At 71.5% G+C, this 55,706-nt stretch carries 53 protein-coding genes and 1 pseudogene (2 of these 54 cut by a window edge); 24 read left to right on the top strand and 30 right to left on the bottom strand.

What is annotated here, in order from left to right; all coding sequences use genetic code 11:
* The 3 genes from E1294_RS01760 to E1294_RS01755 form a co-directional block, all read left to right on the top strand.
* Positions 1 to 1,499, top strand: partial view of an ATP-binding protein gene (locus E1294_RS01760; RefSeq protein WP_132503841.1) — the end only. 1,732 nt of this gene lie to the left of the window's left edge; 1,499 of the gene's 3,231 nt are visible here — the last part of the coding sequence; the start codon falls outside the window, past its left edge; its stop codon occupies positions 1,497 to 1,499.
* 163 nt (positions 1,500 to 1,662) lie between these two features.
* Entirely contained in the window at positions 1,663 to 1,797 is a 135-nt protein-coding gene (locus tag E1294_RS57010) for a hypothetical protein (RefSeq protein WP_281284350.1), read from the top strand.
* Entirely contained in the window at positions 1,797 to 2,936 is a 1,140-nt protein-coding gene (locus E1294_RS01755) for a methyltransferase domain-containing protein (protein ID WP_165977030.1), read from the top strand. Before E1294_RS57010 ends, E1294_RS01755 begins: the two co-directional genes overlap by 1 nt.
* Positions 2,937 to 3,126: 190 nt before the next feature.
* Here the strand turns inward: E1294_RS01755 and E1294_RS01750 are convergent, their stop codons facing one another.
* From E1294_RS01750 to E1294_RS01735, 4 genes are all read right to left on the bottom strand, one after another.
* Positions 3,127 to 3,969 (bottom strand): ABC transporter permease, encoded by an 843-nt coding sequence (locus E1294_RS01750; RefSeq protein WP_132503839.1) that lies wholly within the window; start codon positions 3,967 to 3,969, stop codon positions 3,127 to 3,129.
* The gene (locus E1294_RS01745) at positions 3,966 to 4,952 is read right to left on the bottom strand and encodes an ATP-binding cassette domain-containing protein (protein ID WP_132503838.1); all 987 of its coding nucleotides are present in this window, start codon (positions 4,950 to 4,952) and stop codon (positions 3,966 to 3,968) included. Before E1294_RS01745 ends, E1294_RS01750 begins: the two co-directional genes overlap by 4 nt.
* A gap of 21 nt (positions 4,953 to 4,973) precedes the next feature.
* Positions 4,974 to 5,543: an NADPH-dependent FMN reductase gene (locus tag E1294_RS01740; RefSeq protein WP_132503837.1), complete on the bottom strand. Its 570-nt coding sequence runs from the start codon at positions 5,541 to 5,543 to the stop codon at positions 4,974 to 4,976.
* Positions 5,544 to 5,652: 109 nt separating this feature from the next.
* Entirely contained in the window at positions 5,653 to 5,982 is a 330-nt protein-coding gene (locus E1294_RS01735; RefSeq protein ID WP_132503836.1) for a winged helix-turn-helix domain-containing protein, read from the bottom strand.
* A 176-nt stretch (positions 5,983 to 6,158) separates the two neighbouring features.
* Between E1294_RS01735 and cpt the strand changes: the two genes are divergently transcribed.
* Together cpt and E1294_RS01725 are read left to right on the top strand one after the other, a co-directional pair.
* Entirely contained in the window at positions 6,159 to 6,692 is a 534-nt protein-coding gene (cpt, locus tag E1294_RS01730; protein ID WP_132503835.1) for a chloramphenicol phosphotransferase CPT, read from the top strand.
* Positions 6,693 to 6,882: 190 nt separating this feature from the next.
* On the top strand, positions 6,883 to 8,283 hold the full coding sequence (locus tag E1294_RS01725; RefSeq protein WP_132503834.1) for a PLL family lectin: 1,401 nt from the start codon (positions 6,883 to 6,885) through the stop codon (positions 8,281 to 8,283).
* A 40-nt stretch (positions 8,284 to 8,323) separates the two neighbouring features.
* Here the strand turns inward: E1294_RS01725 and E1294_RS01720 are convergent, their stop codons facing one another.
* Complete coding sequence (locus E1294_RS01720) at positions 8,324 to 9,658, bottom strand: lipase family protein (protein WP_132503833.1); 1,335 nt, start codon at positions 9,656 to 9,658, stop codon at positions 8,324 to 8,326.
* Between the two features lie 214 nt (positions 9,659 to 9,872).
* On the opposite strand from E1294_RS01720, the gene E1294_RS01715 reads away from it, so the two are divergent.
* Positions 9,873 to 10,121 (top strand): hypothetical protein, encoded by a 249-nt coding sequence (locus E1294_RS01715; protein WP_132503832.1) that lies wholly within the window; start codon positions 9,873 to 9,875, stop codon positions 10,119 to 10,121.
* Positions 10,122 to 10,205: 84 nt separating this feature from the next.
* Here E1294_RS01715 and E1294_RS01710 read toward each other — a convergent pair whose 3' ends face one another.
* From E1294_RS01710 to E1294_RS01700, 3 genes are read right to left on the bottom strand one after another with little or no spacing between them, the layout of a single operon-like run.
* Entirely contained in the window at positions 10,206 to 11,387 is a 1,182-nt protein-coding gene (locus tag E1294_RS01710) for a serine hydrolase domain-containing protein (RefSeq protein ID WP_220447497.1), read from the bottom strand.
* Between the two features lie 59 nt (positions 11,388 to 11,446).
* Positions 11,447 to 12,109, bottom strand: a complete 663-nt coding sequence (locus E1294_RS01705; protein ID WP_132503831.1) for a response regulator — start codon at positions 12,107 to 12,109, stop codon at positions 11,447 to 11,449.
* The gene (locus tag E1294_RS01700; protein ID WP_132503830.1) at positions 12,097 to 13,368 is read right to left on the bottom strand and encodes a sensor histidine kinase; all 1,272 of its coding nucleotides are present in this window, start codon (positions 13,366 to 13,368) and stop codon (positions 12,097 to 12,099) included. The genes E1294_RS01705 and E1294_RS01700 overlap by 13 nt, the downstream gene beginning before the upstream one ends.
* 138 nt (positions 13,369 to 13,506) lie before the next feature.
* On the opposite strand from E1294_RS01700, the gene E1294_RS01695 reads away from it, so the two are divergent.
* From E1294_RS01695 to E1294_RS01680, 4 genes are all read left to right on the top strand, one after another.
* Positions 13,507 to 13,731: a hypothetical protein gene (locus E1294_RS01695; RefSeq protein ID WP_132503829.1), complete on the top strand. Its 225-nt coding sequence runs from the start codon at positions 13,507 to 13,509 to the stop codon at positions 13,729 to 13,731.
* Between the two features lie 115 nt (positions 13,732 to 13,846).
* The gene (locus E1294_RS01690; RefSeq protein WP_132503828.1) at positions 13,847 to 14,374 is read left to right on the top strand and encodes a hypothetical protein; all 528 of its coding nucleotides are present in this window, start codon (positions 13,847 to 13,849) and stop codon (positions 14,372 to 14,374) included.
* A 67-nt stretch (positions 14,375 to 14,441) separates the two neighbouring features.
* Positions 14,442 to 14,852, top strand: a complete 411-nt coding sequence (locus tag E1294_RS01685) for a cupin domain-containing protein (RefSeq protein WP_132503827.1) — start codon at positions 14,442 to 14,444, stop codon at positions 14,850 to 14,852.
* Entirely contained in the window at positions 14,849 to 15,709 is an 861-nt protein-coding gene (locus E1294_RS01680) for an NAD-dependent epimerase/dehydratase family protein (protein WP_246082754.1), read from the top strand. Before E1294_RS01685 ends, E1294_RS01680 begins: the two co-directional genes overlap by 4 nt.
* 143 nt (positions 15,710 to 15,852) lie before the next feature.
* Here E1294_RS01680 and pdxR read toward each other — a convergent pair whose 3' ends face one another.
* From pdxR to E1294_RS01665, 3 genes are read right to left on the bottom strand one after another with little or no spacing between them, the layout of a single operon-like run.
* Complete coding sequence (pdxR, locus tag E1294_RS01675) at positions 15,853 to 17,298, bottom strand: MocR-like pyridoxine biosynthesis transcription factor PdxR (RefSeq protein WP_132503826.1); 1,446 nt, start codon at positions 17,296 to 17,298, stop codon at positions 15,853 to 15,855.
* A 59-nt stretch (positions 17,299 to 17,357) separates the two neighbouring features.
* Positions 17,358 to 18,524, bottom strand: a complete 1,167-nt coding sequence (locus tag E1294_RS01670) for a zinc-dependent alcohol dehydrogenase (RefSeq protein WP_132503825.1) — start codon at positions 18,522 to 18,524, stop codon at positions 17,358 to 17,360.
* A complete protein-coding gene (locus E1294_RS01665; RefSeq protein WP_132503824.1) occupies positions 18,521 to 18,991 on the bottom strand; it encodes a hypothetical protein in 471 nt (156 codons plus the stop codon). Before E1294_RS01665 ends, E1294_RS01670 begins: the two co-directional genes overlap by 4 nt.
* Positions 18,992 to 19,262: 271 nt before the next feature.
* Here E1294_RS01665 and E1294_RS01660 point away from each other — a divergent pair, with 271 nt between their 5' ends.
* Positions 19,263 to 19,967: a TetR/AcrR family transcriptional regulator gene (locus tag E1294_RS01660; RefSeq protein WP_132503823.1), complete on the top strand. Its 705-nt coding sequence runs from the start codon at positions 19,263 to 19,265 to the stop codon at positions 19,965 to 19,967.
* Positions 19,968 to 19,986: 19 nt separating this feature from the next.
* Here E1294_RS01660 and E1294_RS01655 read toward each other — a convergent pair whose 3' ends face one another.
* Positions 19,987 to 21,096 (bottom strand): DUF3558 domain-containing protein, encoded by a 1,110-nt coding sequence (locus E1294_RS01655; protein ID WP_132503822.1) that lies wholly within the window; start codon positions 21,094 to 21,096, stop codon positions 19,987 to 19,989.
* Between the two features lie 352 nt (positions 21,097 to 21,448).
* On the opposite strand from E1294_RS01655, the gene E1294_RS01650 reads away from it, so the two are divergent.
* A complete protein-coding gene (locus E1294_RS01650) occupies positions 21,449 to 22,354 on the top strand; it encodes a helix-turn-helix domain-containing protein (protein WP_246082753.1) in 906 nt (301 codons plus the stop codon).
* Positions 22,355 to 22,390: 36 nt separating this feature from the next.
* Here the strand turns inward: E1294_RS01650 and E1294_RS01645 are convergent, their stop codons facing one another.
* The 3 genes from E1294_RS01645 to E1294_RS01635 all read right to left on the bottom strand — a co-directional run bounded on the left by E1294_RS01645 (position 22,391) and on the right by E1294_RS01635 (position 25,375).
* Positions 22,391 to 23,212 (bottom strand): SAM-dependent methyltransferase, encoded by an 822-nt coding sequence (locus tag E1294_RS01645; RefSeq protein WP_132503821.1) that lies wholly within the window; start codon positions 23,210 to 23,212, stop codon positions 22,391 to 22,393.
* Between the two features lie 130 nt (positions 23,213 to 23,342).
* Positions 23,343 to 24,506 (bottom strand): glycosyltransferase family 4 protein, encoded by a 1,164-nt coding sequence (locus E1294_RS01640; protein WP_132503820.1) that lies wholly within the window; start codon positions 24,504 to 24,506, stop codon positions 23,343 to 23,345.
* Positions 24,503 to 25,375, bottom strand: coding sequence for a sulfotransferase family protein (locus E1294_RS01635; protein ID WP_132503819.1), 873 nt, complete (start codon positions 25,373 to 25,375; stop codon positions 24,503 to 24,505). The genes E1294_RS01640 and E1294_RS01635 overlap by 4 nt, the downstream gene beginning before the upstream one ends.
* Positions 25,376 to 25,625: 250 nt before the next feature.
* Here E1294_RS01635 and E1294_RS01630 point away from each other — a divergent pair, with 250 nt between their 5' ends.
* Complete coding sequence (locus tag E1294_RS01630) at positions 25,626 to 26,990, top strand: acyltransferase family protein (protein ID WP_132503818.1); 1,365 nt, start codon at positions 25,626 to 25,628, stop codon at positions 26,988 to 26,990.
* Positions 26,991 to 27,119: 129 nt separating this feature from the next.
* On the opposite strand, the gene E1294_RS01625 is transcribed toward E1294_RS01630, so the two are convergent.
* Positions 27,120 to 28,226, bottom strand: a complete 1,107-nt coding sequence (locus E1294_RS01625; protein ID WP_132503817.1) for a WD40/YVTN/BNR-like repeat-containing protein — start codon at positions 28,224 to 28,226, stop codon at positions 27,120 to 27,122.
* A gap of 132 nt (positions 28,227 to 28,358) precedes the next feature.
* On the opposite strand from E1294_RS01625, the gene E1294_RS01620 reads away from it, so the two are divergent.
* The gene (locus tag E1294_RS01620; protein WP_246082752.1) at positions 28,359 to 29,369 is read left to right on the top strand and encodes a helix-turn-helix transcriptional regulator; all 1,011 of its coding nucleotides are present in this window, start codon (positions 28,359 to 28,361) and stop codon (positions 29,367 to 29,369) included.
* A 102-nt stretch (positions 29,370 to 29,471) separates the two neighbouring features.
* Here E1294_RS01620 and E1294_RS01615 read toward each other — a convergent pair whose 3' ends face one another.
* Positions 29,472 to 32,756: an AfsR/SARP family transcriptional regulator gene (locus E1294_RS01615; RefSeq protein ID WP_165977029.1), complete on the bottom strand. Its 3,285-nt coding sequence runs from the start codon at positions 32,754 to 32,756 to the stop codon at positions 29,472 to 29,474.
* A gap of 685 nt (positions 32,757 to 33,441) precedes the next feature.
* Here E1294_RS01615 and E1294_RS01610 point away from each other — a divergent pair.
* Both E1294_RS01610 and E1294_RS01605 read left to right on the top strand, forming a co-directional pair.
* Positions 33,442 to 33,756: a hypothetical protein gene (locus tag E1294_RS01610; RefSeq protein WP_132503814.1), complete on the top strand. Its 315-nt coding sequence runs from the start codon at positions 33,442 to 33,444 to the stop codon at positions 33,754 to 33,756.
* A 66-nt stretch (positions 33,757 to 33,822) separates the two neighbouring features.
* A complete protein-coding gene (locus tag E1294_RS01605; protein WP_132503813.1) occupies positions 33,823 to 34,194 on the top strand; it encodes a cupin domain-containing protein in 372 nt (123 codons plus the stop codon).
* A 119-nt stretch (positions 34,195 to 34,313) separates the two neighbouring features.
* Here E1294_RS01605 and E1294_RS01600 read toward each other — a convergent pair whose 3' ends face one another.
* From E1294_RS01600 to E1294_RS01575, 7 genes and pseudogenes are all read right to left on the bottom strand, one after another.
* On the bottom strand, positions 34,314 to 36,716 hold the full coding sequence (locus tag E1294_RS01600; protein WP_132503812.1) for a tetratricopeptide repeat protein: 2,403 nt from the start codon (positions 36,714 to 36,716) through the stop codon (positions 34,314 to 34,316).
* Between the two features lie 223 nt (positions 36,717 to 36,939).
* Positions 36,940 to 40,143, bottom strand: coding sequence for an AfsR/SARP family transcriptional regulator (locus E1294_RS01595; RefSeq protein WP_132503811.1), 3,204 nt, complete (start codon positions 40,141 to 40,143; stop codon positions 36,940 to 36,942).
* Between the two features lie 84 nt (positions 40,144 to 40,227).
* Positions 40,228 to 40,383, bottom strand: a pseudogene (locus tag E1294_RS57910) (helix-turn-helix transcriptional regulator); the annotation flags it as partial.
* Between the two features lie 164 nt (positions 40,384 to 40,547).
* A complete protein-coding gene (locus E1294_RS01585; RefSeq protein ID WP_132503810.1) occupies positions 40,548 to 41,747 on the bottom strand; it encodes a DUF1266 domain-containing protein in 1,200 nt (399 codons plus the stop codon).
* Between the two features lie 195 nt (positions 41,748 to 41,942).
* The gene (locus tag E1294_RS01580; protein ID WP_132503809.1) at positions 41,943 to 42,293 is read right to left on the bottom strand and encodes an ArsR/SmtB family transcription factor; all 351 of its coding nucleotides are present in this window, start codon (positions 42,291 to 42,293) and stop codon (positions 41,943 to 41,945) included.
* Positions 42,294 to 42,296: 3 nt separating this feature from the next.
* Positions 42,297 to 42,473 (bottom strand): hypothetical protein, encoded by a 177-nt coding sequence (locus E1294_RS52315; protein WP_165977028.1) that lies wholly within the window; start codon positions 42,471 to 42,473, stop codon positions 42,297 to 42,299.
* A gap of 133 nt (positions 42,474 to 42,606) precedes the next feature.
* Positions 42,607 to 43,425, bottom strand: a complete 819-nt coding sequence (locus tag E1294_RS01575) for an SAM-dependent methyltransferase (protein WP_246082751.1) — start codon at positions 43,423 to 43,425, stop codon at positions 42,607 to 42,609.
* A gap of 212 nt (positions 43,426 to 43,637) precedes the next feature.
* Here E1294_RS01575 and E1294_RS01570 point away from each other — a divergent pair, with 212 nt between their 5' ends.
* Entirely contained in the window at positions 43,638 to 44,006 is a 369-nt protein-coding gene (locus tag E1294_RS01570; RefSeq protein WP_132503808.1) for a hypothetical protein, read from the top strand.
* On the opposite strand, the gene E1294_RS01565 is transcribed toward E1294_RS01570, so the two are convergent.
* From E1294_RS01565 to E1294_RS01555, 3 genes are all read right to left on the bottom strand, one after another.
* The gene (locus E1294_RS01565; RefSeq protein ID WP_165977027.1) at positions 43,993 to 44,745 is read right to left on the bottom strand and encodes a S1 family peptidase; all 753 of its coding nucleotides are present in this window, start codon (positions 44,743 to 44,745) and stop codon (positions 43,993 to 43,995) included. The genes E1294_RS01570 and E1294_RS01565 overlap by 14 nt on opposite strands.
* A 127-nt stretch (positions 44,746 to 44,872) precedes the next feature.
* Positions 44,873 to 45,958 carry a trypsin-like serine peptidase gene (locus E1294_RS01560; RefSeq protein WP_132503806.1) on the bottom strand — a complete coding sequence of 362 codons (1,086 nt, stop codon included), beginning with the start codon at positions 45,956 to 45,958 and terminating at the stop codon, positions 44,873 to 44,875.
* Positions 45,959 to 46,101: 143 nt separating this feature from the next.
* Complete coding sequence (locus E1294_RS01555; protein WP_132503805.1) at positions 46,102 to 46,392, bottom strand: hypothetical protein; 291 nt, start codon at positions 46,390 to 46,392, stop codon at positions 46,102 to 46,104.
* Positions 46,393 to 46,663: 271 nt separating this feature from the next.
* Here E1294_RS01555 and E1294_RS01550 point away from each other — a divergent pair, with 271 nt between their 5' ends.
* On the top strand, positions 46,664 to 47,002 hold the full coding sequence (locus E1294_RS01550; protein WP_132503804.1) for a DUF3040 domain-containing protein: 339 nt from the start codon (positions 46,664 to 46,666) through the stop codon (positions 47,000 to 47,002).
* A 103-nt stretch (positions 47,003 to 47,105) separates the two neighbouring features.
* Here the strand turns inward: E1294_RS01550 and E1294_RS01545 are convergent, their stop codons facing one another.
* A complete protein-coding gene (locus tag E1294_RS01545; protein ID WP_165977026.1) occupies positions 47,106 to 48,611 on the bottom strand; it encodes a serine/threonine-protein kinase in 1,506 nt (501 codons plus the stop codon).
* Between the two features lie 122 nt (positions 48,612 to 48,733).
* Here E1294_RS01545 and E1294_RS01540 point away from each other — a divergent pair, with 122 nt between their 5' ends.
* The 4 genes from E1294_RS01540 (at position 48,734) to E1294_RS01520 (ending at position 52,423) form a co-directional block, all read left to right on the top strand.
* The gene (locus E1294_RS01540) at positions 48,734 to 49,159 is read left to right on the top strand and encodes a hypothetical protein (RefSeq protein ID WP_132503802.1); all 426 of its coding nucleotides are present in this window, start codon (positions 48,734 to 48,736) and stop codon (positions 49,157 to 49,159) included.
* Between the two features lie 44 nt (positions 49,160 to 49,203).
* The gene (locus E1294_RS01535; protein WP_220447496.1) at positions 49,204 to 49,932 is read left to right on the top strand and encodes an FHA domain-containing protein; all 729 of its coding nucleotides are present in this window, start codon (positions 49,204 to 49,206) and stop codon (positions 49,930 to 49,932) included.
* Positions 49,933 to 49,965: 33 nt separating this feature from the next.
* Positions 49,966 to 50,580, top strand: coding sequence for a thioredoxin domain-containing protein (locus tag E1294_RS54270; protein ID WP_220447495.1), 615 nt, complete (start codon positions 49,966 to 49,968; stop codon positions 50,578 to 50,580).
* 166 nt (positions 50,581 to 50,746) lie between these two features.
* Complete coding sequence (locus E1294_RS01520; protein WP_165977025.1) at positions 50,747 to 52,423, top strand: glycosyltransferase family 2 protein; 1,677 nt, start codon at positions 50,747 to 50,749, stop codon at positions 52,421 to 52,423.
* A 12-nt stretch (positions 52,424 to 52,435) separates the two neighbouring features.
* Here the strand turns inward: E1294_RS01520 and E1294_RS01515 are convergent, their stop codons facing one another.
* Positions 52,436 to 53,704, bottom strand: coding sequence for a sensor histidine kinase (locus tag E1294_RS01515; RefSeq protein ID WP_132503801.1), 1,269 nt, complete (start codon positions 53,702 to 53,704; stop codon positions 52,436 to 52,438).
* A 130-nt stretch (positions 53,705 to 53,834) separates the two neighbouring features.
* On the bottom strand, positions 53,835 to 54,674 hold the full coding sequence (locus E1294_RS01510) for an alpha/beta fold hydrolase (protein ID WP_132503800.1): 840 nt from the start codon (positions 54,672 to 54,674) through the stop codon (positions 53,835 to 53,837).
* 116 nt (positions 54,675 to 54,790) lie between these two features.
* Between E1294_RS01510 and E1294_RS01505 the strand changes: the two genes are divergently transcribed.
* On the top strand, positions 54,791 to 55,399 hold the full coding sequence (locus tag E1294_RS01505; protein WP_132503799.1) for a TetR/AcrR family transcriptional regulator: 609 nt from the start codon (positions 54,791 to 54,793) through the stop codon (positions 55,397 to 55,399).
* 297 nt (positions 55,400 to 55,696) lie between these two features.
* On the top strand, positions 55,697 to 55,706 hold the beginning of the coding sequence (locus E1294_RS01500) for a hypothetical protein (RefSeq protein ID WP_132503798.1). It continues 395 nt past the right edge of the window; 10 of the gene's 405 nt are visible here — the first part of the coding sequence; its start codon is at positions 55,697 to 55,699; the stop codon falls past the right edge of the window.

Genomic DNA, 55,706 nt, shown 5'->3' with positions numbered 1-55,706 from the left:
CCATGATCGAGCAGGGCGACCCCCGCTACCTCGACCATTTCCACGACTACGCCGCGCGCAGCCGGCGCAGCGGGCAGTCAAACCTCGCCATGACCGCCGACATCGACGCCGGCATCCTCGCGGCCCTCGCCGGCCGCTTCGCCGAAGCCGAGTCGCTGCTGCCCGAGATCCGGGCGGTGTCCCACCACGAGCACTTCACGTCCATGGTCAACCACCACCTCTGGGCGCTCCGGTCGCTGCAGGGCCGCGTCGCGGAGCAGCAGCAGGTGCTCCACGACCTCAGAGGCGGCGAGCACCCGTGCGTCGCGGTGCTGGAGGCACTGACCGCCCTGCAGGCCGGCGATCTCGACCTGGCGCTTCGCCACTACGCCGACGGTGAGCCGCGCGAGCGCATGGCCAGGCCGCTGTGGCTGCGCTTCCAGGCGCAGATCGCCGCGGCCACCCGCGACCCCGAGCTGTGCGCGCAGGCCAGGGCCTCGCTGGAGCCGCACCGGGGGCGATGGGCCGTGTCGCTGTTCGGCTGGGACATCAGCGGGCCCTACGATCTCTGGCTGGCCATGGTCGACGCCGCGGAAGGGCGGTGGGTCGCCGCCGTCGAGGGGTTCACGGGAGCCTGGCGCTCCGCCGACCTGATGCAGGCGCGGCCATGGTCGGTTCTCGCCCGCGCCCGCCTGGCCGAGACCCTCCTGGCACGGGGCGCGCCCGGCGACGCGAACGCCGCCGGCGACCTGCTCGGTGCGGTGCGCGAGGAGGCCGCCGAGCTGGGCATGCACCACGTCCTCGACCCCGCCGACCCCGCGGGCCACCCGGCCGCCGCAACCGGCACCCCGAGATCGCCGCACCACGCCTGGCCGACCGGCGACCACGGTCGACGTGCCGCCCACCCACCCGGAAACGCCATGAAGCCGGCCATCGCCGTGGAGCCCGAAGGCGTCACGGCGGCCGGTGCGGACGGCGGGGAGTTCAGGAAGGAAGGGGCGGTCTGGTCGCTGCGTTTCGCGGGGCGGGCCGCCCACGTGCCCGACGCCAAGGGCCTGCGCGACCTGCACACGCTGCTGAGCCGCCCCGGCGACGACGTGCCCGCCGTGCACCTGCTCGACCCGGAGGGCGGCGAGGTCGTGGTGGCGGCCCGCCGGATGGGCGGCGACGACGTGCTCGACGAAGCGGCCAAGATCAGTTACCGCCGCCGCCTGGCCCAGCTCGACGAGGAGATCGACCGCGCTGTCGAGCTGGGCGACGACCGGCGGGCGGCCGAGTCCGACCGGGAGCGAGCCGCGTTGCTGGAGGAGTTGCGGGCCGCGGCCGGTCTGGGCGGGCGCACGCGGCGGCTGGGCGACGAGGCGGAGCGGGCTCGCAAGACCGTCACCGCACGGATCCGCGACACGCTGCGCAAGCTCGACCACGCCCACCCTGAGCTGGCCGCCCACCTGCGCGCCACCGTCTCGACGGGCTCCACCTGCCGCTACCAACCGCACGACGCCATCCCGTGGCGCCTCTGAACACCACCCCCGGCCGCGACGATCGGCGGGAAGGTTCCGGGCGCGGATAGGCCGTGGCAAGGAGCGCCTTGACGTGCAGACCGAGCCGCATACCGCCCTTGTTCACGCCGGTTCGTGATCGTACGATCACAGCATGTGCTCGCGGTGAAGGGAGAACACCGAGATGGGCAAGCACAAGGACCCCAGCAGCCCCAAAGATCAGCCGTTCAAGGCCGACCCCAGCAAGGCCACGCCCGACGGCCACCGCAAACCGAAGGGGAAGCACACGGACGACAAGGGCAAGGGCGGCAAGAACTAGTGGAGGCCGTCGCCCGGCACGTCGAGCGTCTGGTCGAGCACGTCGGCGGCTTCGACGACATCCAGGGTTTCGTCCTCGATGCGATCCGCGCCGTGCCTCGCCATCTGTTCATTCCTGATGTGGCGCTGGCCGCGCCCGGCGATTCCGAGCAGCCGTTCGTCATCGACCGCGAGGCCGACCCCGGCACCTGGTGGGACACGGTCTACTCCCACTGTCCCATCGTCACTCAGCTCGACGACGGTGCCACCGGCATCAGGGCGGGGGCGGGTGAATACACCTCCTCATCGTCCGCGCCGAGCACGGTCGCGCATCTGCTGCAGCTTCTCGATCCGGAGCCGGACGACAGGGTGCTGGAGGTGGGTGCCGGCACGGGCTGGACCGCGGCGCTGCTCGCTCACCTGACCGGTCCGTACGGCAGCGTGACGACGATCGAAATCGACGAGGTCGTGGCGGAACGTGCGGCCAAGAATCTCGCCGCGGCCGACGCGCACGCGCGTGTGGTCACCGGAGAGGGGGCGAACGGCTTCCCGGAGGGGGCGCCCTTCAATCGGGTCCACGTCACCTGTGGCGTGCGCACGATTCCCTACCCGTGGATCGAGCAGTGCCGCCCGGGAGGGGTCATTGTCGCCCCCTACTGCCCGGGATTCGGCGACGACCATGCGCTGCGGCTGGTGAGGAGGCCGGACGGCACCGCGACGGGCCGTTTTCCCGGTCACGCCTCCTACATGATGATGCGCTCCCAGCGGCCGGCGCCGTGCGCCGCCGATGACGGCAGTGGTCTGAGCCGCCCCACGGAGGTGCACCCGCGGACCATCGGGCTCGCACCGCCCGGCGCGGATCTGGCCATGGCGGCCATCACCGGCCTGTATGCGCACGTCTCCCGTGAGGAGCACAGATTCCTGACGTACGTGGTCGACCCGGCCGATCCCGGCCGGTGGGCGGTCGCCGTCCATCGGCGCGGCGAAGCCGAGCACACCGTCTACCAGCTGGGCGACCGCCCGCTGTGGGATGAGGTGACCGAGGCCTACTTCCGGTGGGTCGGCTGGGGCGAGCCAGGACGCGATCGGTTCGGGATGACGGTGACCCGGGACGGGCAGCACATCTGGCTGGACTCCCCCGATCACGTGATCGGGGGATAGAATGCCCGGACCCTCCTGGATCGGGCCTGCTCCGTGGTCACCCATTCTGATCGTCAGGTGCGATACTGCCGTGGTGGTACGCCGCACCGGCCCTGTTCCGGTTTCCGCCGTGATCGCCGTACTCGACGTGACCACCGCACGTACGCCCAACGCGTCGTAGGAAGAGCCCTTCGCACCCGGCCGTACCCGCTTACTTGCGGTTGTAGAGCCGCATCGTCAGCGTGCCGAACACGGCGATGAGCAGCACGGACGCCACCAGGACCCATGTGAGCTCTCCCAGGTCGGGCGTGCCCGCCATCAGCGACCGTACGGACGCCACCAGGTGGGTGATCGGGTTGGCGTTCACGAACACCTGCAGCCATTCCGGCATCGTGGCCGGCTGGACGTACACGTTGCTCAGGAAGGTCAGCGGCATCAACACCAGCATGCTGATCCCCATCACCGACTTCTCGCTGCGCAGCATCAGCCCGAACATCGTCCAGATCCACGAGAACGCGAACGAGAAGGCGAGCAGCAGCAGGATCCCGCCCACCACTCCGGCGAGACCGCCCTGCGGGCGGAAGCCGAGCACCAGCCCCACCAGAAGGATGACCGTCGAGGCCATCGTGTAGCGCAGGATGTCGCCCAGCAGATAACCGATCATGGTGGACGGGCGCCAGATGGGCAGGGTGCGGAAGCGGTCGAAGACGCCCTTCTCGATGTCCTTGTTGACCTCCACGCCGGTGTACATGGTGATCATCACGACGCTGGTCACCATGATGCCCGGCAGCAGGTACTGCAGATATTCAGTAGGGGAGCCGGCCAGCGCGCCGCCGAACAGGTAGGTGAACATCAGCGTCATCATGAGCGGGAACGCGGTCACGTCGAACAGCTGCTCGGGCACGTGTTTGATCTTCAGCATGGCCCGCCAGCCGAACGTCATGGACGCCGACCACGCGCTCGGCCGCGGCGGTTTCGCCCCCGGAGCCAGTACGGTGCCGAGGACCTCGGACGCGGGCGCGTAGGTGGTGGTGGTCTCGGTGGCGGTGCTCATGCTGCCTCCTCGGTGGCGGGGTGGTCGGTGAGGGCGAGGAAGACCTCGTCCAGGCTGGGCTGGCCGAGGGAGAAGTCGTCGACGACGATGCCGGTCTCGGCGAGGCGGGCGAGGGCGCGCGAGGCCTGCTCGGCGGCGGCCGCCTCGCGTCCGTTTCCAGCGCTGCGTCCAGTGATGCGTGCTGTGAGCGCCACCGGGTCCGCGTCGAGGTAGACGGTCGCGTCCAGCGCCTCGGCCAGCACACGCTCGGCGTCGGGCCGGGTGGCCGGGTCGCGCAGCCTTACGTGGACCGCGCCCGCGCCGACGGAGGACTTCAGCTCTCCTGGCGTGCCCTCGGCGATGAGCTTGCCCTGGTCGATGACCGCGATGCGGTTCGCCAGCCGGTCGGCCTCCTCCAGGTATTGCGTGGTGAGCAGCACGGTGGTGCCGTGGGCGACGACGATGCGGACGATGTCCCAGACCTGGTTGCGGCTGCGCGGGTCGAGGCCGGTCGTGGGCTCGTCGAGGAAGAGCAGCTCGGGTGTGTTGAGGATGCTGGCGGCGATGTCGATGCGCCGCCGCATGCCACCGGAGTACGTCTTGACCTGCCGTCCTGCGGCCTCCGTCAACCCGAAGGCCTCCAGCAGTTGCGCCGCCCGCTCCTTGGCGGCCGGTTTGCGGTGGCCGAGGAGGCGGCCGAGCAGGATCAGGTTTTCTGCGCCGGTCATCTCCTCGTCAACGGAGGCGTACTGGCCGGTCAGGCTCACCCGGCTGCGTACGGCGTCGGCCTCGCGCACCACGTCGTGCCCGAACACGGTCGCCTCACCGCCGTCGGGTCGCAGCAGCGTGGCCAGCATGCGTACCGCCGTGGTCTTGCCCGCGCCGTTGGGGCCCAGCACGCCGTACACGGCGCCGGCCGGCACCGCGAGGTCGAGGCCGTCCACGGCGCGCGTGTCGCCGAAGACCTTGACCAGGCCGGAGGTCTGTATCGCCAGATCAGCCATGGTGTTCCTTTCTTGCTGTGTTCACGAGACGTACGGCTGGTCGCGCCTGCCCTGGCGCAGGGTCCTGCCCCACCAGGTGAGCTGGTCGAGCATGGCTCCGACGGCCCGGAGGCGGTCGTCGGTGTCACGCGGCACCCGGTCGTCGAAGTCGCCGCCGAGCAGATCGAGACCTACCCAGTCGCGCATGGTCACCGCGTGGAGGGCGCAGAAGACCGTGCGGAGCTGCTCGACGGCGTAGAGGCCGGCGGAGCCCGAGCCGTAGGACACGAACCCGACCGGCTTGGCCTGCCACTCGTCGTAGGCGAAGTCGATCGCCTGTTTGAGCGGGGCGGGGAAGCTGCGGTTGTACTCGGGGGTGACGACGACGAACGCGTCCGCGGCGCCGATGGCGTCGGCGAAGCGGCACATGGCGGGCGTCGCCTGCGCCGGATAGCGCGCGGGGAACGCGTAGCCGGCCAGGTCGAGCACTTCGACGGCGAGCTCCTCGCGGCGGCGGGCCCGCTGGGCGAACCAGTGGGCGACCGCGTCGCAGACGCGGCCCGCCCGGGTGCTGCCGATGATGACCGCGACCCGCAGCGGGGTGCTCGCCATGGTGCCGTCTCCTTGCCGCGCCCTGTCCTTCACCCTTCAGGCGCTAGGCGGGCCGCTAGATCGGATCTAGCGGGGCGGGCACGGCCCGGCGGAGCCGGCAACGGCGACGTCAGCCGGCGGGCCTGATGGTGTAGCCGACCCCGCGCACGGTGTGGATCATCGGCTGGCGCCGGGCGTCGACCTTGCGGCGCAAGTACGAGATGTACAGCTCGACGACGTTCCCCTGGCCGCCGAAGTCGTAAGCCCACACCCGGTTGAGGATCCGCGCCTTGCTGAGCACCCGCCCGGGATGGTGCATGAGGAGCCTGAGCAGCTCGAACTCGGTGGGCGACAGTTTGATCTCCACGCCTGCCCGTCGTACCTCGCGGGTTCTCTGGTCGAGCGTGAGGTCGCCGACCACGAGCGCGGGCCGGCTTACGGCCTCCGACTGCACGTGCATGCTCGTGACGATGGCGGCCGTGGATGAGAGTTCGATGATGACGCTTTGGGAATCCGCTGTGAAACCGGTCGTGTCGCGGGTGGTCCGCTTGCCGGCGCGGTTGACCGGGGCACGGTCCGCCGTACTGCCCCGAAATGAGGTTTCAGAGTCGCTGCGTGACGTTCTAGTGTGGCGTCGTGACCACTCAAGTGATCTTGCTGAATGGTGGGTCCAGTTCGGGGAAGTCCGGCATCGTCCGATGCCTGCAGGCGATCCTTCCGGGCCCGTGGCTGGCTCTCGGCGTCGACACCATGGTCGACGCGATGCCCGCTTCCCTGCGGGCGTCGGAGTCCGGGATCGCGTTTGCTCCGGACGGTGCTGTGAACGTCGGACCGGACTTCATGGCTCTGGACGCGGCGTGGACGGAGGGGGTCGCCGCCATGGCCCGTGCGGGTGCCCGGATCGTCATCGACGACGTCTTCCTCGGTGGAGCGGCATCTCAGGAGCGATGGCGGAAGGCTCTCGCCGGGCTGGACGTGTTGTGGGTGGGCGTCAGGTGCGAGAGCGCGGTCGCGGTCGGCCGCGAGATCGCCAGGGGAGACCGGCCCCAGGGAATGGCCGCTCTGCAGGCGGAGGTGGTCCACCAGGGCGTGACCTATGACCTGGAGGTCGACACCACCCGCACCGAGTCCCTGGACTGCGCGCGGATCATCGCTGCCCGCGTCGGCTGAACAGGGCGCCTGAAAAGGGCACCGCCGACGACCTCGCCGCGGCGGCCGGTCGGGAGGTTCCAGGCCGCGGCGGGCGGCCCTAGGGAGACACGGATAGCCCCAGAGTGATCGAGTTGTTACTCATAGTTACTATGGGTCGGGTTGGTGCACGTATGCAGCGTGCAGCCGCGGATCACTCCAGGGGGCTGAAATGACCGATGACACCCGGGCCGAGAAGATAGAGATCGACGCTGAGGAGACGGCGGTGGGCGGCGAGGCCACGCTGCTGCACTCCCAGGACGACCCGGCGGCCTCGGCGGCGGTCGACGAGGCGGTGGCGTCAGAGCTGCTGGAAGACGCCTCCGCCCGCACCGCGGCCGAGGCCAGGCGGGAGAGCGAGAGCCAGATCGCCGCACTCGCCGCTCACGATCAGGAGCGCGTACGCGGGCTCCAGCGCGACCTGAGCGCCATGGGCGCGGCGGTCTGGCCGGTGGCCAGGTGGTGGGGTTTCGAGATCCACCTCAACGAGAGCGCGGCGCTGCTGGCCTCCGAGATCGCGCAACCGGCCGGGGAGATCTCGGGCGCGGTGCTGGGCTCCTGGCTCGCCCGGATCGTCGAGCGCTCGGTGCGGGACAAAGCCGTCTGGATCGCCTCGGCCGCCCGGCCGTACGGGGTGCGGCTGGTCTCGCCGTGGACCGCGCCCGCCATGCTCGTCCCCGCCCGCGAGGATGACAGGCCCGGCGGCGACGCCCAGCTCTACTGGGCGATGCACGAGCCGGAGGAGGGGTGGAGCGACGACCAGCCGTTCGTCGACCACTTCAGCGTGTCGGGGCCGGCCCTCGCGGAGTTCCAGGACCGCCTCTACCTGGCGCACCGCGGCGGCGACGGCGACTCCAGCCTGTGGTGGACGGTCTACGACGCCGAGGAGGGCTGGAGCGAGGACCAGCGGTTCCCCGACCACTTCAGCGACGCGGGGCCGGCGCTGGCCGCGTACGACGGGGAGCTCCACTGCGTGCACCGGGGCAGCGGTGACGACGCGTCGTTGTGGTGGACCCGCTGGGACGGCACCCGCTGGACCCCCGACCAGAAGCTGCCCGACCACGCCGGCTCCGCCGCTCCCGCGCTGGCCGCGTACGACGGGGAGCTCCACTGCGTGCACCGGGGCAGCGGTGACGACGCGTCGTTGTGGTGGACGCGGTGGGACGGGTCCGCATGGAGTCCCGGCAGGCGGCTGCCCGGCCACTCCAGCCGGTCGAACCCGGCGCTGGCCGTCTACCAGGGCCACCTCTACTGCGTGCACCGCGGGGCCGGCGAGGACTCGTCGTTGTGGTGGACGCGCTGGGACGGCGCCGAGTGGAGCCCTGACCAGAAGCTGCCCCGCCACCACGCCGCGGAGGGCCCGTCGCTGACCGTCTACAAGGACCGGCTCTACTGCGTGCACCGCGGGGACGCCGACCAGAGCCTCTGGTGGACCAGTTTCAACGGCTCCGGCTGGAGCATCGACCAGCGGCTGCCCGGCCACGACAGCGGCGATGCCCCGGCCGTCATCGCCTACCGCGACAAGAACGCCACCCGCGACCAGCTCATGTGCGTGCACAGGGGTCGTCGCTGAAACGCCGGGTGCCGGCCCGAGCCGGCACCCGGTGCGCGGGTCACCACCCCGCGAGCTGCTCCAGGAACCACTCGACCAGGGTCGGGGACACGCTGCTGTGCGCCGAGTTGCCGAGGTCGCAGCAGAACGCGTCCAGGAACGTCTCGTCCTTGGGCAGGTCGCTGAGGTCGCGGTAGAGCTCGGCCGGCCACTGGAAGGGGTCACTGGCCAGGGCGACCGCGCTGACCACGGGGACGAAGCAGCCGGCGCGCAGGGCGTTGTCGATCGGCAGGCCCATCGCGTCGGCGACCCGGCCCCACGAGTCGAGCGTGCCGCCCGGAGCGCCGTCGAACGCGGCCACGTGGCTGGTGGCGCTCGTCCACACCGGCCCGCCGAACCGTACCGTGCCGACGTTCTGCAGCTCGCCCATGTCCGGCTGGATCCTGGCGGTGAGCTGCAGGGAGTCGTGGCGCAGGTCGTAGACCGGCGTGCCCGGTGGCAGGACGGGGCCAGTGCCGTTGCCGATGCCGTTGGCCAGGCCCAGCTTGTACGGGCGCATCGGGAACCAGCCGACCCGGCGCAGGTCGTCGAGGAAGTCGGTGCGCAGCGTGCTGGCGGTGGTGACCGGGCCCGAGTAGGTCTCGTTCTCGACCCAGGCCCACAGCAGCTGCTGCGCGGCCGGGCTGCGGATCAGGTCGGCCTGGCCCGGCCCGTCGGAGGCCGGCTGGATCGACTCGTGCAGGTAGGCCAGCTGCTGGAGGACCAGCGGGATCCAGGCGCCGAGGTGCGGTGTGTCGTAGGAGAAGTACTTGTCCGTCTGGTGGTCGAGGCGCTCGCTCTCCATGCGCGCCAGCGCGTACCTGGTGATCATGCCGCCCATGCTGACGCCGCCGACGACCAGCGGATCGTCGCCTCGCCGCTCCTCGATGGCGCGCAGGACGCAGGTGACGGCCACGGCGGCGTTGGCCTGGATGTAGGTGTGCCGCTCGTCGAAGCCGAGCAGCACCACGTCGATGCCCATCATCCTGAGCTGGTCGAGGAACCCGGGGACGTTCTCCTGGTAGGGGGCGTTGAGGTGCAGCCAGAGTGCGTCGAGGTCGCTCGGCCCGTGGTTGAAGCCGTCGGCGATGATCAGCGGCCGCGACAGCGCCGTGTGCCCCTCCGCCAGGTGCACGGCGGCCCGGCCGGTGGCTGTGTGACCTTGGTACGGCTTGTCGCCCACCAGGTCCCAGACGAGGTCGGCCCTGGGCGCCTGGCCGTCGCGCGCAGGCGGCGTGGCGAACCAGACTCCCTGACGCCCGAGCGCGTCCGCGATGCGCTGGACCTGGTCAGCGGAGAGAGTGCCCTCGATCCCCTGTGCCTTGGTCTCGACGTCGATTCTCGGTTCCTGGGACATGTGCTCGATCCTCTCGCTCAAAGCGAAGCCCGCTGGGGCCACTGGCCTCACCCTACGGTCACTCTTGGTGATATATCGAGCACATAAGGTAGTGGCGCGACTTATCCGTAGCTCCCCGGGTTTCACCTCCTCCAGCGGGGTAAGCGCACTGCTGAGGCCGGAGCCGGGCACATGTGCGGCGACGGCCGCCAAGCACTGTCGGCGAGGAGCCGCGATGTCACTCATCGATCCGGAATGCGTCCGTCAACTGCTGGACTCGCGCCATCAGGACGCCACGCTCGTCTACGTCCGCGGCGACTGCGTCGTGCTCCCGGCCGCCGAGGTGGACGACGCCCACCGGGGCCTGGTCATCGCCAGCCGCGACGAGGTGGCGGCCCAGTTCCCTGAGGGCGGCCCGACCGACCAGACGTTGGAGGCCGTCGCGACCCGGCTGGACAACATCGTCAGAGACCTGGGCGCCTGACGCCGACATGCCCGCCCGCCTCCCAGGAAGCGGACGGGCTCCGGGAGGCGGACGGGCACCGGGCAGCGGGCACGGCGCGCCGGATCATTCGCACAGGGCTCGGTCCAGTGCGGTCTCGATGTTCTTGACGGTCTTCATGTCGGAGGGGAGCGCGGTGGTGGCGATGGTGGCCGCCCGCCCGTCCTCGGTCGCGGCGTTGCTCGTGGCGTAGCCGGGGGCGGAGCCGCCGTGCGACCAGGCGACGCCGCCGCAGCTCAGCTTGAAGGTGGCGATGCCGAGCCCGTAGCGGGCCTTGCCCGTGGTGTCGAACTGCGGGGCGGCGACGGTCTTCTTCATCTGCTTGAGTTGCTCAGGCTTGAGCAGCCTGCCGTCCAGCAGCGCGAGCATGAACCGGTTGAGGTCGCTCGGCGTGGAGATCAGCTGGCCGGCGGCCCAGGCCATGGACGGGTCCATCGTGGACACGTCGGTGTACGGCTCCCCGGGCTTCGTCCGCCAGTAGCCCTTGGGGTGCGGCCCGCGGATCTTCTGGTCGCCCAGGCCCGGCCAGTACGTCTTCTTCAGGCCCAGCGGCCTGATGACGCGCTGGGTGATCTCCTCGCCGATGGGACGGCCGGTGACCTTCTGGACGACGAGTCCGGCGAGCACGTAGCCGGTGTTGCTGTAGCTCCAGCGGCCGACGGGCGTGCCCTTCTGCGTCTTGGCCGCCTCGACCAGCTCGTACGGCTCGTAGTGGCGGTGCTGGATGGCGAAGTAGTCCTTGAGCAGCACGCCGTCGTAGTCAGGCAGGCCGGCGGTGTGCTGGAGCAACTGGCGTACCGTGATCTTCCTGCCGTCGCCGGCCTTGCCGCGGAGCAGCTTGGGCAGGTACTTCTCGACCTTCGCGTCCAGCTCGACCTTGCCCTCGCCGGCCAGCTGGAGGACGACCACGGCAGTGAACATCTTGGTGTTGCTGGCGATGCGCACCCGGCCGTCCACGGGCACCTTGGCCTCGGTCTTCAGGTCGGCCACGCCCGCGGTGTAGTGCCGGGTGCGCCCGTCCTGCCCGCGGACCGCCGCCAGGGCGGCGGGGAACCCGCCGTCGGTGACCAGCGCGTCGAGCCTGCGCTGCAGGGCCGGTGACGGCTCGGCCGCGCTCGCCGGGGCGGCCGCCAGCGTGCCGGCCAGCGCCAGCCCGGCCAGTCCCGCCAGCGTACGCTGGGTGGTGACGCGCAGATCGATCATGGGGAACGCCTCCTGCTCACGGCTCTCTGTGATGCCCTCAAGCATGTCGGCCAGCCGGTCCCTTGCTCGATCCCACGTGCTGGAGTCCGGTGGTACAGCTGGCACTACGCGGAGTGCCGCGCACCGCTCTCGAGGTAGTGCAGGACGGCGGCCACCCGGCGGTCCGTGCGGTCGGTGGGCGCCAGGTCGAGCTTGGCGAAGATGCTGCGGATGTGCTTGTGCACGGCGCCGCCGGTGACGAAGAGCCGCTCGGCGATGGCGGCGTTGCCCAGACCTTCGGCCATCAGCGCCAGCACGTCGCGCTCGCGAGGGCTGAGCCGTTCCAGCCGGTTGTCGGGGCGGGTGCGGGTGAGGAGCTGCGCGACGACCTCCGGATCGATCGCCGTGCCGCCGTCCGCCACCCGGTGCAGCGCGCTCAGGAACTCCTGCACCCGCCCCACCCGCTCCTTCAGCATGTAGCCCAGCCGGGAGCTGCCGTGGGCGAGCAGGTCGGTGGCGAATGCCTGCTCGACGTACGCGGACAACACGAGCACCGCCAGGCCAGGCTGCCGGCGCCTGGCCTCGACGGCGGCCCTGATGCCCTCGTCCGTGTGGGTGGGCGGCATCCGCACGTCGACGATGGCCGTGTCGGGTCTGTGGGTGTCCACCGCCTCCAGGAAACCGTCGGGGTCGGCCGTGGTGGCCACGACGTCGAGCGCCTCGGCGCGCAACAGCAGCGCGAGGCCCTCGCGCAGCAACGGGTCATCCTCGGCGATCACAATCCGCATGGCAAACTCACCTTCAGGGTGGTCGGTCCACCTGGGGGGCTGGTCAGCGCAAACGTTCCGTCGTGCGCTTCTGTACGGTGACGGATCCCGGCGAGGCCGGACCCGGATCGTTCCCCGGCTCCGCCGCGGCCGTCGTCGACGATTCTCAACCAGAGCCGGTCGTCCCGCTGGCGGACGGTGACGGTGGCGCGCCCCGCCCCGCTGTGCCTGGCGACGTTGTTCAGCGCCTCGGCCACCACGAAATAGGCCGTGGCCTCGACGGACACGGCGCACCGGCGGGGGAGGTCGGCGTCGATCCCACAGGGCACCGGGCTGGCCGCGGCCAGCCCCGTCAGTGCGTCGGACAGGCTGCGGTCTTCGAGCACCGGCGGCAGGATGCTGCGCACGACTCCGCGCAACTCGGCGAGCGCCTGCTCGGCGGCGCCCTGCGCGTTCTCCAGCATGGCCTCGGCGGTCGCCGGGTCGCGGGCCACCGCGCGGCGGGCCGCGCCGAGCATGACGGTGACGGCGACGATCCTGTTCTGGGTGCCGTCGTGCAGCAGTCGTTCGATCCGCCGCAGTTCGGCGGCGTGCGCGTCCACCGCCGCCGCGCGGGTCGCGGTGAGCTGGGCGACCCGCAGCGCCAGGTCGACCCCCGGGCCGGTGGCCAGCAGCAGGCGGCCCGGCCACGCCTGTAACCGCGGGATGACCGGGACGAGCAGCAGGGTGAGGACGATCCACCCCAGGCCCATCAGGACGATCACGAAGGTGTCGGGAAGGTCGTTCACCTCCATCAAGCCCATGCCGGGGCCGCCGGTTTCGCCCGGCGGCAGGAGCTGCCACCACAGGGGATAGGTGATGTCACGCGCGGCGTAGAGCGGAAGGGAGATGCCGATCAGGCCGAGCACCAGACCGAAGCTCCCGTGCGTGAGCGCCCAGGCCAGCTCGCGCCGGGTGACCGGCTGCTTGAGAGCGGCCCGCATCCCGGACGGCAGCGGATCGGGGGTGATGATCTCCGGGCCCCAGCGGGACAGCCGCGCCCGCTCGCGGTTGGCGATGGCCCGCAGCACCCGCAGCGCGGTGGGCAACGCGAGGAGGCCGACGCCGACCGGGCAGGCCAGCGCGCTGACGATCACCCCCAGCAGGGCGACCAGCGCCAGCACCGCCGTGCCGAACCCGCCGGCCAGATGTTCGAGCCCGTCGAGGGTGGCGCGGCCGCGAACGATGGGGTCCCATGGACGGAGCGGCTTCTCACCCCCTGTGGGGTCGTTGCCCGGCATCCCCGCACCTCCCGTTCAGACGATAGGCCATCGTCACAGGGCCGGTGGAGATCGCCGGGGAAGAGTACAGCCTGCTGTACCCCCGGTATCTCGGTGGCGGGATCGCCGATGACGGCGACGCTCCGTAGCTTCGACGGCATGACGACCACGACGAGTGAGGAGCACACCATGACCGACTCCGGCATCGCCGCCCGCGGCAGGATGACCCGGCCCGTTCTCTGGTTGCTGCTGGGCGTCAGCGCCGTGTGCAACATGGTGACGTCCACGATCGGCATCAACCCGCTCATCGGGATCGGCTTCGGCCTGCTCACGCTGGCGCTGGGAGGCGGGTTGATCGCCCAGCACCGCAAGGGCCGCCGGTGACGGATCACGGGGCGCCGGCACCCCGGGTGGTGCGTACGGGCTGGCTCCGCCGGGGGAGGAGGTTCCCTCTGCGGAGGGAACCCCCCGGCGGCCCGTCGCCGACAGGCTGATGGGCATGAAACGAACCATTGCACTCGCCACCCCGATCGCCGCTCTCGCCCTGCTGGCCACCCCCGCAGGGGCCGCCTCGGAGGTCACGGCCCCCGAGGCGCCCGCGTACTCGTTGCGCGGCAGCGCCTCGGGGACGCTGCCCGAGTCGTTCGGCCAGTGGGCGGGGGAGAAGGTGCGCTTCACCATCGACGCCAGGAGTGACGGGGCCAAGACGCGGGGCACCTTCGACGTGTTCCACGCGGGCATGCCCGGCAAGCCGACCGTGGGCGACTTCCAGGGCAAGATCAGTTGCCTGGTCGCGGGCGACGGCATCGCGGTCGCCACCGGCGTCATCACCAAGGGTTACGTCAACGTCGGCGACAAGCCGACCACGGAGGTGCGCGGCAAGAAGGTCTCCTTCACCGTGCACGACAAGGGGCGCCACGACACCATGTTCTGGATGTGGGAGTTCCTGGGCGCGCCGGTCAACGACTGCCAGGGCACGGCGCCGATGTTCGAACCGTCGAAGAGCAGTTTCAAGGTCAAGGGCTGAGTGGTCCACTGAATCACCCCCGAACCGGTCTATGTGCGTGGTCCGATGGCCGCCTAGCCTCGGCCGTATGACGATGACGAGAAGGTCGGGAACGGTCCTGACGACCCTGGACCACCAGCTTCCGCCGTTCATCCCGCAGGGCGCGGAGATGATGACGGCGAAGGTCGAGTTGCCGCCGGGTGACCCGGGCACGCCGCCGCACCGGCACTCCGGGCCGGTCTTCGGCTACATGCTCGAAGGCGAAATGATCTTCGAGCTGGAGGGGGAGCCGGAACGGGTGATCAGAGCGGGTGAGGCGTTCTGGGAGCCCGGCGGCGACGTGATCCACTACCAGGCGGCCAACAACCTGAAGGACGCCTGGAGCCGGTTCGTGGTGGTGATGGCCGGCGTGCCGGGTGAGCCGATGCTCACCCTCGTGGACGAACGCGAGCTCGCGGCCCGCCGCGACCGCCGCGCGCCCAGGCCCGCGCAGGCATGATCATGCACGTCTTCCTGGCGGGCGCCACCGGCGTGCTCGGCTGCCACATCGTGCCGCGGCTGCTCGCCGCGGGCCACCGGGTCACGGCGCTGACCAGGGGCCGGCGACCGGTGCCTGACGGCGCCACCGCCGTGCGCGGCGACGTCCGCGACGCGCGCGGCCTCGCCCTGGCGGTCCGCGAGGCCGCCCCCGACGTGGTCATGCACCAGCTGACCGACCTGAGCGGCGGCGACCCCGCCGCGAACGCCGACCTCCGCAAGCTCGGCACCCGCAACATGGTCGACGCCGCGCTGGCCGCCGGCGTGCGCCGCATCGTGGCGCAGAGCATCGCCTGGATGTACGAACCCGGTGACGCCCCCGCGGCGGAGCAGACCCCGCTCGACGTCAACGCCGAGGGCCTGCGGCGGGTCAGCGTCGACGGTGTGGTGGCGCTGGAGGACACGGTCCGCGAGTTGCCCGAATGGGTAGTGCTGAGATACGGCCTGCTGTACGGCCCCGGCACCTTCTACGAGCCCGGCGGGTCGATGGCCGGGCAGGCCCGGCAGGGCGCTCTCGTGGCGGGCCGCGACGTCAGCAGCTTCGTCGAGACCGGCGACGCCGCGACGGCCGCCGTACAGGCACTCGACTGGCCGACCGGGGCGGTGAACGTCTGCGACGACCAGCCCGCGCCCGCCGCCGACTGGCTGCCCGCCTTCTGCCAGGCCGTCGGCGCCCCGCCGCCGCCCCGCTCGGACGCTCCGAGGAATCCGGCGGCGCGCGGCGCGGACAACCACTACGCCCGCAAGCACCTGGGCTGGGCGCCCGCCTATCCCTCATGGCGCGACGGCTTTGCCCAGGTGATCTCCCGAACGCACTGATCGGACCACGGGGTCACGGTCGAACCGGCCGCGTGACCCCGGTCCGGCCACGTGGCTCCCCCGGACACCTCGGAGCGCACGCGAGTTGCCGGGCCACACCCGAACGGCCGCCCCGATGGCGTCGGGCGGGCGCGGTGGGCTGGTTACGCCGACCGGGCGGTGAGCGCGCAGAGGGCCTCCAGGGCGCGGCGCCAGTCATGCCGGGGCGGGGCAGCGTAGCCGATGAGCAGCGCGGCGGGCCGGTCGCCGGACGGCTCGTACCAGTAGCCGGCCGCGTGCAGGCCCTGGAGACGGACACCTGCGCGCCGCCCGGCCTCGATCAGCCGCCGTTCCTGCTCGGCCGAGGGGAGGGGCAGCAGCGCGTGCAGCCCCGCGGCCACTCCCGGCAGCGGTGACGGGAGCCGTTGCGCCAGCTCCGTGCGGCGTCGCCGGTAGACCAGGCGCGAGCGGCGGATGTGCCGGTCGTACTCGCCCCGCTCGATCAGGTCGGCGAAGGCCAGTTGCGTCACGGACGGAACCGACGCCCCGGTGTCCTCGACGGCCCTGATCACCGGCTCGCGCAGCGACCGGGGCACGACCAGCCAGCCGAGCCGCATCCCCGGAGCCAGCGCCTTGCTGGCACTGCCCGCGTAGACCACCCGGTCGGGCGCCAGCGCCTGCAGGGCCCCGACCGGGTGGTGGTCGTAGCGGAACTCCCCGTCGTAGTCGTCCTCGATCAGGTAGCCGCCGGCGTGCCGCGCCCAGCCGACGAACGCCACCCGCCGCTCGGGCGCCAGCACCACGCCCAGCGGATGCTGGTGTGCGGGGGTGAGCAGCGCGGCCGCGCATCGTACGGGCAGTCCAGCCGGGTCGGCGCCGCCCGCGTCGACGGCGAGCGGCACCGTCTCCAGCCCCGCGGCCCGCACCAGCTCGCGGTGGCGCGGGAGCCCGGGGTCCTCGGTGGCGATCCGCGTGCCCCCGAGGCCGCGCAGGGCCCGGGCGAGCAGGGCCAGTCCGGAGGAGAACCCGCCGACCACGATCACGGAGTCGGCGTCGGCCCGCACGCCACGGGCCCGCCCCGCGTAACCGGCGATCGCCTGCCGCAGCACCGTCAGCCCGGCCGGGTCGCCGTAGTCCAGGTCGTGGGAGGGCGCGGTGGCCAGCGCCCGGCGCACGGCCGACGCCCACGCCGTACGCGGGAACGAGCCGACGTCGGGCCGGCCGGGACGCAGATCCACCGACCAGAACCCGCCGCCGGGCTCGGCTGCATGGCCCCTCCCAGCGCCGGCGACCGCCTTCTCGCCCGGTTCCGCGGTCGGCGTGGGGGGCGTCGCGACCGAGGTGCCCGACCCCGGCGCACCGGTCAGCCAGCCCTCGGCGATCAGCTGGGTGTAGGCCTGGACGACGGTGCCCCGCGAGATGCCCAGATCGGCCGCGAGGCTCCGGCTGCCCGGCAACCGGGTGCCGGGCGGCAGCCGGCCGGACCGCACCCCGTCGCGCAGCGCCGACTCCAGCGACCGCCCGAGCGCGCCCGGCCCGCGAGGCCCCTCACGAGGCCCGTCGGGATGCACGTCGAGATGCAGGTCGAGCCCGCCGGGCTGCTTCGACACGCCGCCTCCATGTCCCTACCACGCCACGTGAACGACGTGATGGATGGTACGCGCCGCCGTCACGGGCGGAACACGGCCCTGACGCAGCCTTCCTGCTTGGTCTTGAACAGCTCGTAGCCCCTGGGCCCGTCCTCCAGCCGCATGGGGTGGGTGAGCAGGGGCGAGGCGTCGATCTCGCCCTTGCTCATCCGGTCGAGGATCATCGGGATGTAGCGGTGGCCGTGCTGCTGGCCGCCGCGGAGCGTCAGGCCCTTGTTCATGACCGCGCCCATCGGGAACTTGTCGACCACGCCGAGGTAGACGCCCAGCACGGAGACGATGCCGCCCTTGCGGCAGGCGTGGATGGCCTGGCGCAACGAGATCCCGCGGTCGGTCTGCAGGCGCAGGGCGTGCTTGACCCGGTCGTAGGCGTACTGGGCGCCGGTGCCGTGGCTCTCCATGCCGACGGCCTCGATGCACACGTCGGGCCCGCGTCCGCCGGTCAGCTCCTTGAGCGCCTCCGGCACGTCGGCCTCGCCGTAGTTCAGGATCTCCGCGCCCATCTCGGCGGCCATGGCCAGCCGCTCGGGGAACCGGTCGATGACGATCACCCGGTCGGCCCCCATGCGCAGGGACGCCAGGGCCGCCATCTGGCCGACGCCGCCGCAGCCCCACACCGCGACCACGTCACCGGGCCCCACCTCGCCGAGGTCGGCGCCCATCCACCCGGTGGGTACGGCGTCCGAGGCGAACACGGCGCTCGCGTCCGGCACGTTCTCCGGCACGGGGAAGGCGTTGACGTCCGCGTACGGTACGCGTACGTATTCGGCGTGGCTGCCCGCGAAGCCGCCCAGCGCGTGGGAGTAGCCGAAGATGCCCGCCGAGGCGTGCCCGTTCGCCGTCTCCAGGAAGCCGGGGTTGGGGTTGGAGTTGTCGCACAACGACCACAACCCCTCCTTGCAGTAGTGGCAGCGCCCGCAGCCGATGATCGAGCACACCGTCACCCGTTCGCCGACGCGCCGCTCGCGCACGTCGGGGCCGGTCTCGACCACCTCGCCGACGAACTCGTGCCCGAGCACGTCACCGGCCATCATCGTGGGCACGTAGCCGTCCAGCAGGTGCAGGTCGGACCCGCACGTGGAGCTCGCGGTGACCTTGACGACGGCGTCCTGCCGGTTGAGCAGCCCGGGATCAGGGACGTCCTCGACCGAGACCTCGTTCACGCCCGTCCAGCACAGCGCCCTCATCGTGCGCCCTTTCTCGTGAGATGCCGGAACGCCGGCGCGCCCACGCGGCCGAGCGCGGTGCGGTGGCCCTCGGGTTGCCGGTCGACCAGGAGCACCTCCCCGGTTTCGAGCAGCTGCTTCAGCTTTCGTACGCGGTCGCGCGTCTCCCCGTCGGCCTCGCGTACCGCGATCTCGCTGCCCCGGCCGCCGGGGGCGGGCCCGATGCGGATCTCGTGCCGTTCGGCGAGGCGCGCCAGTTCGTCGGGCCGGTCGGGCCCGGTCAGCAGGGCCGGGTCCGTCTCGACCGTGACGGCGAACCATCCGTCCGGGTTGGGCGGCGCGGAACGTGCCGCGCGCACGATCACGATCCCGGCCACCGCCGCCGCTCCGGCCAGGAGCACGGCCGTGCGGCTCCTGCGCCGCGAAGGGCTACGGGCGGGCAGTTTCGCGTGGGCCAGGGCGGCCCGTTGTCTGCTGGACGCTTTCATGCTCCGCGGCTGCCCGGGGCCGCCCCCGGCAAACCGGCCTGGCTGACGGACCTGATCGGCAGCACTGGCTGGTCACGGGTCCACGTGTCAGCGTATATCGTACTCATAAATGGGTATGCTATACGCAACGAAGCCGTGGTCGCCGGTGAGATCCGTCGAATGCGGCGGTGAGCGGCCCCCGCTACGGTGAGCACATGCGCGTTGAGCAGGGGAGCGGCGCACCGGAGGTCCGGTCGGCGCCGGAGTGGCGCCCCGGTGGGAGGAGAAGGCGATGACCGGCGGCAGCCGCAAGGGGTCAGGGCCGCCCACGGGCGCCGAATGGCTCTGGGGAGATCGACAGCGTGCCCCACGGGGCCCCAGGCCGGTGCTGCGCCTCGACCGGATCGTGGCCGAGGCGATCGCCATCGCCGACGAGGAAGGGCTGGCCGCCCTGTCCATGCAGCGGCTCGCCGCCCGGCTCGGCTCGGGCACCATGTCGCTCTACCGCCACGTCTCCACGAAGGACGACCTCGTCAGCCTGATGCTGGACACCGCGATCGGCCCTCCCGCGGAGGAGCCGGCCGAGCCCGGGCACTGGCGGGCCGCGATCGAGCGGTGGGCGCGCGACACCCGCGACATCTTCCTGCGCCACCCGTGGGCGCTCGCGCTGGTGACGACCCCGCGCGTGCTGGGGCCGAACGAGACCGCCCACCTCGAGAGCGCCATAGCCGCCATGTCGGGCGCCGGCCTGTCACCCCGCGACGTGCTGAACTCCGTGCTCCTCGTCAACGGCTATGTCCGCGGCGCCGTCCAGCCGTCCGTCGACCACCAGGCCTCCTCCTTCGGCCACGAGCTGATCAGGCGGGCGCAGGACCGTTTCCCCCACCTGAACGCCGTGCTGAGCCACCTCGCCGACCAGGGCAAACCGGTCGACGGGTTCGAGTTCGGCCTGCACCGCGTGCTCGACGGCATCGAGGTCTATCTCGAACGAGGGTGACGGCCCCGCGCGTGGCGTCTCATGAGGACGACCGGACCCCGTCGAGCACGATCCGGGTGAGCTTGATGACCAGCGTGCACGACACGGGCGGCGCCTCGAAACCGGCGTCCGCGTCCTTCAGCTCCAGCTTTCCGCTGGAGAGGCCGACGGTCACGTAGTGCGCGTCGTTCTTCCTGCTGTTCGTGGCCCGCCGCAGCTCCACGGAGTTCTGGCAGGACTTGGAGACCTTGTAGTCGGACCTGGAGTTGAGCACGTACAGGCCGTTCATGGTGAGCCGCCGGTTCCTGACCTCCGCGGTCGACTCACCGCCGGTCTGGCGCTCGTGGAAGGCCAAGCCGGAGGAGAGCGTGAGCTTCTGGTTCTTCGCCTTGTTCGCCAGCTCCAGGTCGCAGCTGTACGGGCCGGAGTAGCGCACGTCGACGAGCTTGTACGAACCGCCGATCGCGGCCAGCAGGTCGTCCTTGCGCGCGCACGGGTCCTTGCCCATGATGCCCGCCGCCCGGCCCTTCCTCGGCGGCAGCTTGAGGATCTTGTCCATGACCGCGCCGAGATACTGCTTGGCGGCGGCGCAGCGCTGCGGCCACTCCTGGCTCTCCTTGCCGCGCGGTGGGGTCTTCAACAGGTCGAGGGCGAGCGCGCTGCCCTCCACGCCCTCATAAGGCACCTTGTAGTGGCAGCTGCGATGGCTCGCGCTGTCGGTGGAATATTCCTCGCGGTAAATCGTGCGCCCGTCGAGCTCCTCCTGCTCGGCGTCTTCCGCGTCCTTCTGCTCGAAGTGCGCGTGCAGATCGATTTTGAAGCTGTAAACGCTCTTGGCAGCATCGGAGTATCCGGTCAGGTACTGGCATTCGGTGATGCCGGTCCCGCGCACGGTGAGCTGCTCAGGGCCGTACTTCTTCACCATGGAGTGCGGCACGAGCTCGCACGGGTCGGCCGCCCGCACCCGCTTGAAGTGCGCGAACAGGGGGCCGTCTCCGGCGAGGGGGTCGTTCTCCGGCTGGAGGGGCTCCTCGCTCGGGCTCTGCTCCCGGGTCTGGGCCGGGGGGTCGTCACCCGGCCGCTCCGCCTTCCGCTGGGAGCCGAGATCGAGCGCACCGCAGCCGCTCAATACAACGGTGGAGCCGAGCACGGCGGCAAGTGTTCGGACACCTTTACTGTAAAATTTCGAATTATTTGGAAATGTTGCCGAATTCATAGCGGGACGTCACGGTACAGCAAAGGAGTTCCGCACCCCAAACCGGCCGCGGGTCCGGGCCGGGCGCGGCCCGGAGAGCGGAGAAGGGGCGCGCCGAGGCGGTGATCATTTCGGTCCTGGACGATCGTGTATGGTCCCGGATCGGCGAAGAGAGCGAAACGCATGCCCCGTATCCGGGCAATGGCGGTGTGTCGCCCGCTCGCTCCGAAATATGGTGTTTGAGGCCGCCTACGTGGCAGGATTGCCTGGGGGCGGCCCGGGGTGATGTGCCGAATTAGGAGCATATATGTCGACTGCTCGCCAGATGAGCGATCCGACCGATATTCCTGACAGGGATTCTCTGCAGCCTGGGCCCACGGCGCTGCGCATATTGGTGGGGACACAGTTGCGCCGGCTGCGGGAGTCGCGAAAGATCAGCCGCGAAAAGGCGGGATATACCATCCGCGGCTCCCATTCGAAGATCAGCCGGATGGAGGGCGGGCGCAGCAGTTTCAAGCTGCGCGACGTGGCCGACCTGCTCACCCTGTACGGCGTGGCCGACGACACCGAACGCCAGGCTCTGCTCGTCCTGGCCGAGCAGGCCAACGCGCCGGGCTGGTGGCAGGACTACCGCGACATGATCCCCGACTGGTTCGAGGCCTACCTCGGGCTGGAGCAGGACGCGGCGCTGATCCGTACGCACGAGATCCAGTTCGTCCCCGGCCTGCTGCAGACCGAGGACTACGCCCGCGCCGTCTTCGTCCAGGGCCACAAGGACGAGCCCGCCGAGCTGATCGAGCACCGCGTCGAGATGCGGATGCGCCGCCAGCGCATCCTGTCCGAGCCCGCGTCGCACAAGCTGTGGGTGGTCCTTGACGAGGCGGCGCTGCACCGCCGCGTCGGCGGCGGGACGGTCATGCGCGACCAGCTCCGCCACCTCCTGGAGCAGGCCGAGCTGCCGCACGTTACCGTGCAGGTGGTCCCGTTCACCTTCGAGGGCGTGGCCGGCGGCGTCGGCCCCGTCACCATCCTGCGGTTCGCCCAGGCGGAGCTGGACGACGTGGTCTACCTCGAACACCTTGCCGGCGCGCAGTATCTCACCAAGGAGTCCGAGGTCCGCCCCTACCAGCACCTGATGAACGAGCTCAGCGTGCAGGCGCCGCCGCCGTCGGCGACCCCGGAGATCCTGCGTCAGATCATGGCCACGATGTAGCTTCTGTGCGGCTCGCTGTGGGGCTTATCGGGCGGCTCACCTCTTGCGGGCCACGCCGCACAGCGCGTCGACCTCTTCCAGCGGGGCGAGCGGGTCGGGGTCGGGACGCCACAGCGGCAGGGACACGACGCCGGGTTCGACGAGGTCCATGCCGTCGAAGAACGCGGCGAACTGCTCGGGGGTGCGCAGGTTGTAGGGGACGCCGCCGCCCGAGTTGTAGTCGTCCTGGGCCTGGTCGAGCGCCTCGCCGGTGACCAGGTTGACGCCGTCCCACAGGGCGAGGTAGCTGCCGGACGGCAGGGCGTCGACCAACTCCCGCACGATGTCGTGGGCGCCCTCCTCGTCGGTGACGTAGCCGACGATGCCCATCAGCATGAGCGCGACGGGCCGGTCGAGGTCGAGTGTCCTGGCGGCGGCGGGGATGATCGCGCCGGGGTCGCGCAGGTCGGCGTGGACGTAGTCGGTGGCGCCTTCCGGCGTGCCGACCAGGAGGGCGCGGGCGTGTGCGAGCACCAGGGGGTCGTTGTCGACGTAGACGACGCGGCAGGACGGATCGGCCCGCTGGGCGACCTCGTGGGTGTTGTCCACCGTGGGCAGCCCGGTGCCGATGTCGAGGAACTGACGCACGCCCGCCTCGTTGACCAGATGGCGCACGATGCGGGCGAGCAGGTGCCGGGACAGGCGGGCGATGTGCACGATATCGGGGAACGTCTGGCTGAACTGGTCGCCGGCCACGCGGTCGATGTCGTAATAGTCCTTGCCGCCGAGCCAGTAGTTCCACATCCGGGCGGCGTGCGGCACGGACGCGTCGATGCCGGACGCGGGCACGTGACCGGTGGGAGGGGGTTCACCTGTCATGAGGGCTGTCTCCTTCCGGAGGGCCTGCGGGAGTCTCAACCTAGCGTCCCGTCCGCTCCGAAAGTAGATCATGCACGGAATCGCGGCGCCGCCGGACACGGCCGGCGCCGTACGATCCTCTCGCCGCCGGTCAGTCGGTGGGGACCGGTTCGCCGTTGCTCAGGCTGGTGAACAGGCGCTCCCACCGCGGCATCACGACCTGCGGCGTGTACGCGTGGGCGACCTCGGCGGCGGCGGCGCCCAGCCGCCGGCGCAGCGCGTGGTCGCTCATCACCCGCCTGAGCGCCTCCGACAGTGCCTCGATGTCGCGCGGCGGCACCAGCACGCCGTCCACGTCATGCGTCAGCACGTCACCGGGGCCCGTCGGGCAGTCGAAGGCGACGATCGGCAGGGCGTGACCCATCGCCTCGATCATCGCCATCGGCAGGCCCTCGATCCGCGAGCTCAGCGCGTAGACCGACGCCTTCGACAGCTCCTCGTGGATGCGGTCGCTGCGGCCCATCAGCCGGATCCGGTCACCCAGGTCGAGGTCGTCGAGCCGCTGCTGCAGCCGGTCCTTGGACGGGCCCGTGCCGAAGATGCGCAGCCGCCAGTCGGGGAACTCGGGCGCGATCGCGGCGTAGGCCTTGATGAGCATGTCGAAGCCCTTCTGGGGCACCAGCCGGCCGACGGCGATCACCACCGGACGGGTCAGATCGGAGTGCTTGCGGCCCTCCATGTCAACCGCGTTCGGGATGCGCACGACCGGGGTGCCGGGCAGCAGCGGCCGGTATTCCTTGACGCTGGTCTCCGTCAGCACCGTGACCGCGTCGAAACGGTCGTAGTGCTTGGAGATCTGGTCGCGTACCGCCGGATGGTAGGAGCCCAGGTTCATGTGCTCCTGCGCGACCCTGATCACCTTGCGCGAGCCGCGGCGCGCGGAGATGAGGTTGAGCGCGGGCCGGGTGGTGACCAGGATGCCGCCCTGCAGCTCGGACACGTAGTCGATGACCGCGCCCTCCACCCGCTCCGTGAAGTATTCGGCGGCGAACTCGCCGTACGGCACGATCTTGCCGCGGGCACGCCGCCACACCTTGCGGGCCAGCGAGTCGGAGGCGACGCCGTCACGCTGGTCCACCAGGGCCCACACCCGCACCCGCTCGTCGATGGCGAACTGCGGACTGCTCCGCCGGCGTACGACGCTGACGATCTCGACGTCGTGACCCGCCTCGGCCATCGCGTTGGCCTGGTTGACCACCGTCCGGATGGTCCCGCCCATGCCGTACGCGTGCAGCAGCATGTATCGGATCTTCACGGTAGGTACTCCCACGTCCGGCACATGGCGTGCAACACCTCAGGAATCTCCTCCGGCTCGGGCAGGTCGCGTCCCTTCTGCACGGTGCCCGAACGGATCTTGTCCTTCCAGTCGCCGAGCCCCTTGGTCACCACGTCGGGCGTGCCGTAGGAGAGCAGCTCGGGCGCCCATGCGATGCCGAGGAACTCGCAGATCAGGCGGCTGATCTTCTCCGGCTCGGCGGTCAGCTCCTCGTAGCGCACGGTCAGGCCGGGCAGCGCCTTCCTGGCACGCTCCACCGCCTTCATGTACCGCAACGCGTCGGCCGCCGCTTCGTCCGGCGTGCGTTTGCCGGGACTGGCTTCGTACCAGGACGTCGCGATCGAGGCGGGGTGGCGCAGCAGGAACACGAACCGGGCATCCGGCCAGCACGCGGCGAGCCGATCGTAGGCGAAGGCGTTGGCCGGCGTCTTGTCCACGATGTACCGCTTCCCGCTGCGTACGAGCTCGCGGTGGAGCACCCGATCCCACAGCAGGTGCTCGATGTCTGCGCGGTTGTGCCCGAGCGCCTCCATCGCCTTCTCGGCCAGGGTCGTGCCGAAGTCCACGCTCAACCGGCGTACGTGCAGCTCGTGGGGGGCGTGCAGGTCCGGGTGCGCGTTGAGCATCGACCGCAACAACGTCGAGCCGGACCGGACGGGGGAGATCACGAACACCGGGGCCTCGAGCAGGCGATCGCGGGGATCGGACGGCGGCCTGAAAGAAGTGTCGGGGACGGCCTTTCTGGGCCGCTCGACGACCTTCTTCGCATTCTCCGCTTTCCCTACCCGTTCGATCCGGAATCCTGCGTACTTGGCCAGCGCGCTGTTGAACGTACGCTGCCACATCATGGTGGGCGAGGTTACCTGCCCTTTCTGTGGATTACCTGAAAATCATCGCCGAACTCGATCGTGGCTGATGAACACGCCATCTCACGGCAAGAAATGACCAAGTGTCACGCCAAGAACACGCGATGCAAACCGTATGGAGGGGAAACATCACGGCTATTACCCGTGCCCATTTCGCCGTCGTTCCCGCGGGTGCCTCCCGGGTTGGGTAGATGCTCAAGCATGAAAGAGCACACGGTGCACTGAGCGTGCCATGGGAGCCATCGAGCGGGCCGCACGAGAGCTGCGGCGCAAGGCCGAGCTGACCCCCGCCCACCGCGACCGCCACGTCGACCTCCTGCGCGCCGTCGCGATCGCGGCCGTGGTGACCGGGCACTGGCTGGTGCTCTCGGTCAGCTACAACGACGGCCTGCACGGGGTCAACGTCCTGGACGTCGTGCCGTGGACCCGGCCGCTGACCTGGCTGTTCCAGGTCATGCCGATCTTCTTCCTGGTCGGCGGCTACGCCAACGCCGCCTCGCTCGCCGCCCACCGCCGGGATGGCGGCGGCGCCACCGGGTGGACGCTGCGCCGTACCGACCGGCTGGTGCGGCCCACCACGATGTTGCTGGCGGTGCTCACGGCCGCCGGCCTGGCCGCCGGGGTCGCGGGGGTGGGTCCCGAGCTGGTCGGCATGGGGGTCTGGCTGGCGGGGATCCCCCTGTGGTTCCTGGTGGCGTACCTGTCGGCGGTGGTCCTGACGCCGGTGATGCACGCGCTGCACCGCAGGTACGGGCTGGCCGTGCCCATCGTGCTGGCCGCCCTCGTCGCGGCGGGAGACGTGGGGCGGCTGGTGCCGTGGATCCCGTACGACGGGGAGGGCAACTACCTGTTCGCCTGGCTGGCGGTGCACCAGCTCGGCTTCGCCTGGCAGGACGGGCGCCTGCCGGCCCGCCCGGCCGTCGCGCTGCCCCTGGCCCTGTCCGGGCTGGCCGCCCTGGTGGGGCTCACGGTGTTCGGCCCCTATCCGATCAGCATGGTCGGCGTGGCGGGGCAGGAGGTCCAGAACACGTCCCCGCCCACGCTGGCCCTGCTGGCACTGGCCACCGCCCAGACCGGCGTCGCGCTGCTCCTCCACGGGCCCGCCAACCGGTGGCTGCAGGGGGTACGGCAGTGGACGGCGGTCGTCGCGGTCAACTCGGTGATCATGACCCTGTTCCTGTGGCACATGACCGCCGCCGTGCTCGGCGTCCTGGCGCTCTACCCCACCGGGCTGCTGCCCCAGGCCGCCCCCGGATCCCTTCCGTGGTTGCTGCTGCGCATCCCCTGGCTCGCCGCGCTCGCACTCATCCTCGGCCTGCTCGTCGCGGTGTTCGGGCCCGTGGAGCGGCGCAGCGGTCCCCGCGCGTCGCCGGGGCGCGGCGCCGCCTTCCTGGCCGTGGCCGGGATGGCCGCCGTCGTGGGCGGCCTCCTCGCCGTCGCCCTGGCCGGCCCCGGCCATCACGGGCCCGCCGGGTTCCCCACGGCGGCCCTGATCGGCTATTTCGCCGGGGCCGTGCTCCTGCGGCTCATGAGAAGCGGTTTCCCTGGCGGCGACGACGACCTCTCGGCCCGGCCTGCTGACGGCCCGGCCTGCTGACGGCCCGGCCTGCTGACGGTCCGGGCCGCTGACGGTCCGGACCGTCGACGGTCCAGGGGCCGTGACCGCGCTTCCCGCGACCACCGCCGTCACCCTGGAGCCGGAACGGTGACGGCTCGCGTGGGACGGTCAGACCTCTTCGGCCACCCCCAGGTACATCACCCTGGAGCTGGAGGGGTTGAAGGCGATCGCGGTGACCCGGTCGTAGGCGTTGTGGTGGGTGGTGACGCGGTCGCGCCAGGAGTCGTACCTGTAGATGTCGGTGCCGAGCGAGGACCATCCGGTTCCCCACACGAAATAGAGCACGCCCGGGTCCGTCGGGTGGGCGGCGAGCAGCGGACCGTTGGGGATCGTGATGCCGTCGCCCTGGTCCACGACGGGGGTGAAGCGGCGGCCTCCGTCCCACGAGCGGTAGATGTGCCGGCCGCCGGACGGCGCGCCCGCCTCCAGCTCGGAGATGTCGAGCCCCATCACGTACACGACGTTCGGCGCGGCAGGGGAGATCGCGGCGCTGAACACGTTGATCTTCGTGCCGGTCGCGCTCAGTCCCTTCGACGTGGTCCACGTACGACCGCCGTTGAAGGTGACGCGGGCCCCGGTGCCCGACGCTCCCAGCACCACGTGGTTGAGGTTGTGCGGGTCGAACACCGCCGTGTAGACGCTGCGCAGTTCGTCCTTCTCCCAGGCGGGCACGCCGACGGGTCGCCACGTGCGGCCGCCGTCGCGCGACTCGTGCAGCTGCCCGTCGGCGTCGGCCACCCGCAGGTGGTCGCCGTGGCGGCGGTCGGTGCCGAGCCCGGCCAGCCTGCCGGCCGGCGAGGTGAGCGGCGTGACCCCGTCGGGCGTGGCGAGCGAGACATGGCCGCCGCGGTCCCACGCGTAGGCCCGGCCGCCGCGGGCCGCGGACAGCTCGACGTTCGAGCCCGCCACCTCGCCCACCGGTTCCCACGTGCAGCCGGCGTCGGACGAGCGCGACAGCTGGTTGTTGGCCAAGGAGAGCAAGGTGTCGGGGCGGTCGAGCGTGACAAGGCCGCGGGTGTAGACGACCGGTTCCAGCGTCTTGCTGGTCGGTGTGATGGTCTTGCCTTCGTCCAGCGTGTACGTCACCGTGCCGTCGCCGGTGACCGTCTCGCAGGAGGGCTGATGCCAGCGGCCGAAACCGTCAGCGGCCGCCGGCGTCGCGGCCGACATGACCGCGAGCGCGGCCGTCAACCCGATGGCGAAAACCTTCTTCAAAGCTGCCTCCCTGGCAGGCATGGGTGCGGAACAACAGAGGTCCATGTCCGTCCTACCGGGAGCGGACCGCCGAGGCCAGCTCGGCGGTTGGCAGCTTTGCGACATTTCATGAATATGACATGCTTGCGGATCGTGAACCCGCATGACAACGCACTCGCGGCGGTCGGCGTCGACGCCGAGGACGAGCGAATATACCGTGACCTGCTGCGCCGCCCGCGCGCGGCCCTGCACGAGCTGGCCGCGCACACCGGGCGCACCACGGTGGCACTGCGCCGCGCGCTCGCCCGGCTGGAGGCGCTGGGTCTGGTCAGCCGGATGGCGGGGCGCCCGGTCCGGTTCCTGGCGACCCGGCCGGACGTGGCGGTGTCCGCCCTCATCTCGCGCAGGGAGGAAGGGCTGGCGCAGGCGCGGCTGGCGGCGCTCGCGATGCTCGCCGAGACCCCGCGCACGGAGAACCACTCGCCCGAGGAGCTCGTCGAGGTCGTCCAGGGCCGGGCGGCCGTGGTCCAGCGGTTCACCCAGCTGCAGCAGACCGCGACCGGGGAGGTCCTGGTGCTGGACCGGCCGCCGTACGCGCAGGATCCCAGCGAGCAGAACGTCGCCGAGATGGAGCGCCTCGCACGCGGCCTGCAGGTCCGCGGCATCTACGACGCCTCGGCCCTGGAGATCCCCGGCAAGCTGCGCCTCGCCCAGGAGTCGGTGGCCGCAGGCGAGCAGGCCAGGGTCAGCCCCGAGGTGCCGATGAAGCTGGCCATCGCCGACCGGCGGATCGCGATCCTGCCGCTGAGCACCGACGAGTCCGCCCACGCCGACAGCGCGGTCATCGTGCACTCCTCGACGCTGCTCGACGCGCTGGTCGCCCTGTTCGAGGTGTTGTGGAGGTCGGCGCTGCCGCTGCCGGCCAGACCGCTCGACGCGCCGTCCGGCGGCCCGGCCGGCCTTCCCGACCCTGAGCTGTTCGCGCTGCTGGCGGCCGGGCTCAAGGACGAGGCCGTGGCGCGCCAGCTCGGCGTGAGCCTGCGTACGGTGCACCGGCGGGTCAGCGAGATGATGGAGCGGCTCGGCGCGCGCACCCGGTTCCAGGCCGGGCTGCTCGCCGCCCGGCGCGGCTGGTGGGGCGAGGACGGTTCCGGGCACGGCTAGAGCCGCCGCTCGCCTTCCGGGCTCGGGCGGTTGCGGCGGGTTCCGGGCTCTAGGCGGTTATGGCGGGTTCCGGGCTCGGGCGGTTGCGGCGGGTTCCGGGCTCTAGGCGGTTATGGCGGGTTCCGGGCTCGGGCGGTTGCGGCGGGTTCTGGGCTCTAGGCGGTTATGGCGGGTTCCGGGCTCGGGCGGTTGCGGCGGGTTCTGGGCTCGGGCGGTTATGGCGAGCGCCGCCTTGACGGCCTGCTCGTGCCAGCCCGTGGAGCCGATGCCGGCGAAGATGTCCGCGGCCTGCCGCAAGCAGCCGATGCTCTCCTCGTCTTCGAGATGCCCGAGCGCGAGGAGGATGCGGCCCTCGATCAGCCTGTCCCCCACCTGGCGGGCGATCCGCAACGCCTGGTGCAGGTCGGCGGCGGCCGCGACCAGCTCTCCACAGCCGAGCCGCGCTTCGCCCAGCGCGTGCAGCGCGTACGCCTGGCCCACCAGGTCGTTCAGGTCGATGGTCATGGCCAGTGCCTGCTCGCCGTCCCTGACGGCCTCGGCGTGCAGGCCCTGGCGGCGGCGCACCTCCGCCCTGCGCTTGAGCAGCTGGGCCTCGCCCAGGGCCCGTCTCGTGCTGATGGCCAGCGCGCGATCCAGCAGCCGCGCGGCCTCCTCCAGCCGGCCTTCGAGCATGTGCACGTGGGAGAGGAAGCCCAGTCCGTGAGCCAGCGCCATGGCGTCGCCGACCTGCTCGAACAACTCCAGCGCGCGTTCGATCTCCGCCTTGCCCCTGCAGAGGTCGCCCTGGGTGAGATGGACGGTGCCGAGGTGGCGGAGCACGATGGCCTGGCTGGGCACGTCCGCGAGCTGCTCGAAGAGGCCGAGCGCCGCGCACAGGAACTCGGTGGCCTGCGGCAGCCGCCGGAGGGCGAGGTTGAGCGCGCCGATGGAGTAGAGCATGGCGGCCTGGCCCGGCAGGTGGGAGGCGGCGCGGCAGGCATCGAAGGCCTTGGCCGCCACCGCGTGCCAGTCCGCGAAATAGGCACGAGACTCGAACAGGTGCACATAACTGGCCACGAGGTCGCGGCTCAGGTCAGCGAGCCCCAGCTCGGCGCACTGCGACACCGCGGCGACGAGAGTCAGCCGCTCGCTCTCCAGCCACGCCAGCGGGTCGCTCAGCACCACCGCCAGGGCCGCCTCGTCGGGCAACCAGCGCGGCTCGTCGCCGCGCGGAACCCTGCTGTACCGGTGGCCGAAACGCAAGTCGCGTGCCCTCTCCGCCAGGCCGAGCAGCCCGCTGAAAGCCCGGCGCAGCGCGGCCCGCGCTGCGCCGGGCGGCCCTCCGTCCTCGGCCTGCTCCCGGGCGAACAGGCGGATCAGATCGTGGAAGCGGTAACGCGGCTGGCCGGCCCCGTCGCTCCCGAGCGGCTGCAGCAACTGGGCGTCGACCAGCTGTTCGAGCAGCTGTTCCGCGTCCTCGACCGACGTGTCCAGCAGCGCCGCCGCCAGCCAGGGCGCGAACCCGCACGGAGTCTCCACCATCGCGAGCCAGCGGAAGGCCAGGGCGGCGCGCTCCGACAGCTCGCGGCAGGACAACTCGATGCTTGCCCTGACCTCGAAGTCGCCCCGGCTGAGCTGGTCCAGCCGGTCGTGCTCGTCGGCCAGCCGCTCGGCCATCTCGGCGAGCGACCACTGCGGCCGCACCGTCAGCTTCGCCGCCGCGATGCGCAGCGGAAGCGGCGACCTGTCGCACAGTTTCGCCAGCCGGGTCGCCGCCTCCTGCTCGGCCGACACCCGCTCGGCCCCCACCACACGTTCGAGCAGCTCGACCGACTCCTGCTCGGTCAGGACGTCCAACGGCACCTGCAGCGCGCCGTGGCTCACGGTCAGCCCCTCCAAGCGGCGCCGTGAGGTGACGATCACGCAGCAGCCCGGCGTGCCAGGCAGCAGCGGGCGCACCTGCGCGGCCGACTCGGCGTTGTCCAGCAGGACCAGCACCTGCTTGCCGTCCAGGGTGCTGCGGAACAGCGCGGTCCGCTCCTCCAGCGCGGGCGGAACCGCCTTCCCCGGCACCCCGAGCGCGCGCAGGAGACGCTCCAGGACGGCCGACGGCTCCGCCGACCTCCTGTCGCGGTCGTAGCCGTGCAGGTTCGTGAACAACTGACCGTCAGGGAACCGGCTGGCCACCTCGTGAGCCCACCGCAGGGCGAGCGAGGTCTTGCCCACCCCCGCGGCGCCGCTGATCACGGCCACCGGCAGGCCGTCCCGGTCCGGCCGCGTCAACCGGTCGAGCATCCGGATCAGCGGCGTACGGCCCACGAACGCGGACACAGCGGGCGGCAACTGCGCCGGACGTACCGTAACCGCCAGAGGCGGCTGGTCAGCCTGACCGCCGGACGTGCCGGGTTGCGCGGTCGATGTGCCGGGCTGCGTGGCGGTCATGCCGGGTGGTGTGGCCGGCGTGCGGGGCTGCGTGGTGGGCGTGCCGGGTTGCGCGGCCGACGTGCTGGGTTGCGCGGTGGACCTGCCGAATGGCGCGGCCGACGTGCCTGGCGGCGCGACGGCCAAGCCGGGTGGACCGGATGGGGTGGTGAACGTGCCGGGCGACGTGGCGGATGGGGCGGTGGACGTGCTGGGCGGTGGCGCGGGTTTGTCCACGTGCGCTGTGCCGGCAGGGGACGGCCCTGCCAGGATCGCCTGTTGAAGGTCCCGCAGGGCCTGCCCCGGCTCCAGGCCGAGCTCATCCAGCAGATGCCTGCGCCCCTGCCGGTAATTTTCCAGCGCGTCGGCCTGCCGTCCCGAGCGCCACAACGCCAGCATCAGCCGCTCGCGCAGCCCTTCGCGCAGCGGGTGCTCCTCCACCAGCCCGGCCAGCCGGGCGACGGCCTCGCGGGGACGGCCGCAGGCCAGCTCCGCGTCGGCCCACTCCTCGGCGATGTCGAGCCGGGCGTTCTCCAGGCCGCGCGCAGCGGCGGCGATCTCGGTGGAGTCGATCTCGGCCAGCACCGGGCCGCGCCACAGGTCGAGCGCCCGTGCCAGCGCGGCCGACGCCTCCTCCGGCCGGCTCGCCCGCCGAGCGGCGGCGGCCTGCTGCCGCGCCTCGTGCGCGTCCAGCCATACGCCGTCGGTGAGCAGGCGGTAGCCGACCTGCTCGGTGACGATCAGCTCCGCGTCCCGGCCCGCGGCCTTGACCGCCTTCCGCAACGTGTGCACGTGGATCGCGACCTGGTTGCGCGCCGACCCGGGCAGGCGGTCTCCCCAGATCGCCGTCACCAGCCGGTCGAGCGGTACGATCCGCCCGGCGTCCAGCAGCAGGGCGGCGAGCAGCGAGCGCGGCCGCGGGCCGCCCAGCTTGATCGGACGCCCCAGGCAGCTCGCCTCCAGCGGCCCGAGGATCCGGAATTCCATCTGAGTTGTCATGTCATTCCCCGTCGACCGTTCGATTGCCGTCTCCCCCTAGCGGCCCGGGCCTTTCATGAATCGGTTTGAAATCCCCTGTAAAGCCCGGGCACTTAGCCTCGCACCTCGACCTGATTTGCCGTACCAGTTACGTAACAGGGAGGTGCCATGAGGAACGCCGGATCGTTGCCGGCGGCGACGGGCGCCGCGCTGATGGCCGTGCTCGGCGCGCCCGCCCCGGCGCAGGCCGAGAACGGAGGTGAGGCCCTACGGCTGGGGTCGTCGCCGGAGACGACAGGACCCATCAGGTCGTCGTGCTGGACTCCCACAACTCGTCGTGGGACCCGGACGCGCTGAAGTGGAAGGGGAAGCCGTCCGCGAAGAACGGGGTTTCCCGAGGCCGAGCCGGACGACTGCACGCAGTGCTCGGGGGCGATCGCGGATGCCCGGCTCCGCCACGGCGGTCCTCGTCAGAGCGGCGGCAAGTCGGTGCTCGCGGTGGACGACGGAGGGTTCATCGGGGTGGCGGAGTTCAAGCGCCCGGCGGGCACGGCGTGCTCTGGGACCGGGTGAGCCGGCTGCTCTGAGGCGCTCGGCGATGACGACCTGGTGTCGCTCAAGGTCGGCGGCACCTCCGCGCGCCCGACCCTGACGGAGACGCACCGGGTGGCGCTGCCCGGCAAGAAGGGCGGCCATGACCTGGCCCCCGGTCTTCGGCGACAAGGGCAGGCTGTGGGTCACCACGAACGACGCCGTCTATCAGTACGTCAAGTCCACCGGCGAATTCACCACCGAGAACGCCAACGAGGGCAAGGTGGACGTACGCCTCGTGAAGGCGATCGGCGACCAACAGGGCACCGGGCAGATCCTCAGGACCCGGCCGAAGAACGGCTGCGGCGCGTCGTGGTGCACCGACACGGTGGAGTTCTTCGGCGGCACCGCCTCGCGGACGGTTAGGCGGCCACTCGCGGTTCGGGTGAGTGCCTGGGCATGGCGATTGCGGCGATGAGGTTTACCGGGCCCCGCGATCAGGCAGGAGGAGAGCCCGTACGAACCCCGAGAGCAGGAGCTGACCGTGCACCATTTCACCATCGCGACCGTCGCCGAGGAGAGCGCCGACTTCCGCCGTGTGTTGTGGACGGGGGAGAAGAGCCAGTTGGTGATCATGACGGTCCCGCCGGGCGGCGAGATCGGCGATGAGGTCCACGAGGGCATCGACCAGATCCTGACGTTCGTCTCCGGCGTGGGCGAGGCCCGGGTGGGCGGCGAGACCAGGGAGGTACGGCAGGGCGATCTGGTGGCCGTCCCCGCCGGGACCCGGCACAACTTCGTCAACACCGGCGTGAACCCGCTGGTCCTCTACACCGTGTACGGCCCGCCGGAACACGCCGACGGGGCCGTGCACAAGACCAAGGAGGAGGCCGACCGGGCCGAGCACGCCGCCTGAACCCACCGGCGGCCGGCGGTCATCCGCCCACGCTTCGGCCGAACCGCCGGCGGTGCAGCGGCCATCCCGCCCGGAGCGGCGGAGTAGTGGCCATCCCGCCTGGACCGGCGGTGTGGCCGTCACCCCGCGCTGCGCCGGAACTCGCGGAACCCGCGAAGTTCGCGAAGTTCTCGGAGCTCGGCCCAGGCATCCGCGGCCTTGGTGTCGCCGAGCTCCGTGAACATGTCGAACGCTTGCCGCCAGGCGACCTCCGCCGCTCGCATGTTCCCTCCGGCGCGGTAGGCGAAGCCCAGGTTGAGCTGGGCCGCCGCCTCCCCTCGCGCGCTCCTGATCGAGCGGGCGATGGAGATCGCCTCCAGGTGGTTCCTGATGGCGCCGGCGTGGTCGCCGGAGGCGGCGTGGGCACGGCCCAGGTTGGTGAGGTTGGTGGCCTGGACGAAGAGCGCGCCGCTGCTGCGGTTGATGCCGAGCGCCTGCCGCCAGCACTCGATCGCCGCGGCGTAGTGGCCCAGGCCGAAGTGGGCCTCGCCGAGCGTGTCGAGGACGTGGGCCCGCCCGCGCTCGTATCCGGCTTCGGCGGCCAGGGTCAGCGCCTGCTCGCACTGCGCCCGGGCCGTGCGGTAGTCCTGCTGGTCGACGGAGACCATGGCCAGGTTGCCCATGACCTTCGCCTCGCCGCGCCGGTCGCCGCACTCTCGGAACGCCAGCGTCGCCTGGCGGTAGCAGCGGTTCGCCTCCTCGGAGAGCAGGAGCTCGGTGCAGGTGTTGCCCATCGCGCTGAGCAGGTGGCCGGCCAGCTGGGGGTTGCCGATCAGCGGCACGGCCTTCATGGCGGCTTTGTGGCTGTCGAGCAGCTCGTGGTAGCGCTTGTAGTGGGCCAGGAAGCTCTCCGTCAGGTAGGCGATCTGGCACGCTGCGAGCGGGGCGTCGTTGGCGCATGCCCACGCGGGCAGCGCGGTGAGCGTCTGGTGTTCCAGCTCGCACCAGCGCAGGGCCGCCGGCAGGTCGGGGAAGGCGACGGGCTCCGCGGGCGCGTCCAGCTCGGCCAGCCGCACCATCGGCGCGCGCATGCGGTCGGGCGCGAAGGCGGTGTCGGCGGCGTACAGGCAGTGGATGAACCACGTCAGCAGCCGGGCGACCGCGGCCTCGCGGGCCGAGGGCGGGTCGAGGCGGTGGCTCTCGGCCGCGGCGTAGGCGCGCACCAGGTCGTGCACGTGGTAGCGGTCGCGGCCCTGATGCTCGACGAGGTGGGTGGACACCAGCCGGTCCAGGTGGCGGCGCGCCTGCCGCGTGGGCAGCCCTGACAGGGCGCTCGCCGCCGCCAGCCCGAAGTCGACGCCGGGATAGAGCCCGGCCACCGCGCGCAGGATCCACTGGGTGTCCCGGTCGAGGCGCTGGTAGGACCAGGACAGCACGGTACGCAGGTCGGAGTAGGCGTCGTCGCCGCCGTGGAAGGATTCGAGCCGCTCGTGGTCGCGGGCGATCTCGTCGGCGATCTCCGACAGGGGGATCTCCGGCTGCCTGGCGATGCGCTCCGCGATGATCCGCAGCGCGAGCGGCGAGTGGTCGCACAGCCGGGCGAGCTCCTGTACGGCGGCGTCGTCGCCGGTGATCGTGGCCCGGCCCGTGAGGATGCCGAGCAGCGCCACCGACTCCCGCAGGTCGAGCGGGGGCAGGCAGATGCGGGCGGTGGCGTCCCTGGCGGCCAGGCTGCGCAACTGGTCGCGGCTGGTGACCACGACGACGCAGCCGCCGGCCGGCAGGAGGGGACGGACCTGCTCGCTGCTCAGCGCGTTGTCCAGCAACACGAGCAGCCGCCGGCCCGCCGTACGGGTGCGGAACAGCGCCGAGGCGGCGGCCGGCTCCTCGGGGATCTCCTCGGGGGGCACGCCCAGGCCGCGCAGGAGCGTGTTCAGCGCGCTGATCGGCTCCAGGGGTTCGAGCGTGCCGAAGCCCCTGAGGTTGACGTAGAGCTGCCCGTCGGGGAACGCCTGCGCGACCGTCGTGCACCACTGGACCGCGAGCGTGGTCTTGCCGATGCCCGCGCTGCCGACGATGACCAGCACTTTGGGGTGGGGCTCCGCGGGGGATCCGTCGCCGGCGAGGACGTCGTCCAGCGCGCCGAGCTCCTTGCGCCGGCCGACGAAATGAGCGGCGTTGGGCGGCAGTTGCCGCGGCACGGTCGCCACAGGCGGCGGCGGCGCGTCCCCGGGGCCGGTGCCGGTGCTGGTTTCGGTGCTGGTGCTGGTCAGGGGGGCGGCGCCGGGCTGGATCTGGCGCGCCGCCTCGTACAACCGCGCCTGTTCGCCCGCGTCCAGGCCCAGCGCCTCGGCGAGCAGGTGCACGGACGTGTTGCGCGGGCGTTGCGGTGCGTCGAGCTCCAGGCGGCGGATGGTGCGCACGCTCAGGCCTGTGCGCTCGGCCAGCTGCTCCTGGGTCAGCAGCGCACGCTCGCGCCAGGCTCGCAGCAGCGACCCCAGAGTCAGGCCGGCGTGGGCGGTGTCGCGTAGTTCCGCCGGCATCACCCCGTCTCCGGCCGGTCGCGTCCAGGGCGCGCAATCGAGATCCGTAGCTTCATGGCAAGGTGTCCTTTTTGTGAAGCTTTCAGGGTAGGTAAGGTACGACCGAGCGTGACGCTACCCAGCCCGGCTTGACGAGATGTTGACCCGCCCAGGCCCGCCGGAACCCGCCCGTTCGGACGGTTGTCGTCGCAGGTCAGCACCCCTTACGGGGAGGCTTGGACGATCAGGCGGGCGGCTCGCGATCACCCGGTTCTGCCGCTCGGGTGCCGCTCCCCATCCCGCGCAGCAACGGCCTGAGGTCCTCCGCCTCGGGCCTGCCCATCCCGCGGAACAACCCGAACGCACCCCTCCAGTACGGTAGCGCCTCTTCCGCCCCATCCCGATCGCGCACCAGCGAGCCGATGAGCGACAACATGTGCGCCTCGCCCAGGGCGTGACCGGTCAGCCGGTACACCGCCAGCGCCTTGCCCGCGTCCTGGAGCGCCTGCTGCGCGTCGCCGAGCGCGTGCTGGGCGCCGGCCATCGCGGCCCACGACCGCCCCTCCAGGAGCCGGAACCCGTCCGCGGAGGCGGTGGCGAGCGCGAGCCGGGCGAGTTCCAGGGCGTCCGCGGGCCGCCCGGCGTCCTGGTGCGCCGCCGCCAGACCGAGCCACGCGCTCACGCGCGGGGCGCGGAAGGCGCTCTCGCCGGTCAGCTCCAGCGCACGGCCGCACCAGTCGAGCGCCCGCCGGTGGTCCCCGAGCGCCAGGTGCACTCCGGCCAGGGTGTTGCACGCGTCGGCCTCCAGAGGGTGGTGCCCGATGGAGCGGGACAGGTCGTGCGCGGCTGTGGCGGCGTCCATGGCCGCGTCGAGGCGGCCCGCGTCGCGGTGCACGGCGGCGACGGTGCACAGGAAGTACGCCTGGTCGAACCGGTTCTCGCCGTGCTCCAGCAGGCTGAGCGCGGTGTCGAGGCGCTGCGCGGCCGGGTTCGGCCGGCTCATCTCGTGGTAGGTGATGCCGAGGTTGCCGAGCGCCTGGGCCTGCCCGAGCCGGGAGCCGAGCCTGCGGTACGCGGCCAGCGCGCGGGCCTGATAGGTCGCGGCGGACCGGAGCCGGCCCAGGTGCCGCTGGACGACGCCGAGGTGCAGCAGAGCCGCGGCCTGGCCGGCGGGCCGGCCGGTCCGCTGGAACAACGCCAGCGCGTTGGTGAGCAGGTCGGCGCTGTCCTGCGTCGCGCCCAGCCACCAGCGCGCCAGCCCCAGCTCGTAGAGGATCTCCGCCGTCCCGTCGGACCATTCCGCCTGGCGGGCCAGTTCGAGGGCCGTGGTGTAGTGCCGGACGGCCTGCGCGTACTGCTCGGCGGCCTGGTGGGCGGCGCCGAGGCCGAGGTGGCAGGCGGCCTGGGCACGCAGGTCGCCCGAGCCGGCGGCCGCCGCCAGGCCGCTGCGTACGGTCGTGCCCCAGCCGGGTGCCGGCCACTGGATCCAGAAATATCCCCTCAGGGTGTCGGCGAGCAACCACGCCGCCGACCGCGGTCCGTGCTTGGCGGCGTGGCGGACGGCGGCCACCAGGTTGGCCTGTTCCCGCTCCATCCAGGCCACCGCCTCGGCCTCGTCGCCGAACGCGGCGGCCGTGGCGGGGCGGGAGCCGATCGGCAGGCGCACCTTCCCCGGGTAGAGCAGCCCGGCGGCGGCGTCGGCGGTGTGCACGTACCAGTCCATCAACCTGGTCAGCGCCGCGTCGGCGTCCTCGCCGTGGGACTGTTCGCGGGCGTACAGGCGCAGCAGGTCGTGCAGGCCGTACCAGCCTGATCCGCGCGCCTCCACCAGATGGGCGCTGACCAGCAGGCGGAGCAGGCTCTCCGTCCGGCCGGCAGGGAGGTCCGCGAGCGCGGCGGCGGCGTCGGCGCGCACGTCGGGGCCGGGTACGTGCCCCAGCAGCCGGAACAGTCGCCGCGCGGCGGCGGGCAGGTCGCGGTAGGAGTGGTCGAAGGCGATCTTCACGCACGCCTGCGGATCGCCCTCCACGGCCAGACCGGCCAGCAGGCCGGCGGAGCCGAGCCCGTCGAGGTAGCCGCCGATGGACCGGTCGGGGTGCTCGGCCAGGGTGGCCGCGGCGATCCGCAGGGCGAGCGGCAGCCGCCCGCACGCCTGCACGAGCCGGGCGGCGGCCGCGCTCTCGGCGTCGTCACCGCCGCGGTCGAGGACGCGCGCCAGCAGCGCGAGGCCGTCCTCCTGCGTGAGCGGCCCCACGTCGAGCCTGCGCGCGCCGTGCGTGACGATCAGGCCGGTCAGGTGGTCGCGGCTGGTCACCAGCACCAGGCTGCCGGTGCGCCCGGGAAGCAGCGGGCGCACCTGCTCGGCGTCGCGGGCGTTGTCGAGCAGCACCAGCAGGCGCCGGTTGTGCAGCAACGTCCGGTAGAGCGCGGCGGCCTCATCCACCTCGACCGGCACCTGGTCGGCGGGCACTCCCAGCGCGCCGAGCATGGCCGCCAGCGCCTGGGCCGGTTCCAGCGGCGACGCCAGGTCGTAGCCGCGCAGGTTCACGTGCAGCTGCCCGTCGGGGAAGCGGCCCGCGATCCGGTGGGCCCAGTGCAGGGCCAGCGCCGTCTTGCCCACCCCCGGCATTCCCGTGACGACCACGACGGGATCGCCGGCCCGCGGCAACCCGTCGAGGAAGGCCAGCTCCTTGGCGCGGCCCGCGAACCCGGCGGTGTCGGGCGGGAGCTGCGCGGGCCGCCACCACGAGGGGGTGCCGTGCTCCCGGCGCGGAAGGGTGCCGTGGAGAACCCGCGCCTGCGCCTCCCGCAGCAGGTAGCCGGGTTCGATGCCCAGCTCGTCCACCAGCCTGGCGCGGATCTGGTCGAAGACGGTCAGCGCCGCCGCCTGCTGCCCGCAGCCGGAGAGCGCGAGCATCAGCTGGGCGTGCAGCCCTTCGTGCAGCGGCTCCGCGGCCGTCCCCGCGCGCAGCGGCTCCACCGCGCGTCCGTACGCGCCGAGGCTCATGGCCAGCTCGGCATGGGAGGTCACCGTCTCCAGCCACCGCCCTCTGGCCGCGACCGCGGCGGGATGGTGGTGCAGGGCGGTCGGCAGGTCGGCCAGCGGCCGGCCGCGCCAGCACGACAGGGCCTCGTCAAGCAGCTCCAGCGCGTCGCCGCCGTCGGCCTGGCCGGCACGGTGCACCAGGTCGTCGAAGCGCACCAGGTCGAGCCGGATGTTCTCGGCCGACAGCCGGTAGCCGTCGCGCACGCCGATGAGGACCTTCGCCGCCGACGGCCGGGGCAGGCCGGGCTCCATGAGCCTGCGCAGCCGGGCGACATGGGTGTGGATGAGCCGCCGGCCCGAGGAGGGCGCGTCGGGGCCCCACAGGACCTCGGCGATCTCGTCGTAGCCCACCGCGGTGCCCGGCTGCAACGCCAGAAGCCCCAGCAGGGACCGTTGCTTCATCGACCCAGGGGCCAGCCACCTGCCGCCGACGCGGACCCGGAACCGGCTCAGCACCTCCAGCTCCACGGGCTCTCGCGCGCTCGGCGGCTCCAGCCCCACCGCGTCGGCCAGCCGCCGGGCGGACGCCGGCTGCGGGCTGGCCCGGCCGAGCTCGATGTCACGGATCGCGCGGATGCTGATGCGGGCCCGCCGGGCGAGCTCCGCCTGCGTCAGCCCGGCTTTCGTCCTGGCGTCGCGCAGTGCCGCCCCGAACGTCGCGATCGTCGCTTCCTTCAGGAGACGATCTCCTTCGGCTCCGGTTTTCCTCCAGCCTCATGCATCGGACGGAGCGAGACCAGACCTGCGACCGGCCGTAAACCGGACATTTTGGATGCCGACCGGCGACTCAAGGTTCCCGGCCGTGCCTACCGGGGGGCGTCGAGGGCGAACGGGATGTTCCGCCACGGGCTGCCGGGATCCCCGGTGAGGATGCGGTGCGGGGTGAGCGCGGAGTCGTACATGTGGCCGAACGCCTCCTCGTCGAAGCGCAGCACCCGTCCCAGGACGTAGCCGGCGGAGAACGACTCCCACGTCTCGTACACCTGCCGGGTCAGCTCGCCGGCCTTGATCACCACCTGCTCCACCTCGAACGGCTCGGCGAAGCGGGCGCTGAGCCCCCAGCGCGCGAAGTTCACCGCCCGGCCGAAGTCGTAGCCGAGCGCCGAGGTCACGTACCCGTCTGGCGGCAGGATGCCGTCGGAGCGGAACCGGTCCTCGTAGCGGGCGATCCGCGCGATCAGCTGCATCATGGCGTCGATGCCGGGCGGGCCCATGCCCTTCTGGGCGAGCACGCCGGCCGCCGCCTGCTGCCACATCGACGGGTCGCGGTGCGAGCCCGGGTACTGGCGGGCCAGGTCGTTTCTCACCTGGAGCAGGAACTCCGGCTCGACCGGGCTGTTGCGCCCCTCAAGCAGGGCGGTGACCTGCGTCTGCCAGCCGCCGCGGTCGGTGACGCCCCAGGACTCCCGTAGGCTCTCGACGTCGCCCTCGTAGTGGGTGTAGACGTCGCCGACCTCGTTCCAGATCACCCCGTTGTGCACGGCGAGGTGCCCGCCGCAGGCCAGCCCGTGGGCGAGCGGCCCGTGCAGGGGGCCGGTGTACCTGGTGAGCAGCTGGTCGGCGTCGTGACCCCGCTTCGGGACGCTCTTCTTGAGCGACTTCCAGTGCCGGCGTTGGCGCTTGGCGTCGGGGAAGTACGTCCCCGACGGGCTCCCCGGGTTGACCAGCAGCCCCTGAAGCTCGCCGCCCCACCACTCCTCGGGAGGGAAGGGCAGGTTGACCTCGCAGGCGACGGCGTCGAGCCGCCTCGGGGGCAGCTCGCCCCGGGTGCGGACGACCAGGCAGTCCTTGCCCTCCGGCCCCTGCTCCGTCAGCCAGTTGACGACCAGCTTGCGGCTGTCGACGCGGTCCTTCGGCTTGTAGGAGAACGTGTCGACACCCAGCAGGACGCTCACGTACGCGTCCCAGTCACCGCGCGACTTGGCCTCGAACAATGCCCGTTCTACGTCGGTCGGCGGCACCCAGGTCGCCCCCTGGCCCGCCGGGTTACTGATCGGCATTCCCATGCAGGCAGACCTTAGTGAACAAATCCACCGTAAATAGTGACAAATCGCGAATTTGCAGGTCGTTGCCCGCGTACGACAAGGTGAAGCTCGTGTTGACCCGTGGAAAGCCCGGCACGAACGTTCGTCGGCCGGCAGAGAGCCGCGCTGGTGGAGGGCCGGCGCGGCACGATCGTGCGCCGGGGGTGACGTCGCGGGTCATCCAGGGGGCGGGTGCCGGGTCTCGGCGTCGCGGAGTTCGGCCAGCAGCTCGCCCTGTCCGGCGATCACGTCGGTGAGGATCCGGCGCGCCGAACGCATCAGCTCGGCCACGTCTCCGCTGCTCAGGACATAGACGACGGTGGCGCCCTCCCGGGTCGCCGTCACGATCCCGGTCCGGCGCAACACCGCCAGGTGCTGGGACAGGTTGGAGGGCTCGACGTCGACGGCGGCGAGCATGTCGCGAACCGACCGTGGCCCCTGCTGCAGGAGCTCCAGCACCCGGATGCGTACGGGGTGGCCGAGCGTACGGAAGAACTCCGCCTTCGCCTGATATAGGGGAACGGACATGCGTCAACCTTCGCCGCCGGGCTCCACGATGATCCCGTGGTCCTCGGCCAGGCGCACCATCTCCTCGAGGTCGGCCGCGTGCACGCGCGCCGCGTAGAAGTCACCCGACTCCAGCGCCAGCCGGTGTGCCGCGCGCGCGTCGCTCACCCTGCGCCGTACGCCGGCGGCGAAGTCCTCCACGCCCTACCTCCAGCCGTTGAACACGAGCGAAAGAGATAATGTCAGCAATTGAAGATTTCTTCAATACTGCACCTGCGTAAAGCTCGCATGGTTTCACATGCGGGCCGGAGGGGGTGCGGGGATCTCCGGAGCGTCAGGCCTTGCGGCCGACGCCGCCGTAGAGCCACTTCGTGGCCTGCGGGGCCGGGTCGGAGGGGTCCGGGCGCCAGGCGTCGATGGTCACCAGCCCGGGATCGACCAGGTCGAAGCCGTCGAAGAAGCGGGCGATCTCCCCGTGCCCGCGGAAGTAGATCGGTGTCGGCGTCCTGGCGTAGACGGCCTCGATCTGGGCGACCGCATCCGGGGAGTGGGCCTCGGTGGTGACATGGGTGGCCGTGAGGTGGCTGCCGGACGGCAGGGCGTCGTGCAGCTGGCGCATGATCGGTCCGCGTTCGTCCAGGGTGAGGAAGTGCACCATGGCGATCATGAGGACGCCGATCGGCTCGTTGAAGTCGATGAGCTTGACCGTCTCGGGGTGGCCGAGCACGTCGGCGGGGCGGCGCATGTCGGCGGCGGCCACGCTGGTGTTGTCGTCGGTCGCGAGGATGGCGCGGCCGTGCTGCAGCACCACCGGGTCGTTGTCGACGTAGACCACGCGGGCGTCGGGGACGATCTCCTGGGCGATCTGGTGGGTGTTGCCGACGGTCGGCAGGCCGGAGCCGATGTCGATGAACTGCCGGATGCCCTTGCGGGCCATGTAGCGCACGGCGCGGCGCAGGAACGCGCGATTCTCCTGGGCCAGCCGGCGGATCTCGGGCATCGCCTTCTCGACCTGTCGCACGGCCTCCCGGTCGATCTCGAAGTTGTCCTTTCCTCCGAGGTAGTAGTCGTACATCCGGGCGACGCTCGGCCTGGTGACGTCGATGCCCGTGGGTCCGTTACGCCCCTGCTCCACCATTTCCCCGACCTCCACGGTAGATCATTTCTTACTCAAGTTAGCGCAGACAGGTAGTGCGGGGTGTAAAGAGGCGTCATTCAACACTGAACCCGCCAAAAGGCCCCGGATGGTGCGATCGTTCGCCGGTGGACACGCGCGCCGCACGGGAGCGCCGCGACCGCGGCCCATTTCTCCGCACATCCGTGACATCGCGCACGGCGCGCCCCGCGAACGGTAGTTCCGCTCGTGTGTCACGCCCGGAGCTGGAAATCCCAGCCGCGACGGGCGTCGAAAGCGTCATCGCGCAGACGGCCTCCCGGATCGCCGAGCACACTCACGCGCACCGGATGCCCTCCGTCCACGTGATCCTGCACGGCGGTGTGGGCCGCGGGCGACCCGCGGGCGCGCTGCCCATCCTGTACGGCGCGCTCGCCGCGGACGGTGACACGCCCGTGGCGTCGCAGGGCGCTGAGCCGGATGGGGGACAGGAGCGCGCCGCACAGGTGGCCCGTGACGTGAGCAGGCCGCCGCTCACGTCGTACCAGCGGGAGGAACTTGGGGTAGCCGGGGTTCCTCACGCCGTGGGGGCGGCGTGGCCGCGGTTCACGGGAGGGTGACGTACTCGTCGAGGAAACTCCGGGCCGAGGGGGTGTCCAGGCGGTAGTCGTAGTTGGTGCCCCGGCAGATGTCGTCGGCTCCGCTGATCGAGGTGGCGACGAGGAGGTGCGACTCGGGGCCGCCGAGGAAGTTCGGGCCGCCGGAGTCGCCGAAGCACGTGCTGCCGTCGCGTTCGGACTTCAGCGAGAGGTCGAGCCACCGGCGTGAGAGGTTCTTGAAGGAGATGGTGGCCTGGTTGCGGGTGTCCGGGTAGTGGAATCGCGGGCCGTGCTTCTTGTTGGTGGGCTTCAGCGAGCCGTAGCCGACGGGGGTGAAGGCCGACTTCTGCAGCTTGCCCTCGGCTTCGAGCCGGTCGAGCATTCCCTCGCGGGGGAGCTGGGCGGGTTTGATGCCGGGGACGGGTTTGTCGAAGAGGACCACGGCCATGTCGTGCAGGGCTGATTCGTCCTTGTACCGAGGATCCGGTACGTAACGCCCGGTGTAGTACGTGCTCCCGGGCCGGTAACGGTCGGCGAAGGTGATCCTGGCGGTCTTCTGCCTGGGCTCCCCGCAGTGGGCGGCGGTGAGGAAGACGGTGGGCGCGATGAGCGTGCCGGTGCAGTAGGCCCATGAGCCGTCGGGGTTCGCCTCCTTCGCGATGAGCGCGCCCACTTCGGGATGTGCGTTTCCGTCGGCGATGCCGTTGGTGATGGCTGCTGCCGGCGCGGCGGGGCTCATGATCAAGGCAGCGAGGATCATGACAAAAAGGACGAAACGCATTAAAGGAGTATAAACACCACTGTCCTGTACATGAAGATGAGCGGAAAAGATCTACACGGGCCGTTTCCGGCCCGGATCGGGAACGGATCCAGGCCGGGAACACCCTTCAGAGCGCGTTGGTGTTCTGGGCTGCGCGGTAGACGGCCATCGCCTCGTTTCCGAAGAACGGGCCGAACATGAAGTCCGGCGCGAAGTTGTACTTGAAGCTGTTGACGGAGTTCAGCCAGCCCAGCCCTGTGGACTCGTCGAACCCCTGGAACCACGGGCCGCCGCTGGCACCGCCGGTCATGTTGCAGCGCAACCCCAGGTCCCGCGTCTGAACGGTGTCGTTGAACGACCGCCCGCTGCAGTAGATCAGCTCGGAACCGTCGAACGGCTCCGCGGCCGGATAGCCGAACGAGAACATCTGACGGATCCTCGGCTGGTTGAACGCCACCCCCTGCCCGCCCACGACGTCGGTCAGCGTCCGCTCCTGCAGCGGCGCGACCACGGCGGCGCCGACGTCGAAATTGATGTCCTCGCGTGCGTTCCACTGCTGGGTGGTCAGCAACCGGCTGGCCACCCAGGTGCCGAACGGCCGCCGCCCGTCATCGAAGGCCGGGACGAAGGCCCAGTTGCGGTGGAACTGGCCGTTCAGCTTCACGCAGTGCCCCGCGGTCATCACCACGCTCTCGTTCGTGCTGGTCACGGCCGTGCCGGAGCAGGAGGAGTTCTGGCCGTCGGCGGTGGTGAAGAAGACCCGGCCGGTGGTGCGCACCACCGCGCCCGCGTCGGTCCACCGGAGGCCGGGGCTGTTCGGCACCGCGGCCTGCCGCCTGACGGCCGACGTGGCGGCCACCGACCAGGGCGTGCCGCGTGACGGTGTGGTGGAGGAGCTGCGCGTGGTCCACGAACCGCGCCCGCCGGTGCCGGCCGAGGCGCCGCGGGCCGACCACGGATTGCCCCGGGAGGGCTGCTCCGGCCGGGCGGTGCGCCGCGGCGCGGGCGACGACAGCGGGCGTGCCGCCAGCATGCGCTGCCGGGTCCAGTACTGCGAGACGGTCCTGCGTTCCGACCACGAGTCCGTGGCCGACCACCTGACGGGCCCGTCGCGGTCAGGGCCGCTCACGGCGCCGGCCTGCGCGGCGCCCGCGGGCGCCAGGACGCCGGCCACGACCGCGGCGGCGGAGAGCAGGGCGACTCTGCGGTGCATTACGTACCTCCCGAAAACCGGAATCTGCCGATTGGAGGTACGCATGGCGACATCCATGTCGCTCAAGGCATGCGCAGATTGATATGACGGCACATCAGCGTACACCGTGGTATTACGCGACGGAACGGCCGCGCGACCGTGCGTCACCGCTCGCGGTGTGCCGCCTCCTCGAGTGAGCGCCGGTGCTCGGCGAGCAGCCGCCCGTTGTGCCGGATCTGGACCGCCTCGTACGGGCAGAGCTGCCGGGTCACGTACGTCCTGGCGATCGCGTCGGCGTCGCCCCGGTCGACTCCCCAGCCGACCGTGCTCCACCGCGCGCGGCCGTCGTCTCCCGTGGTGTCCAGGACCACGATCTCGAAGAGCTGGCCGGTGGGCGGAGGCGTGCAGGCGGTATGCCCGCGATATTCCTCGCGTGGCCGGTGCGGGACAGTCACGCCACTCCTTTCCGCCGGGACGAAGCCGGCAGCGATCACAGGGCCGGGCGAACACGGGCATGCCCTGGCCCCTCGGGCGTAAACATGGCAAGAGATCTGGCTGGTAACGGTAACGGGCGATTCGCGGCGAACGTCCAGGGTAGGAGCGCGGCGGCTGACCAGCATCGCCCCGTCAGGGGCGGCGCGAAGGAACGTTCCCCCCGGCAGGACGAGGGAGAACGATGTGACCAGCTTCACGCCCGGCGACTGGCCTCCGGCCCTGTAGCCGACCATGAGCCTGTCGGACTGGGAGCGAAGGGCCCTGGCCGAGATGGAGCAGGAGCTCCGCCGGGAGGACCCTCCTTTCGCGCACCGCATCGACGCGCTCAACGCGTCGCCGTGCCGCCAGGACCCGCAACGGTTCGCCTGCCAGGTGTCCGCGTGCGAGGTCGTGTGCGTGTTCCTCACCGTGGTCGTGCTGACCGGGCTGTGCGTGCTGGTCATCCTCACCGCCGGCCATCGCCAGGCCCCGCCGCCGTCCCAGATCCGCGTGCCCAGCACGGTCACCGGCCAGCCGTCCGCACCGCCGGGCGGGCACGCCAGGACGACGCAGCCCGCCGTCTCCCCCTGACCGCGCGTGGGCCTGGCGTCCTCGGCGTGCGCCGGCCTGAGCACGGCGCGCAGGCCGGGTGGAGCGTCAGGCGGGCTGGTAGTCGCGCAGGCCGGGTGGAGCGTCAGTTGGACTGGTAGTCGCGCATGTAGCGGGCCACTTTGGTGGTGTAGTCGTGCCACTTCGCCGGCACGCCCTTGGCCTGCTTCAGCGGGGCGACGCCGCTGCGGTAGAGCGCGGCGAGCTTCAGCGCGGGATCGCCGGGAACCTTCCCGACCTGAGGGCCGAGCCGGCACATGAACCGCCCTATGGACACGATCGACAGCTCGGGGCTGAACGGCGGCGAGGGCTTGGGACGCTGGAGGCCGCCCGGCTGCCAGTGCCACAACACCTCGGGGGTCCACCTGGCGATGCCGTACTCGTCATTGGCCTTGTCGGAGAGGTCGGGGTCGTAGCCGGACTCCGCCTTGAGCATCGCGGCGATCAGGGCCGGGCTCAGACCTGGCAGCTCGCAGTAGGTGCCGGCCTGCACGATCAGCTCGCGGTATTCGTCGGGGATGTCGGAGTCGGCGCGCAGGTAGCCGCCGGTCGCGTCGCCCGTGGACGACGCGACCGGCGAGCCGGCCGTCGTGCCCGGCTCGGGCGGCGGATCGACGGGAGGTGACGCGGTCAGCGCCACGGCCGTCACGGTCGCGGCGGCCACGACGACGACTCCGGTGCCGACGACGATCGCCGTACGCCGCCCCGGCCGCCGCGGGCCCTCGTGCGATGTCCCGTCGTGGCGCGGTTCCTCCTCGGGTGGTCCGTCGTCGTCCCGCGGTGCGGGCGGAGGAGTGGGCTCGGGAACGGTGGACGACCTCAGGGCCGCGCCGAACGCGGCGGCGTCGGGCCAGCGGGCCTCCCGGTCGGGATCCAGGGCCCGCATCACCGCGACGTCGACCACCTCCGACACCTCGGGATTGAGCGCGCTGGGCGGCACGCGGTGCTCCGGCTTGGCGGGGACCTTCCCGGTGAGCATGTGGTACGCCAGCGCGCCCAGCCCGTGCACGTCGGCGCGCGCGTCCGGCGCCCCGTCGAAGTAGAGCTGCTCGGGGGCCTGATAGCCGGGCGATCCCGCGGGCAGCGTCAGCCCGCTCAGATGGTCGGTCGACCGCGCGATGCCGAGATCGGCCACCATCACCCGCTCACCACCCCCGGGACGGGAGCAGAACAACACGTTCGACGGCTTCAGATCGCGGTGGACGACCCCGATGCTGTGGAGCACCGCCACACTCTGACAGATGTCGCGCATCACGCCGATCGCCTCCTCGACGGGGAGCGGGCGGCTGGCCAGGCGATCCGCCAGGGTGCCGCGGTCGGCGTACGTCATCACGAAGTAGGGCCGGCCGTCGTCGAGTTCGCCGATGTCGAAGACCTGCACCAGCAGGTGGGAGTCGGCCCTGCGCAGCAGGCGCGCCTCCTGCAGGAAGCGCTCGCGCACGTCGGACTTGCGGGCCCAGTTGTCCGCCAGGATCTTGACCGCCACCGGCGAGCGCAACTCGTCATCGTGAGCCAGATGCACAGAGGCGAACCCCCCGACGCCGATGAGCTGCTCGATCCGGTAACGACCTGCGTGGGATGGAGCCGTCATTCGGCTCATCATGGCCGATCGGCACGGGGTTCGTCCATGTCCCCTCGCAGCTGACAGGTTTACGCGATCGCCAGGTGGCGCCCAGGATCGGGTTGCAACACCGAAACGGGGAGGAACGCACCATGATTGTTCGACGGGCCGCGATCGCGGGGGCCTGCACCCTGGGCCTCCTGGCCGCCGTCGCACCCGCCGCGCAGGCCGCCGGAGACGGTCGGCCGTGCGGCAAGACGTACAAACACGGCAGCTACCAGGTCCAGAACTGCCCCGACTGGTCGCCGAGCGGAAGCATCCCGGTCTACAAGTCGGCGAAGAAGGGCACGATCGTCGGGTACATCAACCCCGCGGGTAACGACTGGTATCTGTGCGAGAAGGTCGGCGCCCGCCATGAGCTGGGCCGCTACCACAACTACTGGTGGGCGGCCACCATGGCCGACAACGACCGGTGGGGCTACGTGAGCGAGGTCTATTTCCGCGGGGGCGGAAACGACGAGCCCGACGCCGGTCTGCGCACATGCCGCGGCCCCGGCGGCAAGCCGTTGCCCGCGTGACGTGACCTCGACACCTTTATCAGAACACGAGTAGGGTCCCTCCGATGCACAGCACGATCCTGATCCAGATGGCGGCCACGCCGACCGACGACCGGCCGTACTCTCTGGAGCTCGGGCCGGGCGAGCAGGCGTTCTTCGGGCGCGGCACCCCAGGCTCGCCGGTGGACATCGTGCTGGACGACCCCGCGGTCTCCCGCCGCGCCGGCAAGATCGTCGCGGTGGGAGACTACTGGCTGCTGTCCAACCTCAGCACGTCGAAGACGTACGTCGTGGAGAACCCCGAGGGCGGCGGGGAGTTCGTGAAGGTGCAGCCGGGGCGCGTCGGGGCGCCGATCTCGTTCGAGTTCTCCCGGGTGAGCCTGCCCGCGGTCGACGGCACGGTGTCGTTCCTGGTCTTCGCGCCGCAGCACGTGCACGTGCCGCCGGGAGGCGCCGACGGCGGCGCGGCCACGCAGGTGGCCTACCCTCTCGACCAGAACGCCAAATACTTCCGCATCCTGGTGGCGTTGTGCGAGCCGCGCCTGCGCGACCCGTCGACCTCGCGCATCCCGACCATCCCCGAGATCGCCGAACGGCTCCCCGACCTGGGCCTGAGCCGCACCGCCATCGGCTTTCACATCGGCTATCTCGCGGAGAAGAAACTCCACGTCAAGAGCCCGCAGGGCAGCGACGGCAAGGCCGACTGGCAACGCCACGCGCTGGTCTCGCTGGCCCTGAGGTTCGACCTGGTGACCAGCGAGCACCTCGCGCTGCTCCCGGTGCCCCGCCGCTGAACGACGGGCGGCGGATGGGGGATCATCAGGGTCATGGAGATCTGGATCAATCCCGGCTGTTCCAAGTGCCGCTCGGCGCTGTCGATCCTGGACGCCGAGGCCGCCGCGTACACCGTGCGCCGCTATCTCGACGATCCTCCGACGGAGAGCGATATCCGCGAGGTGCTGGCCAGGCTCGGCCTCGAACCGTGGGACATCACCCGCACGGGTGAGCCGGTCGCCGCCCGGCTCGGCATGGCCTCCTGGCCGCGCGAGCCAGGCGACCGTGACCGCTGGATCGGCGCGCTGGCCGCGAACCCCGTCCTGATCCAGCGGCGGTGCGCGGGCTTCCTGCCGGTTGATGAAGCCGGCCTACATCCTTCGGCTGACCCGGCTCAGACGTGGGTGACCAGGAGGGTCACGCCGACCTCCCCCCGCAGTCCACGAAGACGGGACCGACGCCGTTGCCGATCGTGGAGACAGGTTCGCCTTGGCCTTGAACCCGCGCGGGTCGTCCTCGATGATGCGGATGTTCTCCAGGGCCGGCTTGCCGTTGAATCCGGACAGCACCGCCTTGAGCCTCTTGCCGCCGCCGCAGTGGCCCGTGATGGTCACCTCCTGTGGGTAGCCGTGGAGGCGGCCGGAGGTTCTGCTCCCGGCGGTCTGTGAGGGAGGTCACTACGGCGGGAGCGGGGTTCCTGTGAGCTTGCTGGCAGGAACGACCTGGGCCGACGCGCCGCGGAAGCGTTCTGACCGATGGGTTTTGCCAGGAAGGTGGCGTAATGTAAAGCGCCGTCCGCCACCCCGAGCCGACTGTCAGAGGAGCACCACGCGCATGTCCGACAATCGTCCCGGCCTCCCGCACTCCCCGGAAGATCTGGTGCCGGACGGTGGCGTGCGGCGCGTGCGCGGCAACGACTACCGCGTACTGCAGCCGCCGGAGCGGTTCACCCCCGAGCTGCGGGTCAGCGTGATCATTCCGGCCTACGGCGCCCAGGACAAGCTCGACCTGGTGTTACAGGGTCTGGCGCGGCAGACGTACCCGGCCGCGCTGACGGAGATCATCGTCGTCGACAACGGCACCTCGCCCCCGCTGCGCCTGCCCGGGGGCACGGCGGCCCGCCTGGTCGTCTGCGACAAGCCGGGCCGGGCCTGCGCCCGCAACGCGGGGCTCGCCGAGGCCACCGGCGACGTGATCTTCTGGCTCGACTCCGACGTGGTGCTGACGCCGGGCGCGACCGAGGCCCACATGCGCTGGCACCACACCGCCGCCTACCTCTCGGTGACCAGCTACATCAGGTTCACCGAGGCCCCGCTGCCCGAGGTGCTGCCCGACGACCTGGAGGCGGCGTTCGAGCCGGCCGCGCCGCACGCCTGGCTCGTCGGCCTGGTCGAGCGCACCGACGGTCTCACCACCAACTCGCCGCGCCCGTTCAGCCTGCACGTCGGCGGCGCCACCTCCGTCAACGCCGGCCTCGTCCAGGCGGCCGGGCCCATGGACGACGACCTGATCCTCGGCCAGGACACCGAGATGGGATTCCGCCTCTACCAGGCGGGAGCGGTGTTCATCCCCGAGCCGCGGGCCCGCGCCTACCACCTCGGGCCGACCATGCGGATGCGCAAACAGAAGAGCATCGACCGGGTCAGCCACGCGTTCGTCGCCGACCGCATCCCGGCCTACCAGTGGCTGCGGACACACCCCACGCGGGAGTGGAAGGTGCCCAACGTGACCGCTGTCGTCGACGGCACGGCCGGGTACGAAGCCGTCCGCACCAGCGTGGACGCGCTGCTCGCGTCGACCGTGGTGGATCTGTCCGTCGTCGTGGTCGGCCCGTGGGACGCGCTCGACCGCGACCGCCGCGCCCCGCTCAACGACCCCAACCTCGACCTGGTGCTGGTCCACGGCCACTACGAGCACGAGAGCCGGGTACGCCTCGCGACCGCGGAAGAGGTCGACCCGCGCGTCCCGTTCGTGTTGCGCCTGCCGGCGGGCTGGGCGCCCGGCGAGGACAGTGTGGCCGTGCTGCTCGACCTGGCCCGCGTCGAAGGGCTCGGCCTGATCGAGGTGGCGCTCGACGAGCCGGCCGGCGACGCGGTGACGGCCAGGCTGGAGCGCGTGTCCTCGTTCGCCCGCGCCCGGCTCGTCGCCCGGGCGGGCGAGCCGCTCGACGACGCCGTGGAGGCCGTCGCGGGCGTCCAGCGTGTCGACGGCGACAAGCACGCCTTCACTCGCGAGCCCGGCGAGCTGCTCGGCCGGCGCAGCGCGTACAAAGCCAGGATCCAGGCCAAGGCCGAGGCGGCTCGCCTGGCCAAGGAGTCAGAGCGGCTGCGCGCGCAGGTCACCAGGTGGCGGGACGAGGCCGCGCGCTGGCGCAAGAGCACCGTGGAGCTGCGCCGCGAGGTCGGCACGCTGCGCCGCGAGCTCTACGCGGCCCAGAAGGCCCAGCGCGGCATGCGCGCCACCCTGTCCGTCACCGTGAAACGTGCCCTGGGCAAGCGGTTGCGCGGCTGACCGGGACGGGGCTCAGGTCCCGCAGGGGAGGCTGACCCGGAGGGTGGTGGGTCCGCCCGGAGGGCTGTCGAACACGAACGTCCCGTCGTGCGCCTCCGTACGACGCCGGATGCCGCCGATCCCCGACCCGCTGTTCTCGTCGGCCCCGCCTTTCCCGTCGTCGATGACCTCGACGTGCAGCAGGTCATCGTGGCGGCGCACCCGGATGTGGGCCCGCCGGGCCCCGCTGTGCTTGGCGATGTTGGTGAGCGCCTCGGCCACCACGAAATAGGCCGTGGCCTCGACGGACATGGCACACCTGACGGGGATGTCGGCGTCGATCGAGCACGGCAGCGGGAAGGTCGTGGCCAGGCCGTCGAGCGCGTCGGCCAGCGACCGTTCGGCCAGCACCGGCGGCAGGATGCTGCGCACGACCCCGCGCAGTTCGGCGAGCGCCTGCTCGGCGGCGCCATGGGCCTGGTCGAGGATGTCCTCGGCGGCGGCCGGGTTGCGCGCCACGGCGCGACGGGCCGCGCCGACCAGCACGTTGACGGCGACGAGCCGGTTCTGCGTGCCGTCGTGCAGCGACCGTTCGATCCGCCGCAGCTCGGTGGCGTGCGCGTCCAGCGCGGCGGCACGGGTCGCGGTCAGCTGCGCCACGCGTACGCCGAGGTCGTCGGGATCGGGGGCCAGGAGCCGGCGTCCCGGCCAGGCCTGCAGCCACGCCATGGCGGGCGAGAAGGTCATGGTGATCGCGATCCACACCGGAGCCACCAGGACGATGGCCAGGGCGCTGGGCACGTCGTCCACGGTCCAGAGCCCCAGGCCGCCGTCGGAGGCCTCGCCCGGCGGCAGCAGCCACCACCACGCCCAGAACGTGGCGTCCTGCAGGGCTCTGATGGGCACGGTGAGGCCGAGCGAGCCGAGGAACAACCCGAACGAGGCGTGGGTGACGACCCAGACGAGTTCCCTGCGCACGGTCCGGTCGGCCAGCGCGGCGCGCAGCCCGTCGGGCACCGGCTCAGGGATGACGAGCTCATGGCCCCAGTCAGAGAGACGGGAGCGCTCCCGGTTCGCGACCGCGCGTAGCCCGTGCAGCGCGGCGGGCGCCAGCAACACCCCCACGCCGATCACGGACGTGAGTGCTGTGGCGACCAGCATCATGACCGTGACCAGCGCCAGGACCCCTGTGCCGAGCCCGCTGATGAGGCGTTCGAGCGCGTCCACGGTGGCCCGGCCACGGGCGAACACGTCCCATCGATCGGCAGGCCTCCTGCGGTTCCCGGCATCGCGGGTTGGCATCCGCATCTCCTCAACCAGACGACAGGCCCAGGCGGTGAGAGATCACGGCCGGGGACCACAGCAGGCTACACCCGTGCTTATCGCCTTGTTGGGGGCTTAGTCAGGGCATGTCAGGCGTTACCGCCTGTCGTCAGCTGAGGAACGCCGCGACGGTGCTGACGAAGCGGTCGGCGTCGTCGAGCCACGGGAAGTGGCCCGCTCCGGGCTGGACGGTGAGCGTGGCGTCCTTGAACAGGCCGGCGTACTCGGTCATGGCGGGGAGCGGAGCGGCCACGTCCACCTCCCCGGCGAGCAGCAGGACCGGGCCGCCGAAGGCGGCGAGCGCCGCGCGGGTGGCGGCGGGCTCGAAGGCCCCCTCGCCGCCGAACGCGGCCGCCGCCTCGTCGTTGCGCTGCTCCTCGTCGGCGGCGTGGTGAGCCTGGGCCGCCGCGTCCCACCGGCCGTAGGTGAACGGCGTGATGGCCTCCCAGTCGTCCGCCGTGGCTGTGCCCGCCGTGGCCGCCTCCAGGCCCGCGTACGCCCGCGCGAACCAGGGCTCGCCCGCCCGGAGCCGCGCGGTTTCGCGCCGCCACTCCCCGCTGATCTCGATGCCGACCGCCCGCGTGCTCGGTGTGATCAGCGCGAGCCTGCCGGTGTGCTCGGGGTGCCGGGCTGTGTACCGCACCGCGAGGTTCGCGCCGGCGGAGTGGCCGAGCAGGTCGATCCGGTCGAGTCCGAGGTGCAGGCGGAGGGCTTCGACGTCGTCGACGAGGCGGTCGCAGCGGTAGGCGGAGGTGTCCGCGGGCGTCGCGGACCCGCCGGTGCCCCGCAGGTCCAGCATGATCAGGCGCTTGTGCGCGGACAGGCCGCCGAGCTCGCCGAGGCAGGCCGAGGGCAGCATCGGGCCGCCCGGCAGGCAGATCAGTGGGGACCCGTCACCGTATACGTGGTAAGCGAGCACGGCGCCGTCATGCGCGGACAGGGAAGGCATGGTCCGGATCCTGTCAGCGCCGCTCCGGCCGGGCAACGGCTTTTCCCGCCGTCCGGAGCCGCACTTCAGGAGCGGAGTAAAGTGCGCATGATGCGCAGTTACTACGAGGGGCGGCCATGCCACCGGCGATCGATGACCCGCACAACGCGCGCAGCCGGCGCACCCGCGACGCCCTGCTCGCAGCCACCAGGGAGATCCTGGAGAGCGACGGTTTCGACGCCCTGACCATGGCCGAGGTCGCCGAGCGCGCCGGCGTCTCCCGGCGCGCGGTCTACCTGCACTTCCGTTCGCGCACCGACATGGTCACCGCGCTGTTCGGCTATGTGGCCGGCCGGGAAGGGCTGGCCGAGTCGCTGTCCGAGGTCTGGGAGGCCGCCGACTCGACCGAGGCGCTGCGGGCGTGGGTGCGCCATCTGGTCCGCTATCACCCGCGGCTGACCGCGATGAACCACGCGCTGAACCGCGTCGATCCCCAGGACCCCGACGCCGCGCGGCACAAGACGACGGTCATGACCGCCCAGATGGACAACTGCCGCCGCATCGCCGCCCGGCTCGCCGACGAGGGCAGGCTGGCGTCTCCCTGGACCGTCGACACGGCGGCCGACATGCTCTGGAGCCTGATCTCGACCGACCTGTTCGACCGCATCCTGGTCGATCGCGCCTGGCCGGAGGAGCGGGTCCTGGAGCATCTGCTGGTGCTCTACGAGTCGACGTTCGTTCGCTGAGCCGCTTGATCGCCTGTGCCGGCCGCCGCTCGGCCGCACCTGGCTGAGCCCTCTGCCGCGGGCGGGGGTCGCACAGGCCGTTCACGGCGTCTCCCTTCCGGCTCGGGGCGTATCGAGGGCCGGCCGACGCGCGCGCCGGCGCCGGCCGGTCGACCACGCTACTGGGGTTGTCCGGGGCCGCACGATCGAGCCGGCGGCCGGGAATCCCTCGTTTTCGGCCGTCCTCTCTTGCTGAAACTTCTCATGATGTGTAGTTTCCAGAACTGCGCAGCATGAGAAGTTGGGGGGATCGGACGGATGAACGGGG

The sequence above is a fragment of the Nonomuraea diastatica genome, from assembly GCF_004349015.1.
Lineage (GTDB): Bacteria > Actinomycetota > Actinomycetes > Streptosporangiales > Streptosporangiaceae > Nonomuraea > Nonomuraea diastatica.
The sequence above is the reverse complement of the archived record's forward strand: the minus strand, read 5'-3'. Positions and strand labels throughout refer to the sequence as shown.

Bases quoted from the DNA above. Each gene is read 5' to 3' on its own strand.
- E1294_RS57010 (WP_281284350.1), top strand. From the start codon at position 1,663: ATGGGCAAGCACAAGGACCCCAGCAGCCCCAAAGATCAGCCGTTCAAG.
- E1294_RS01750 (WP_132503839.1), bottom strand. From the start codon at position 3,969: ATGAGCACCGCCACCGAGACCACCACCACCTACGCGCCCGCGTCCGAG.
- E1294_RS01745 (WP_132503838.1), bottom strand. From the start codon at position 4,952: ATGGCTGATCTGGCGATACAGACCTCCGGCCTGGTCAAGGTCTTCGGC.
- E1294_RS01740 (WP_132503837.1), bottom strand. From the start codon at position 5,543: ATGGCGAGCACCCCGCTGCGGGTCGCGGTCATCATCGGCAGCACCCGG.
- E1294_RS01735 (WP_132503836.1), bottom strand. From the start codon at position 5,982: ATGCACGTGCAGTCGGAGGCCGTAAGCCGGCCCGCGCTCGTGGTCGGC.
- E1294_RS01725 (WP_132503834.1), top strand. From the start codon at position 6,883: ATGACCGATGACACCCGGGCCGAGAAGATAGAGATCGACGCTGAGGAG.
- E1294_RS01720 (WP_132503833.1), bottom strand. From the start codon at position 9,658: ATGTCCCAGGAACCGAGAATCGACGTCGAGACCAAGGCACAGGGGATC.
- E1294_RS01715 (WP_132503832.1), top strand. From the start codon at position 9,873: ATGTCACTCATCGATCCGGAATGCGTCCGTCAACTGCTGGACTCGCGC.
- E1294_RS01710 (WP_220447497.1), bottom strand. From the start codon at position 11,387: ATGCTTGAGGGCATCACAGAGAGCCGTGAGCAGGAGGCGTTCCCCATG.
- E1294_RS01705 (WP_132503831.1), bottom strand. From the start codon at position 12,109: ATGCGGATTGTGATCGCCGAGGATGACCCGTTGCTGCGCGAGGGCCTC.
- E1294_RS01700 (WP_132503830.1), bottom strand. From the start codon at position 13,368: ATGCCGGGCAACGACCCCACAGGGGGTGAGAAGCCGCTCCGTCCATGG.
- E1294_RS01695 (WP_132503829.1), top strand. From the start codon at position 13,507: ATGACGACCACGACGAGTGAGGAGCACACCATGACCGACTCCGGCATC.
- E1294_RS01690 (WP_132503828.1), top strand. From the start codon at position 13,847: ATGAAACGAACCATTGCACTCGCCACCCCGATCGCCGCTCTCGCCCTG.
- E1294_RS01685 (WP_132503827.1), top strand. From the start codon at position 14,442: ATGACGATGACGAGAAGGTCGGGAACGGTCCTGACGACCCTGGACCAC.
- E1294_RS01680 (WP_246082754.1), top strand. From the start codon at position 14,849: ATGATCATGCACGTCTTCCTGGCGGGCGCCACCGGCGTGCTCGGCTGC.
- E1294_RS01670 (WP_132503825.1), bottom strand. From the start codon at position 18,524: ATGAGGGCGCTGTGCTGGACGGGCGTGAACGAGGTCTCGGTCGAGGAC.
- E1294_RS01665 (WP_132503824.1), bottom strand. From the start codon at position 18,991: ATGAAAGCGTCCAGCAGACAACGGGCCGCCCTGGCCCACGCGAAACTG.
- E1294_RS01660 (WP_132503823.1), top strand. From the start codon at position 19,263: ATGACCGGCGGCAGCCGCAAGGGGTCAGGGCCGCCCACGGGCGCCGAA.
- E1294_RS01650 (WP_246082753.1), top strand. From the start codon at position 21,449: ATGTCGACTGCTCGCCAGATGAGCGATCCGACCGATATTCCTGACAGG.
- E1294_RS01645 (WP_132503821.1), bottom strand. From the start codon at position 23,212: ATGACAGGTGAACCCCCTCCCACCGGTCACGTGCCCGCGTCCGGCATC.
- E1294_RS01635 (WP_132503819.1), bottom strand. From the start codon at position 25,375: ATGATGTGGCAGCGTACGTTCAACAGCGCGCTGGCCAAGTACGCAGGA.
- E1294_RS01630 (WP_132503818.1), top strand. From the start codon at position 25,626: ATGGGAGCCATCGAGCGGGCCGCACGAGAGCTGCGGCGCAAGGCCGAG.
- E1294_RS01615 (WP_165977029.1), bottom strand. From the start codon at position 32,756: ATGGAATTCCGGATCCTCGGGCCGCTGGAGGCGAGCTGCCTGGGGCGT.
- E1294_RS01610 (WP_132503814.1), top strand. From the start codon at position 33,442: ATGACCTGGCCCCCGGTCTTCGGCGACAAGGGCAGGCTGTGGGTCACC.
- E1294_RS01600 (WP_132503812.1), bottom strand. From the start codon at position 36,716: ATGCCGGCGGAACTACGCGACACCGCCCACGCCGGCCTGACTCTGGGG.
- E1294_RS01595 (WP_132503811.1), bottom strand. From the start codon at position 40,143: ATGAAGCAACGGTCCCTGCTGGGGCTTCTGGCGTTGCAGCCGGGCACC.
- E1294_RS01585 (WP_132503810.1), bottom strand. From the start codon at position 41,747: ATGGGAATGCCGATCAGTAACCCGGCGGGCCAGGGGGCGACCTGGGTG.
- E1294_RS01580 (WP_132503809.1), bottom strand. From the start codon at position 42,293: ATGTCCGTTCCCCTATATCAGGCGAAGGCGGAGTTCTTCCGTACGCTC.
- E1294_RS01565 (WP_165977027.1), bottom strand. From the start codon at position 44,745: ATGATCCTCGCTGCCTTGATCATGAGCCCCGCCGCGCCGGCAGCAGCC.
- E1294_RS01560 (WP_132503806.1), bottom strand. From the start codon at position 45,958: ATGCACCGCAGAGTCGCCCTGCTCTCCGCCGCCGCGGTCGTGGCCGGC.
- E1294_RS01550 (WP_132503804.1), top strand. From the start codon at position 46,664: ATGAGCCTGTCGGACTGGGAGCGAAGGGCCCTGGCCGAGATGGAGCAG.
- E1294_RS01545 (WP_165977026.1), bottom strand. From the start codon at position 48,611: ATGACGGCTCCATCCCACGCAGGTCGTTACCGGATCGAGCAGCTCATC.
- E1294_RS01540 (WP_132503802.1), top strand. From the start codon at position 48,734: ATGATTGTTCGACGGGCCGCGATCGCGGGGGCCTGCACCCTGGGCCTC.
- E1294_RS01535 (WP_220447496.1), top strand. From the start codon at position 49,204: ATGCACAGCACGATCCTGATCCAGATGGCGGCCACGCCGACCGACGAC.
- E1294_RS54270 (WP_220447495.1), top strand. From the start codon at position 49,966: ATGGAGATCTGGATCAATCCCGGCTGTTCCAAGTGCCGCTCGGCGCTG.
- E1294_RS01520 (WP_165977025.1), top strand. From the start codon at position 50,747: ATGTCCGACAATCGTCCCGGCCTCCCGCACTCCCCGGAAGATCTGGTG.
- E1294_RS01515 (WP_132503801.1), bottom strand. From the start codon at position 53,704: ATGCCAACCCGCGATGCCGGGAACCGCAGGAGGCCTGCCGATCGATGG.
- E1294_RS01510 (WP_132503800.1), bottom strand. From the start codon at position 54,674: ATGCCTTCCCTGTCCGCGCATGACGGCGCCGTGCTCGCTTACCACGTA.
- E1294_RS01505 (WP_132503799.1), top strand. From the start codon at position 54,791: ATGCCACCGGCGATCGATGACCCGCACAACGCGCGCAGCCGGCGCACC.